Origin of the sequence: Nibrella saemangeumensis, assembly GCF_039541915.1 — a bacterium.
Taxonomy (GTDB): Bacteria; Bacteroidota; Bacteroidia; order Cytophagales; family Spirosomataceae; genus Nibrella; species Nibrella saemangeumensis.
The window spans coordinates 57,672-111,094 of the sequence record NZ_BAABHD010000001.1; the positions used below are offsets into that span (position 1 = coordinate 57,672).

Genomic DNA, 53,423 nt, shown 5'->3' on the forward strand with positions numbered 1-53,423 from the left:
TCAGGAGTTAATTGAAAATCACCAGCAGTTCGATGATTCCGTTGTGCTTGGTCTGCAGCCACGGGGCATTTACCTGGCCGAGCGGGTCGTGCGCGAACTGAGCCGTACCCTGGGTAAAGACATTCCGCTGGGGTACCTGGATGCTACCTTTTACCGCGATGACTTCCGGCGTCGCGACACGCCCCTGCGCCCCAATACCACGCACGTTCCCTTTCTGCTGGAGAAGAAAAAAGTCATTTTGATTGATGATGTCATCTCTACGGGCCGGATGGTACGGGCTGCGCTGGATGCCATGACCGCTTTTGGACGACCTGGTAAAATAGAATTATTGGTGTTGGTCGACCGGCGGTATAACCGGGATTTACCCATTAAGCCGGACTATATTGGTAAGAGAGTTAACACCTTAGAGTCGCAGCGGGTACTAGTGGAGTGGACTGAACAGGGTGCCGAAACCGACCGAATATGGTTGATGGAATAAAAAATTTTGAGCAGGCGTAGGGGGGAAGGGATGGACGGATGTCTTAGCATCAAAACCCGGAAATCCGACGAGGTTCGTCTGCCGAAAAGGCGGGTTCATCCCGAGAAATAACCGATTCAGTAAAAGGTATTTTTTCATCGAGAGAAATCGTCGGAAATTTGGGTGTCTGAAGTTCAACCATTTACAATATTCACACCCATGAAACGTCAAATTTTTATCCACACCATTTTCGTCTTTTTCCTGGCCATTTTAACCGCCTGCGAAAACAATCTTATTGGCCCTTACGAAGAGACCCGCCAGACTTACGGGCTTAACGGTTTCGACCGGCTCGATATGGGCAGCGCCTTCCGCATCACCGTTACCAGGGGCAGCGCCTTTGCCATCGAAGCCAAAGGCAATCAGCGCGATGTTGAAGACCTCGACATTTATACCCGCAACGGTACCCTCTATGCCAAGTACCGGAACCCCCTGCGGTCACGTCGCTATTCGATGAACATCGACATTACGATGCCGGAACTGCGGGGTGTAGACTTCTCCGGTGCTTCCAAATCAACGGTAACGGGTTTTACGAATGTTCGTGAACTGGACATTAAACTGTCCGGTGCTTCTAAATCAACCGTTGAGGTAACGGCCAGCCGGATTAACATCGATCTGTCAGGAGCGTCTGACCTGTTTCTGAAAGGAAACGGCGGGGTTATCCGCGGAGAGCTTTCCGGAGCCAGCAAAGTGGAAGCATACGATTTTCCGGTAGAGGATGCCGACCTGGATTTGTCAGGGGCCAGCAATGCCTACGTGCGGGTTGATAAGAACCTGACGGTAAAGGCCAGCGGTGCCAGCGATGTACGCTACCGCGGAGCGCCGGTTGTCCGCTCGCAGGTATCCGGGGCGAGCAAGGTGCGCCAGGACTAGTATCGTTCAGGTAACACAAGGCAACGCTTTTCTGCTAAAACATTCCGATAGTCGGGACGTTTAGCAGAAAAGCTTTTTTTATGTCTTCGGTTGCCCCCGTCACGATTGTAAAAGTATCCGGTGAAGTTGTCACCGAGCAGCCCGACCTGCTGGCTGTTGAGGAGCCGCTGGAGATCCGGCTGGGTTACGGACCCAAAGCGGATCGCCGGCAGCGCAGCATAGCCGTTACCATGCGCACACCCGGCCATGACCCCGAATTGGCTTTGGGTTTTCTCTATACGGAAAATATAATCCAGCGGGCCGGCGACGTGGTATCGGTGCGGCATTGTGTCTCCGATGCCGACAAAACCGGCAATGTAATCAGGGTAGAGCTACAGCCTGAGCTAGCAGTTGACTGGCAGGCGCTGGAGCGAAACAGCTATACCGCATCAAGCTGCGGTATCTGCGGCAAAACCTCTATTGAGGCCGTGCAGGCAACCTGTTCGGCAAAGCTGACCGACAAATTCACCATCGACGCTGGTATTATAAACAATCTGCCGGACACGTTGCGGCAACTCCAGCGCACGTTTGCCTATACCGGCGGGCTCCACGCAGCCGCCTTGTTTGACGCCACGGGTAAAATTCACCTGGTTCGGGAGGATATAGGGCGCCATAATGCGCTCGACAAGCTCATTGGAGCTTCATTCTGGCAGGACTGGTTACCCCTGCAGCAGTACGGTGTGCTGGTCAGCGGCCGGATTGGCTTCGAACTGGTGCAGAAGGCCTGGCGGGTTGGTATTCCGCTGCTAGCGGCCGTGGGGGCTCCGTCGAGCCTGGCCGTTGAACTGGCCAGCGAAGCCGGCATGACGCTGCTGGGGTTCGTGCGAGAGGGACGTTTCAACATCTATACCGTCCCCGAACGGGTTATGTATCCGGTAGCTTTTTCCGGATAGAATCGTTTCTTTGCATCCTCCATTCACCTGTTTTTAGCCTGCTTATGTCAACCATTTTGCTTACCGGTGGGGCCGGTGGCCTGGGCCGCTCCGTTACGAACAATCTGCTCAGCCACGGACACCGTGTTATTACTACCCTGCAGCCCGGATCGTCGCTGCCAGCCCAGGAAAACCTGATTACCCATGAACTGGACCTCACCGACGAGGCCGGTTGTCAAGCGTTCGTTCAGCAGGTAGCCGGCGAGTACGGCATCCTGGATGCTGCGGTGCTGCTGGTTGGGGGCTTTGCTATGGGGTCACTGGCGGAAACCGACTTTGCGGCTATTGACCAGATGTATAAGCTTAACTTCCAGACTACTTACCAGATGGTGCGGCCTGTATTTGACCAGATGAGTAATCAGGAGCAGGGCGGGCGGATTGTGCTGATTGGGGCCCGACCGGCGCTGGTGCCCGAAGCCGCTCAGCATATGGTGGCGTATTCGCTGTCAAAATCCCTGGTCCTTAAGCTGTCGGAAATTATCAACGCAGCTGGTAAGGACAAAAACATCATCTCGACGGTGATTGTTCCCAGCACGCTGGATACCCCCGCCAACCGGAAGGCTATGCCAGATGCGGACCCGCACAACTGGGTAAGTCCTGACGACCTGGCCGAACTGATCGCCTTTGTTACCTTCGGGCCGGGGCACATGTTGCGCGAGCCGGTGCTGAAAGCCTACAATAAAGCGTAGGGATTGCGACCAAATCTGTTATTTTTGTGTTAGGACTGAGACAGAGCGACTTACCTGATACCTGCCGCCCATGATTTTTGATAACCATAATCGCCCCATAACCTACCTTCGGCTGGCTGTAACGGACCGCTGCAACCTGCGGTGCTTTTACTGTATGCCCGAGGAAGGAATTAAATACCTGCCTAAAGCGCAACTGCTGACGTACGAGGAAATGGAGCGGCTGGTGCGGGTGCTGGCGCAACTCGGGGTATCTAAAGTCAGGATTACCGGTGGAGAGCCGTTTGTACGGAACGGCCTGATGGAATTTCTGGAGAAACTGGCCCATACCGAGGGCATAAAAGACTGGCACATCACCACCAACGGCGTACTCACAGCCCCCCACGTGCCGGATCTTGTACGGTTGGGTGTGGGTTCCGTCAATCTGAGTCTGGATACGATGGACCGGGAGCGGTTCCGGCAGATCACGCGCCGGGACGAACTGCCGGCCGTGCAGGGCACGCTGGATGCCTTGCTGGCCCACAACGTACCGGTGAAGCTGAATGCCGTGGTGATGGAGGGCAAAAACATTGAAGACATCCCGCTACTCGCCGAACTCACCCGCCAGCATCCTATTGAAGTTCGCTTTATCGAAGAAATGCCGTTCAACGGCGAGGGGAGCCATTATCCGGTGCTCAACTGGACCCACCGGCGCATTCTGGACGAACTACGCGCCCTGTATCCGGATATTACCAAATTACCCGACCCTGCTAATTCAACATCGTATACCTACCAGGTACCGGGTCATGCCGGCACGATTGGTATCATCGCTGCCTTTAGCCGTACCTTCTGCGGCACTTGCAACCGCATTCGCATGACGGCCCAGGGTACGCTGAAAACCTGCCTGTACGACAATGGGGTGCTGGATGTTCGGGCCTTGATGCGCTCAGGGGCTACCGATGATGACTTAAAGGCCGCCTTCCTGAAAGCCTTTGCTCACCGTCCCAAAAACGGCTTTGAAGCCGAGCAGCTTCGTAGCCCGGTGACGGAATCGATGTCAACCATTGGGGGGTAACGTCCCGGCCGGTATCCCTGCTGGCCTGTTGGCTTAACTTTATAGATATTCTAGGACACGTGCCAGCCGGGATGCTGGCTGGGACATAGTATGGACATTCTACTCCTGATTCTGGGTTTTGCCGGTTTATTGATTGGTCTGGTCGGTGCTGTTATGCCCTTGCCGGGGCCTCCGTTAAGCTATGCCGGCTTGCTATGTCTCCACTTTTCCCGGTACGCCGATTTCAGTATGCCCGTTCTCGTTGGGTTAGGCATTGTGACGGCCGTAGTAGCCGTGCTGGATTACTATGTGCCCATCTGGGGTACAAAGCGTTTTGGCGGTACCAAAGCCGGAACCTGGGGGGCAATGATTGGAGTTGTGGTCGGTTTCCTGTTTATTCCGGTGATTGGTGTGTTTGTAGGGGCTTTTCTCGGGGCTCTGATCGGAGAGCTCATCGGGGGCGCCAACATGAACTATGCCCTGCGGGCTGCTTTCGGCTCCTTTGTCGGCTTTCTGGCAGGGATCTTTATGAAGGTGATCCTCTGCCTGATCATGCTGGGGTATGCCATTGTAGCCGTATGGCCGCAGATTAGCTAAGAAAAACCCCGGTAGCTGGCCGGGGTAGGTATAGTTGGTCAACAGAGCGTCGAGATAAGCTCCTGACTAATCTGCATCTGGGGTTGGACATCCGTAAAGTTCGACATATCCCTGATCAACTCTTCACCATAGGCCTCCAGCGCATTATGCAGCTCTTCCAGGCTATTGAAGTTCAGGCGTCCGATCATACTGTACAGGGTTTGTGAGTCGGGAGCTCCGCTGGCCATGCCTTCTTCTACATCAACCCGAACCAGTCCCAGCGGGGTAAGCCGTTCTTTAACCATTGGGATATGGCTGTCCAGATAATAACGCATATCAAAATGGCTATCTGTATGCTGTGGGTAAAGGACTGTAAGCTTGACCATGACTGTACAAGATTTTAAGTTAGATTTCCCATTTAGGTTGATGAAGGTAGTAAATAAGAATGAGATTTGCTCACCAAACCGAAATGGAAAAACAGGCAGGTCCACAATCAGTTACCCGATTCCGGGTGCTTGCGAATCAGCCAGGTCGGCTCTGTCGTACTAAGCAGCCTTTTCTGACGGTCCAGCAGCCGAAGGGTATCATCGTGAATCCGCAGATAATTTTTAATCTCCCGCGATTTATTGGGGTCAAGCTGGATTACCATGGCCTCATTATCGGTGGCGGTGCCGCGCAGGGTTATATACGTACCCTGTTTCGTATAGGTACGGTCGCCTTTGCTGGTTCCCAGATAAACTTGCTTCAATTGGTACGATTGCCTTGGGTTATTCGGATTGATGTTTAACGTCAGTTCCGTCTGGATGCCTTTGCATTTCGGACAGGGTAGCAGCCCTTCATACACAACTCTATTTACGGGGGGGGCTCCGGTATCGGTGGAGATGACCGGCCCACCCGTCACAGCAGGTGCGGGTTTAGTGCGGGCGCAGGCCGCCAGTATCACCAGGGTAATTACAATGATCGGCTGTCTCATAAAGTTGGTTTGTAGCAAACAACCCCGGCCGGGTAGGTCGGGGCTGTTTGCAATTATAGGTTTTGCTCAGGCACGTTGCCGCTCGTGAATGCCTTCACCGATCTCTTCGATCATTTTGCGGTTAAAGGCTGGTATATCTTCCGGCTTCCGGCTGGTAACCAGCCCCTGATCCGTCACCACCTCCTGATCAACCCAATTTGCTCCGGCATTCCGGAGATCGGTCTGGATCGACGGGTACGAAGTTAATTTACGGCCACGTACCACATCGGCTTCAATCAGCAGCGTGGGCGCGTGGCAAATGGCCGCCACCGGTTTACGGGCCTCAAAAAAGTGCCGGACAAAGGCAACCGCTTTTTTCTCCATCCGCAGATGATCGGGGTTCATAACCCCACCGGGCAGCAGCAGCGCATCGTAGTCTTCCGGATTCGCCTGGTTCAGCGGAACATCGACCGGAAATATATCACCCCAATCGGTTTCGTCCCAGCCCTTTACTTCGTCATCTTTTGGCGAAATCAGGTGTGTCTGGATTCCTTGTTCCTCTAACGCCTTGCGAGGTTCGGTCATTTCTGCCTGCTCAAAGCCATCTGTCAGCAGAATGGCCACCTTCTTGCCCTGCAATTTGCTCTCCATAACGCTCGTGGTTTTATTAAACTGACTAATTCCAAAGAAGTAACCGGAAATTCGGACAAAGGTTAAGAAAAAGCGGTAGCCAGGAGGGGTTAACCAGACTCGGCAGCAAACAAAAAAGGCAACCGGGTGGCTGCCTTTTTTCATTCGTTTTCTAAAGCTGTCTAGGGCATATGTTTGAAGACTTTAACCATATATACATAGTCCTGCATCTTCTTGATTTGCTGCTTGCGGGAGAGTTTCACCAGCGAATTTTTCCGGTTCAGATTCACGGGTGAGCCTTTCAACGAGTCACCAGGAATTGATTCCAGCACTTTGTACAGGTAGTTCGATTTGATCGCAAAGGATGCTCCGTCTGAGGTTACCTGTTTTCCGGTAATGATGCCGATGACGTTACCTTTCTCATCGAGCAGCGGGCCGCCACTGTTACCTGGATTTACACTGATCGAAACCTGATACGCGGTAGAGTCGCCCCGGTAGCCAGTTCCTGAACTCAGGTACCCTTCGCCGTATACAATCTCCTCGCGGGGATAGCCAAGGGTAAATACGCGCTCACCCAGATCCGACTGATGTGCTTCAAAGCTGTACGGCAGGGGCGGCATAGCCCGGAAAGCCGTATCATCACGCAATTGCAGAACCGCTAAGTCATAAAGGGGGTCGGTATAGACCAGCTTCGCCTTGTACACCTCACCTTTCTGGCTTTGTACATACACCGAGTCGGCACCCTGAATAATATGCTTGTTGGTCACCATATACCCGTCCGACGTCAGCAGAAAGCCGGTTCCGGCTACCTGACCGGGATTTTGCTGTAATACCCGCCGACGCCCGTCGATATCGTTCAGAATAGCGCTCTGCGACCGTTTAATGGCCTGCAGATCCCGGCGCAGCATGCTGTATTGTTCTTCCTGCTTGTGGCTGGTCTGGTAGGATTTATACAATAACAGGGTAACGAATGTTGTAAAGACCGCCACCGAAGCTGCTACAGCCAGCGTAGTCCGATAGGTACGCCAGATTAGCCGGATAGGTGCTTTCGGGGCAGACTCCTCCCGAACGGCCTCCATATCCAGACCGGCGTGAATGTGATTCAGTTTGTTACGGAAAGCGATCCGGTTACCGTACAACCTGAGCGCATCCTCAATTTGTTTATCGTCTTCTGATTCCATGTTACGGTTCCTCCTTATACACTGAAAAAAACAGCTTTTTCAAACGCATCAGGCACTTGTATTTCTGCGTCTTGGCGTTATCGGAATTGGTATATCCAAACTTTTCTGTAATCTCCTGCATTGACATATGCCGGATATAAAAATCCTCCAGCAATGTTCGGCAGGGCTCGCCAAGCCGTTCCAGTGAATCAGCCATCAATTCAAACTGGCGGTCGCGGGTTTCGTGCCAAGCCATATCCTCGTCTACCGAAACAGAATCCTCCGTATCAACCAGGTTGCGGTTATCACGGCTGCGAAGGGCCAACTGCTTGAGCCAGAGCCGCCGGCATATGGAATACAAATACGTCTTTAGCTGACAGTTGAGTTCCAGTGAGCCGACAGTTACCTTCTCATACACCACAACGAGCGCTTCCTGGTAAATATCTTTGGCATCGTCTTCACTACCGTTATTACTCAGTACCAGGTGAAGTACCATTGGGAAGTACCGTCGATAGAGCTGCGTCAATGCCTCATCCGAACCAGTTGCAACGCCGACAAGCAGTTCGTCGTCAGAAAGTTGCAGGCGTCCGGAATGTTTCATTTGATACTTGCATGTATTAATACTTAATCAGGCATATAAGTAACCCAAAAAAAAATTAAAAATTATCGGGTTACCTTCCCCTTTATTTAGTTATTAAGGGTAGTTTTTGGTTTTAATTTCATTTTAATTGCATCTCAAACTTATGAAAAACTTAGCAAAATCGGCTTTCTTCGTTTTATCGATGATTGCTCTGACCACAGCCTGCCAGTCGAAGAACAACAACGAAAATACGGAGACGACAACTGGCACCACTGACGCAACCTTGTCAACCGATACCACAATGGCTACGGACACAATGGGTAATATGGGCACAACAGGTACGCAGAGTACAACCCGTTAAGTACAGAAACAATAAAAGTAAAAAAGCCACTCCCGATGGAGTGGCTTTTTTACTTTCAATAATACTAATGGGCGCAAATCCTGTATGAAAAGCTGCCGATTTAGGTTTTCTCGATTCAATATTTTCTTTGAAAATTTATATTTTGGTTCGCTGTTAAATCTTTTTTGCATTTACGTAGAATAGAAAATAAACCACATTGATATTTGTTAATAGATTGATAGTTAGTTGGTTAGTTTTTTATTTATCTGGCAGTTGGGTTAAAGACTAGGTCTGAAAATAGCGGGTAAGAAAATTACTTCAAAAAAAAGTAAAATTCATGGGTTACCTTTTCTTCGAAGGCGTATTAAGGGTGAAACAAATTTCAAGCGTAACTTTTAATCACCCCAATCATGAAAAGCATCGTAAAATCAGCTTTCTTCGTTCTGTCAATGATTTCTCTGGCTACTGCTTGCCAGTCAAACAAGTCTGAGTCTACTGAGACTACAACGACTACTACTGACACGACAACTATGATGTCAACTGACACTACTATGGCAGCTGACACCACTATGGCTACTGATACTACTGCTCGCTAATTAGCCGCAAAAGAAGTAACAAAAGCCGCTCACAACTGAGCGGCTTTTGCTTTTTATGTACGTACCAACCGTATGGCTAATGTGTCGATACAATAGAGAAGGGCACCCCTTAGCAGGTGCCCTTCTCTATTAAATTTATGGATACTACCTGAATTCGTTACTCAAAGACATTACCCTCGTACGTGACCTTGGAGACCTGCTTATCCAGGTAGAACAACTGATCGGCCGGAATCTGGTCGAACAGGTCGAGGCAGCGCCGGGCAATATATTCTTCTTCCATCTGCTCTTTCACATACCAGTTCATAAACTGCTCAGTCGTGAAATCATTCTCCCGGCGGCAGGCCGCGATCACGCGATTAATAGAATCGGTTACGGCAATCTCCTGGTCCAGAGCGCCTTCAAATACCGAACGCAGTGAGTCAAAATCCTGCTGCACCGGCACTACCTCCGGCGAAAGAGCGGTACCGCCCTGGTCGCTGACGTAATGGAAAATTTTCAGGGCGTGGTGCCGCTCTTCGTCTGATTGCTTGTAGAAGAACCCGGCGCTATAGTCGAAGCCGTTGCGGTCGCACCACCCGGCCATGGCCAGGTATTTCGACGACGACTCCATTTCCATTTTTATCTGTTCGTTCAATATCTGCTCAATACCATCCTTGAGCGATGTGCGAAGTCTTACTAAATCTCTCATACCAAAATTCGGTTTCGAATAATTCCCGATGCCAATATAACAACAAAAAACCGGCTCAGGTTATTGGGCCGGTTGGTATTTGTGAAATTTAGAAGTGTTCTAAAACCAAACAGAATCAAGCGCTTAAGCCAGGCAACAGCCCCGCTCGCGCAGTAAGCTATTGAGCTCCAGCATCAGTCGGGCTCCGTTCAGCAGGTCGCGCAGCTGCACAATTTCGCAGAGCGTCAGCACGTAGCACCGATCCGTACGGGGGGGCGTCAGAATCTCTACATCGTAGGCATCATCGGTGTGCAGGGCCATCTGCCGCAGGTCAACCGTCTCGACCATGCGCTTGAATTGCAAAAAGTCACGGGCCGAAAAAGCGGTATGCGTATCCCAGAATTCCAGGATCAACCGACAGGTGGTATCACACTGGTAAACAGCGCCTTTCTCGTTACGGTAAATTTCTTTCCAGGTGGAGGGTACAGTACTCACGGCTTACAGTCAGTTTATGCAAAAATACAACGGAAAAGAATATCATACCTACTTGTTTAGAAATTTTCTAAATAATTTTCTTTTTATTTGGAACAAATCTAAACAAGGTCTAAGTTTGCAGCCGTAATCCAATTTATTAGTCGGAAAAATACTTGCTACCATGCGTAAACTTTTCATTCCCGCCTTTGCAGTAGTCGCTGCACTTTTCCTGAACAGTTGTAAAGAAACGGAGACTATCGATCCGCTGGTGATTCCACAACAGTATGATGGCACTTCCTTCACTGCCAATACCACAGCGGCTGCGGCTATGGCCCAGCAGTATGTAAATCTGATCAATGAGACGAAAAAAGCCCGGACCGCCGGGACAAAGGTAGAGGCACAGACCTTGACCAACCTTTTTACAACGGGCTCTCCATCGCTGAAAAGCCTCACGACTCCGTATTACGCGAATCTTATAGAAGGCACCAACGGTTTTATTACCCGCTTCGCTCAGGCCAGTGGAAACACCTTCAATCCGGCAGTCCGCACCGGCAACGGGGGCGTTTTGGGCGGTCATATCTTTGATCAGAACGGCTTCGGTCTGGTAGAGGCTTTTGAGAATGCAATGTATGGGGCTACGTTCTACAATCAGGCTATCCAACTTGCTACTGCCGAGCGGCCAACGCCGGCCACGGCCGATCAGCTGACTCTTTTGTTCGGGGCCAGCCCTGCTTTCCCCAACAGCAACGATGCCTCCAAATATACGACGCCAGACCGCTTTATGGCCTTGTATGCCGCCCGTCGGGATAAGAATGACGGTACCGGGCTTTACACCAAAATGCGCGATGCGCTTATCCGGTATCAGGCAGCTCTGAAAGCCGGCGATGCTTACAAGGCCGACCGCGATGCCGCCTGGGCCGATATTAAGCAGTACTGGGAAAAAGCCGCTACCGCTACGGCTATTAACTACCTGCATTCGACCATTTCAACCCTGAGTGCTACCAATCCGACCGATGCCCAGAAGGGAGCAGCTATGCATACCTATAATGAAGCGGTGAGTCAGATTCATGGCTGGCGTACTATACCCCAGCAGCACAAGATCATTACCGATGCGCAGATTGATGAACTGCTGACGCTGATGAATGCGCCGGTCAATGGTACACCCACGTCTTATCTTTTCCTGACTAATCCGGTAAACCAGTTGCCTAAGCTGACACAGGCGATTAGTCGTCTGAAAGAGATCTATAAGTTTACCGACCAGGAAGTTGAAGATTTTAAGAAGAATTGGATTTCTGAACAAAAACGATAGATGAGGACCTCACTGACGTTTAGTTTCTCTCTTTTGTCAATTGCCGCCTGTATTGGCGTTATGATAGCCTGTTCTAAGCCGGGCGAGGTGGATACCGGTCAGAATTTTGACCGGAAGGCGATGCTGCAGCAGTACGCCGATAACCTGATCCGCCCGGCCTACGCCGACCTACAGGCAAAGGTGAACGTCTTGAATACGGCGGCTGCCACCTTCTCCGGATCACCAACGGCGGCTAACCTGACGGCGCTGCAAACTGCCTGGACGGAGGCTTACACCGCCTGGCAATTTGCCAATGCTTATAATTTTGGACCGGCCGGAGAAGAAGGGGTGCGGAAAGGCCTGATTGAGGAGGTCGGCACGTTTCCGACCAGCACAGCTAAGGTTGAAGCTACCATAACCACCAACAACGCCAACTTCAATGATTTCAACCGGGATGCCCGTGGTTTGCCGGCGGTGGAGTATCTGATCTTTAGCCCGCAGGGCAATAATACACAGATCGTGACCAGCTTCCAGTCGGCGAGCCGCCGTAATTTTCTGACGGCCGCTACCGCCGACATTAAGAAGCGGGTAGACGAGGTGGTAACCGGTTGGAGCACTTATTCCGGCAATTTTGTGAACCGCAACGGTACCGATGCCGGGAGTGCTACCTCGGAGCTTTATAATGAGTTTATCCGGAGTTACGAGGCCATCAAAAATTTTAAGATTGCGCTGCCGCTGGGTAAGCGTCCGGGGCAAACCGCTGCCGAACCAACCCGCGCCGAAGGCTACTACAGCAGCCAGTCACTGACGTTCATCAAGGCTCACCTGACAGCCATTGAAAACATCTGGTACGGCCGCGCCCGCGACGGTAAAGATGGCGTTGGCTTTAAAGAATACCTGGAAAATGTAGAGGGTGGTCAGGCGCTGGTAGCGTCTGCGGAGGCTCAACTGGGTAACGTTCGTAAAGCACTGAACGCGCTGCCGGAGAATGTGCCGCTGAGTCAGCAGATCCAGACCAACCCGGCCGCCGTCGAAAACGTCCTGAACGAGTTTCAGAAGCTAACCCGCTTTTTCAAAAGCGATATGTCGTCGCTGCTGGGCATTGCCATCACGTTCGCCAGCGGAGATGGGGATTAGATTATTGAGTCATTGAGTGATAGAATGATTGAGTGAATGGTAAGTGTAAGCAACAACAATGTGCAAGTGGTAGCGCCTAAGGAGGAGAAGCGTTTTTCATTTCACTCAATCACTCAATCATTCTATCACTCAACCTCTATTGCTCCCCTCATCACCTTTCGCATCCTGTTTGGGGTGATGATGGTGATCAGTACGGCGCGGTTTATCGGGCTGGGCTGGATTGACGATCACTATATTCAGCCGACGCTGCATTTCAAGTACTTTGGTTTTGCGTGGGTAGAGCCCCTGTCGCCCGTAGGAATGTATATCGTTCACGGGCTGATGCTGGCGGGGGCCCTGGGCATTATGCTGGGGGCGTTTTACCGGCTCTCGGCGGCTACGTTCTTCCTGACGTTCACCTACTGCGAACTCATTGATATTACCTATTACCTCAATCATTACTACTTCGTCAGCGTCGTCAGCTTTCTGCTCATCTGGCTGCCGGCCAACCGGGCGGTATCGGTCGATGTTCGCCGGAATCCGGCCCTGCTCCGAACAGAGGTGCCGCAGTGGACAATCTGGCTCATTCAGTTCCAACTGGCGCTGGTGTACATCTACGCCGGCCTGGCCAAGCTCCGCTACGACTGGCTCATCAACGCCCTCCCGCTGAAAGTCTGGTTACCCGCCAACGACACCATTCCGGTGCTGGGACCGCTGTTTGCAAATGCCTGGATGCCGTATATTTTCAGTTGGGCCGGGATGCTATACGATACCTTCATTGTCTTTTTTCTGATCTGGCCCAAAAGCCGGCCGCTGGCGTATGCCACCGTGGTCGTCTTCCACGTGCTGACGGGCATTCTGTTCCAGATCGGTGTCTTCCCGCTGGTGATGATTGCCAGCACGCCCATTTTCTTTTCGGTGCAGTGGCATGAGCGGGTTTTGGGATTTGGAAAGATAACTCAGGGCGTCCGCAGCTGGAAACCTGCTATACCTAAATTCATCACTACCTGCGCATTACTCTGTTTTGTCGTATTCCAGCTCCTGTTTCCCTGGCGGTACCTGCTGTACCCCGGCGATTTGTTCTGGACCGAAGAAGGCTACCGCTTTGGCTGGCGGGTAATGCTGATGGAGAAAGCGGGTACGGCTACGTTTTATGTGAAAGATAGCCGCACGGGCCGGGAGGGTATTGTCGACAACAGCGAGTTTCTGAACGATCACCAGGAGAAACAAATGGCCATGCAGCCGGACCTCATTCTTCAGTTTGCTCACTACCTGGCCGATTACTACCAAAAGCAGGGCGTACACGATCCACAGGTACGTGCCGAAGTGTACGTAACGCTCAACGCCCGGCCCAGCCGCCTGCTGATCGATCCTACTGTGGATCTGACCAAGGTTCAGGACGGCTGGAAGCCAAAGGAGTGGATTTTGCGGCAGTAAACCGGAGTTGTATTCCGGTTAAATCCGGACCGAAGACAGCCTATCCTTTTGAAGATAAACCAGAGTACAACTCCGGTCTACTAGCGGCCAAACGTCAGCGTGGTACCTACCCGAAAACCAAGGCGCTGGTATTTGAAATCCTGCCACTGCGTAACAACCTCAACGCGAAACAGGCGGAGGATGCCATCCAGACCGTAACCCACTTCGGTGTAATTGCGGGAGGCCGGTGTGCCCAGGTAATGCACAAACAGGTTTTCTTTCAGGCCCGTCAGGCGCACGTAGGTGATCTGGGTGAGCAGGAACTTGCGAAACTCCGACAGGACGTGGGCATCCACAAACCGCTTGCCCGTGCTGTAGTCGTAGTAGGGCAGCATCCGGTAAATGGCCGTGGGATCGCCCTGCTGAAAAAAGAACTGGTTACCCTGGAAGTGCCGGAAGTCCGGGAAGTAAAGCGAGCGGTTGTTCAGGAAGCCCCCCACCCGCACATCGTAGCTGAGCCGGCTGCGGATGCCCGTCTCAAACGAATGGCTGATGCCGGCCTGCAGGAAATCGAAATCGACGTCACTGCCGCCAACACCCGAGACTCCCTTGCGATAATTGAGCAACAGCAGTGGGCTATCGTTGCGCCGGGTTACCCGCCGGCCGTTAGAGATCCGGTAAGTGGCGGCTTTCAGCCGGCCGGTAGCCACCAGGTTCAGCACTAATGCCTGGTGCGTAGGGAAAGCAGCCGGGCCAATTTCGGCGTTGTCGGGGCGGTTTGGAGTAAACGTGTATTGGTTCCAGTTGATCCAGGGTTTCAGGTTCTCGCGGTAATTAGCCAGTTCCGATCGCTGGGCGTAATCAAGGCTACCCGAGAAATTGATACGGCCGCTGAAAGGGCGGGCATCCAGCGACAGCGTGGCAAAATAGTCTTTCTGATAGAGCTTCATAAAATTCTGCTCGAAGAGCAGCGTCGTCAGCGTGTTCAGCGCAGGACTAATCGGTGAATTGGGATTAAACTGGTAGACATACCGCCCTCCCGACAGTCGCAGGTTCGTCCGGTTGTGCCGGTACTGCGCGGTAGCGTAGCCGACAAACTGCTGGCGGCCGAACTGGTACCGCGCAATGGGATGAAGGCTGATTTCGTCGGTTTTCTTCTGATTCAGATAATGAGTCAGCTTCAGGCCGCCTTCTACGGTATAGCCTTCCACCGTATTGTAGCCAAGGCTGCTTACCAGATCATCCCAGGTCAGTGTGGTTCGCTTGTTCAGGCTCCAGGTATTACCGGTGATCAGCTGAGCCGGCTGAAAGGTACGGGAATTCGTAGCCTTTTTTGTGCTGTCTTTCTGGACTTTTACCTCCCGGGTAATCTTGATACTGTCGCTGCGCACGTAACTTTTCGACTCGGCCGATGTGAGCGGAATGGTACGGAGAGAATCCCAGAAGGCCACATTGCGCCGGACCGCCAGGGAGTCGACAATCGTGGAATCATTGCGGGTAACCGCTACTGGTTCCTTATTTTCCTTGCGTTCTTTCCGCTCCTGCTTCTCGTATTCTTTGATAAGTTGCTTGAGGTTTTTGGTCGAATACTCCTTCTGCTTGGCCACCATATCTTCCAGCTTTTGCCCTTTAATATCCCGGTTGCTAAGCTGGGTAGCCGGCTTTTCTTTCTTCTCGTCGATAACCTGAATCTCCTCCACAAAGGCGGGATTTACCTTCAGTTCGTTAAATGTCTGGTTAATGATAAACTGGCCATTACCGCCTACCCCGAAGATTTTCCCCCGGACGTCGAACCGCTGATTCACCGGCATCCATACCCCCTGAACCGGGCTGTACAAATGACGGATGTTAACCGTCAGACCTTCGAAGCCAATGGTTTCCAGTTGCAGGCTGTGGATCGCCCAGGTACCTTCAATAATGTAGATAACACCCCGGAAAACGCCTTCGCCGTAGGAGCGGGGAATTACCTTGATCTTGTTGATGTCGACGCCCTGCTCCCGGTAGGTGCCTTCGTATTCAAACTTGTAGTAGGCAAATGCCTTTGGCGATAGCGGAGAAACCGTTTTGGCTACTTCGGGACGATAAAAGCTGGTGAGAAAATACTGGTTCACTGACATATCCTCGCCCACGGAATTTCGGGTGGCAATTACCCGCTGACGGTAGGTATTCGGCTGCTGAAACGTCACCTCCGACACCGTTTCGTTCAGCATCGGTACGCCCTTCTTGAAGTTGGCTTCTTTCTCGGCTTCCTTCAGTTGCTTTTTGTACAGGAACTCCATAGGCAGGTCGGTAATCGTCACCGATACTTTGGAGTAAGCGCGGGCTTTGTAGCTCAGCACCTGGAGTTGGTGGATTTTTGCTTTAGCAATGGCCCGGCGCATGATGCTGTAGGCGGCATCTTCCTGGTTGGAGCCGACTTTGACTTCGTTCAGGTTAAACGCCTGCTCTTCCAGCGATACATTAATCTCGGTAAAGCCGCTGCCGACCGCTACCTCTCGCTGTATGGTTTTGAAGCCCAGGTATTGAAAGATAATCTGGTAAGTGCCTGGTTTCAGCGCCAGTTCAAAACGCCCTTCAGCATTCGCCATGGTACCCGTCGACGTACCACGGGCAATCACGGCTGCGTAAGGCAGTGGTTCGCCTTTGGTCGTTTGTATCGTTCCCCGAATGCCCTGGCTGAGGGCTAGTGCAGGTACAAGTAAAGTTAGCAGCAGGATAAAGTGTAGTTTCATAAATGGGGATAGATAGTCGTTAGCCGCTAGTCAAAAGTAGGCTCAGGTATGAGCTCTATCGAATAACGACTATCAGCTAATGACTATTGACTGACCGGAAGACAAATATAAGCTTTGTGTACCAGATGCAGGAATGGAGCTAGAGGTTGCATTGCAGTCATAAGATAAAAAGCCCTCATCAGGGTAGGAGAGGGCTTTTTATCTTATGCGTTATCTGCTGGCTTAACCAGCCGGTTAATACAGGTCAGGTCTTCAAACGCAACCGTTAATCGCTTGACCATTAGCTCGCGAATTATAGACAAAAGTTGGAGTCTTCTATAAATCCGGTATAATTTATTGGATTATGTGACGGTGCGCCCTTGCGATGCTCCTAAGCACAGCCGCCGGTACGCCCTGGTCCGGCATTCCGGGGACGTTCGGCCAGTATGGTTAGCGGCCGTTGCCGCTCTGCAGAATCTTTAAAATTAAGTCTACTTTGTGACTTAGTCCGTTTTGGTCTGTCTTCAGGCTGGATATATCTTCTTGTAGCGCAGTAACGGTTTGTTCTAATCGGTGTAAACCACTGACGTTTTGTTCCAATCGGGCCTGTCCGGTTTTTAGCTCAGCAACCTCCCCCAGCAGGAACTGAACATTATCACTTTGCCTGGTCACCGCGTCTGCCACCTGGCTAACAGCTATCACAACCTGTCGGTTTTGGGCGGCTACCCGGTCTAGTTGAGCTGATACTTCAGCTACTAAAGGTTCCAATTGATCAAGTCGTTTCTCCCCGGTGTCATGAGCAAATATAATCAAGATTCTGCTTAGTGTTTATTGCTTCTCTGTATAGCAAAGAAAAAGCCCTCTTCCCAGACAGGAGAGGGCTTTTCATTTTATGCGTTAGCTGTAATTACGCCAGCCGGTTAATGCAGTTCAGGTCTTCAAACGCAACCGTTAGCCGCTTCACCACACTTTCTTCAGCTTTGCGCAGCCAGACGCGGGGATCGTAGTATTTCTTGTTCGGCGAATCGGGACCTTCGGGGTTGCCCAACTGGCCTTGCAGGTAATCTTTCTTCGACTCGTAGTAGCCTTTGATGCCTTCCCAGGTAGCCCACTGGATGTCGGTATCAATGTTCATCTTGATAGCACCGTACCGGATGGCTTCGCGGATTTCTTCGCGGGTTGAACCTGAACCGCCGTGGAAGACGAAGTTGACAGGCAGCGGACTAGTACCGAATTTTTCCTGAATGTAATCCTGCGAGTTTTTCAGGATGATCGGCGACAGCTTCACATTACCTGGCTTATATACACCGTGTACGTTACCAAAGGCAGCCGCAATGGTAAAGTTCGGCGAGATTTTGTTCAGCTCTTCGTAGGCGTAGGCTACCTCCGACGGCTGGGTGTACAGCTTGGAATCATCCACGCCGGTATTATCCACGCCGTCTTCTTCGCCACCGGTTACACCGAGTTCGATCTCCAGCGTCATGCCCATTTTAGCCATACGCTCAAAGTACCGGCAACTGATTTCAATGTTTTCTTCGATGGGCTCCTCAGACAGGTCAAGCATGTGTGAGCTATAGAGAGGCTTTCCGTACTGGTCAAAATGGCGCTCACTGGCTTCCAGCAGACCATCGATCCACGGCAGCAGTTTCTTGGCGCAGTGGTCGGTGTGCAGAATAACCGGGATACCATACAGTTCGGCAACGTTATGGATGTGAAGCGCCCCCGAAATAGACCCGGCAATGGCCGCCTGCTGCTTATCGTTGGGCAGGCTTTTGCCCGCGTAGAAGATGCCTCCGCCGTTGGAAAACTGAATGATTACGGGTGAATTGACGGCTTTGGCCGTTTCGAGTACCGCGTTGACAGAATTGGTACCGACGACGTTTACGGCCGGCAGGGCGTAGTCGTTTTCGTTGGCATGACGGAAGATTTCAGAGACACCATCGCCCGTAACGACGCCTGGTTTGAATCGGGTTGCTACCTCACTCATTGTCAGGACAGAATTGGGTTAACAAAACAGTTTTAGATAAAAAGAAGAAAAAGTTCGCCGGAACTCAGATGGCGGACGATTTATCTGATTACTTCGCAAAGTACAACATATTTCGCCACAAAGGTCTATAAATCGCAAAAAGTTACCAAATAGCATTCGGCCTTAGCGGCTCTTTGCCAAACAAATACTGCGTTTCATTGCTTAAACAGTCTATGAATACCACGCTCGCTGAACTACAGAACAACTTTCCCCGGTCCGGCCGTCTGGCGTGGATCAGTATCCGTCCCGTTCGGCGCGGTCCAGTGCAGGCCGTGTCAGAAGTAGACGTATCTACAGATAAAGGGCTCATTGGCGATCACTACAGCGGCCGCAGCGGCAACCGGCACGTAACCCTGATACAGGCCGAGCACCTGACCGCCGTTGCTGCGCTGACAGGCTACCCGGAGGTAGATCCCGGTTTGCTGCGTCGCAACCTCGTCGTGGCGGGCATTAACCTGCTAGCGCTGAAAAACCAGCGGTTTCAGATTGGTCCCGATGTGATTCTGGAAACCACCGGCGAGTGTCACCCCTGCTCGCGTATGGAGACTAACCTCGGCCCCGGCGGTTACAATGCCATGCGTGGCCACGGCGGGATCACGGCCAGGGTCATTCAGGGCGGTACTATTCGGCTAGGGGATGAGGTAACCGTGCAATCGCGCCAGAGTTAAACCTAATACAGTTTTACCCGTTTCGAAAGCACCGCCGAGAGCAGCATCATCACACCAACCAGTGCCAGGCCATACGCCAGCCCGTATCCCTCGGCGACAAAACCAATAATGGGCGGACCCGCCAGAAAGCCAATAAAGCTGAAGGTGGCAAACGTAGCCAGACCGGCCGCCGGACTGATACCCGGTACCCGCATGGAGGCTCCGTACAGAATAGGTGCACCCAGCGAACAGCCAGCTCCCAGCAGGGCAAAGCCCAGCAACGCCGTAGCCGGGTAAGGCAATAAAACGGCGACGGCAATACCGGCCGCTCCAATCAGACCACTAACCTGTAGCCAGCGTTTGGCACCAACCAGCGGCACCAGGGCATCGCCGGTAAAGCGGCCCAGGGTCATCGTGAGCGAGAAGCAGCCAAAGCCCAGGGCAGCTACCTGACTAGTTGCCCCCAGCGTCTCGCGCAGGTACACCGCACTCCAGTCAAAAGCCAGTCCTTCGCCCATCGCCACCGCCAGCCCGATCAGAATCATCAGCAGCAGGTCTACGTTGGGCCGGACAAACGAAGCAGTTGAATCAGTTTTCTGCGTGGGGATGTTTTGTAAAACTGGCCGTAGCGAATACGTCAGTAAGGCAATCAGGGCCGCAATGACCATAACGTGGATGTTGGGCGGAATGTGCAGCGCAATGGCTACCCCGGCAATGGCCGAGCCAAGCATACCACCCAGGCTCCACATGCCATGGCTCGACGCCATGATTTGAATACCGTCGGCCCGTTCAATATTGGTCGCGGAGGTATTCATGGCTACGTTGAGCAGGGCACTGCTGAGGCCATTAACCAACAGACCCGCCACCAGGATTGATATGTGATCGGCATTGATGGCCAGACACATACCCAGGCAAAAGATCAGGGCACCGTAAAAGCAGGCTTTAGCTTCACCAATCCGGGCGATGATCCAGCCCGTCAGCGGATTCATGATGAGCAGACCCACCGGCATAGCGAAGAGGGTTAAACCCAGCCCGGCATCTGAAAGCTGTAACTTCTGTTTGATATATGGGATGTGCGCCACCCAGCTGCCAAACAGCAGGCTGTCAGAGGCAAAGACCATACCCACCGCCCGTGCCTGAGCGTGTGTGGCGAAGGTGCTTATGTTGCGGACTAACAGATTGTCACGCCAGCGATACGTTGAGGTACTTGCATTCATACGACAAAGGTAGCAGGTAAACCGGTGTCCATGTCTCTACTTTATTTGCGATTTATAATGCTATATTTACATTATTGATCGAAAAACAAGCTTGCGCTGGTTAATATAGGACGACATAAGAATTATACCGACAACTATGAAGCTTCAGTTTGAGCGAATAGAGCCGGAGACGGGGAGTTCTTTTAAGGTGATGCACCATACTGAACCGGATCTCTGCGGAGTGTATTGGCACTACCATCCCGAACACGAGATTGTGTATATTCCGGAAGGCAGTGGCAAGTGCCACATCGGCCAGCACATATCCCGGTACGAAAATGGCTATCTGGTCTTTATCGGGCCTAATGTGCCTCACCTGAACTTTGGTCACGGAGCCGATCTATATTCGCAGGAAATGGTTGTGCAGTTACGGGAGACTTTTCTGGGAGACCATTTCCTGCACCGACCGGAGTTAGTGGCCATCCGCCGGTTGTTTGAGCGGGCCCACCGGGGGCTGTATTTTGGTGAAGAAACCCGGGAAAACGTAGGGCCGCTTCTCATGCAACTGCCCGGCTTAAATGCGTTCGACCGCATGCTGACGCTGCTGCGAATCTTTCAGGACCTTGCTACGGCTATTGATGTAACACCACTCCATGCCGACGGGATACGCTTTGATCTAAACCCTCGCGAGCAGGAACGAATTAATCGGATTTCCCGGTACGTAGAAGCGTATTACCGCCAGCCGATTAATATGCAGGAGGTAGCTGATCTGGCCAATCTGACGATACCCGCTTTCTGTCGTTACTTTAAGCGATTGACGCAGATGACATTTACTGATTTTGTCAACGAATACCGGGTGAATCAGGCCAGACGTTTGCTGAACAGTTCTCGCACCGTGGCCGATATCAGCTACGAGGTGGGCTTCAATAACCTGTCCCACTTCAACAAAACATTCCGCGCGGTAACCGGCCAGACGCCATCCGCTTACCGACACGAACTGGTATAAAACGTACCTACGGGCGGTCTGGCGTTTCGGCTAGCCCGTTTACGCTATAACCATACCCATTTTGCCTCCTCATTCTTATCTTTGTCGCTTCACAACATTCTGAAGATCTGCCTAACCACATAATGTTAATGAAGTGTAGCAAACAGACCCTGATATACCCGGCCACTATCGCAGCCTTATTGCTGGTCGGCTCCTTGTCTGCTTCGGCACAGGACGCCATGAATCAGATTCCTGCCGAAGCAAGAAATGTTGTGCAGTCCGTCAGACCTGAAGCCATCCGGGCGCATATGGGTTTTTTGGCCGATGATGCACTGGAAGGTCGCCGGCCTGGCACCCGTGGCTTTGCCCTGGCGGCTAATTACCTCCAGGCACAGTTTGAAGCCCTGGGACTGCAGCCTGCTGGTGAAAATAAAACGTACCGACAGGCTGTGCCGCTCCGCCGGGTGCAGGTGAACGAAGCGGCCAGTTCAATGGCTATCCTGCGTAAGGGGAGCGAACAAACGCTGGAGTACGGCAGGGGCTTTGTCCTTAGCCCCAACTTCGGCAAAGCTAACAGCGAAGTCATCGCACCGGTTGTCTTTGTCGGGTTCGGAATTACAGCGCCGGAACTAAGCCACGACGATTACGAGAAGATCGACGTAAAAGGAAAAATAGTTGCGTACTTCAACGGGGCTCCCACAAATTTCCCGTCCAACCAGCGAGCCTACTACAGTTCTACTTCCAAGCTGGAGAATGCAGTGGCCCACGGTGCCGTTGGGGTAATTTCCTTTAGCATTCCAACTGATCTGCGCACCCGCATGGAGGCAACGGCAACGCGGCTCCGGCAATCGCAGGGGGTAACCCGGTGGGTGGATAAGCAGGGACAGGCGCAGCGCACTAATCCGGAATTGCTGGGTGTCGCTACCGTCAGTGACTCTACCGCCCGCGCTATGTTTGCGGGAGCCAGCCGTTCGTTTGATGATGCCGTGGGCTGGGCTACGCGCAATACGCCCCAGGCATTTGCGTTGCCGGTGTCGGTGCGGATGCGTACTCAGACGACCATGGCACCCGACATCCGTGGCGAAAACGTGGTGGCAATTTTGCCCGGTACCGATCCTGTTCTGAAGAATGAATACGTAGTCCATGTGGCGCACCTGGATCACCTGGGTATTGGGAGACCGGTCAAAGGCGATTCCATCTTTAACGGGGCTCACGACAATGCGTCCGGTGTAGGCATTCTGCTGGAAACAGCCCGTCTGTATACCTCACTGCCGAATCGCCCGCGCCGGTCAATCGTATTTGTTGGTGTTACGGGTGAAGAATTGGGCCTGCTGGGATCCGATTATTTCGCCAGCAACCCGACCATGCCAGGGAGTATGGTGGCCAATTTCAGCCTGGATATGCCGTTCTTCTTCCACCCCCTGCTCGATATTGTACCCTACGGCGTCGAACATTCCAGCTTATCGCAGCCGGTGGGTATAGCCGCAGCTGCACTGGGTGTGGAGATTGCCGAAGATCCAATTCCAGAGCAGACGGTATTCATGCGCAGCGATCACTTCAGCTTTGTTCGCCAGGGTATTCCGGCGCTTTTTATTAAAAGCGGCTTCAAGACCGGCAAACCACAACTCGATGGCCGCAAAGTCAACCTCGACTGGCGCGGCACCATTTACCACTCGCCCCAGGACGACATGAACCAGCCGTTCGACTTCCAGGCGGCCGCCAAACACGTTCAGTTGCAATTCCTGACCAGTTACCTTGTAGCTCAAGCGGACGCACGTCCGGTCTGGAACAAAGGCGATTTTTTTGGTAATAAGTTCGGGAAGAAAAAAGAGGTGAAGTAGGAGAGTACTATTTAGCTTAAAGCAAATGGCCCGCACTACCTTCATGTGCAGGCCATTTGCTTTCTTAGAAGATTCTCAATCGACTTGTTGCTTCAGCCAATTCAAGGCTGCCTGGACGGTTACATCACTGGGCAGGTCCTCGTAGTTATCCGCACTTCTGACAAAGACATCCGGCTTTACTTCCTGTTCGGTATAAATGCGCTTGTGCTTGTCGGCGATGTACGAGGTGCTCAGTAGGAAGTATCCCTGGTTTTTGGCGAATAGAAAGCCTTCCGTTGCATTACAGAATCCTGCAGTCGGCTCACCAAAAAGTCGGGTATTCTTTCTCTCCTTGAAGGCAACTGCCAGAATTTCCCCTGAGCTAACAGTAGACGGGCCAATTAATACAGCAATGGGAATAGTAGGATAGGTGCCACAGGTATTCTTTACAGTAGCCAGTGGTTTTGTTCCATCTACGGGTACTCCATTCGTTAGCATAGTAGGAACAAATGTTTTTTTGTCCCGGTCAACAGTATATGTAACAATGCCATCGCCGAACAAGGAACCAACACCGGCTTGCATGGGTACGCTGTTGCCGCCGTTGTTCATGCGCAGGTCGACAATAAGTGCGCTGGGCGTTTGGCTCAGTAAGGCGCAAAGTGAGTCACGCAGGGAGTTGGCCCACTGATCAACAGCGTCCTGTTTGGTAACCTGCATGGCCGGAATTTTAAGATAGGCGACCTGATTAGCCAACATGGCTTTTTTGATACGGGGCCCTTTCAAATACTCTTTTTTTATCCCTTCACTCATTCGGTCGGACGGGTTACGCGGGGGCGGAAACCGGTGCATCCGCTCGGTATTGGCAAACATGCCGTGGTGGTCTTTTAGCTGGTCATAGGCGTAAACAAGGGCCAGAAAGACGTCGCTGTAGCTTTTGGCCGTTCTGGCTTTGTAATGAACGGAGTCTCTAATCGTTTTCCAGTCCAGGGGTTTGGCGTACAACGAGTGCTTTTGCATCAGGTATAACGCACTATCTACATACGTTTTTACCGAATCCGGGGTTTGTGCCCTCACAGTCGGCGAAAGTAGAAGATGGATAAAGAGTAGGATAGATACGGCTCTCATCGTGTTGTGGATAGATGGTTATTGGCTCCCGCAAAACTACGACAGAGCAAGGCTTACCTATTAATTCGGTTAGTAAACGGCACGCTGACAGGCTTTTATTTTGGTAGTTTAGACATGGAGCGGGCCTGAAATAGCCTATTTCCACTTCGCCCGTAACACCTCACCGGCCGCTTTGTCCTGGGGGCTGTATTGGTCGCGACGGCGGTCGGGCATGCCGGGGGGCTGGGGTGTCATGAACCATTTCCATAGAAAGCCGCCGGCAAACCAGGGCTGCGGCCAGACCGTCTCCATCAGGGCAGAATAGGCATTGGCCTGGGTTGTCGGGTTGGGGGTACAGGTGCTTTCTGACTCCCACGGTTGCCGGGCTCCGTAATCACAGGCACGGTAGCCGAATTCGGTGAACAGAATGGATTTCTGCTGTCGCTGACTGAACCGCTGGAGTTCTTTCAGATGCGTACGCCAGCCCCGGTTCAGAGCTGAAACGCTGGGTGTCTGGTCGTCGGAGAGGGGGAAGTAGGCATCAACGCCAACGTAGTCGAGTTGTTTCCAGAACGGAATTTTGTCGTAGCGGTCCCAATTGGCTGCGTACGTGAGCTTACCGTGATACACCTGCCGGACCTGATCGATGAGCCGGCTCCAGTAAGCGGGCCGGGCCACCGCAAAGCGGTCGAGCTCAGTGGTAATGCAGTACAGATCTACCTTCAGGGAATCGGCCAGTTTGGCGCATTCGAGAACGTATCTGGTGTAATCAGCTTCGAAGGTCTGCCAGTCCTCTTCGCGGGTGAACTCCAGGTCGAGATGCGAGCCACCCTGCATCCAGACATGCGGCTTCAGCATGACTTTCAGACCCTGTTGCTGCGCCATCCGGATGGTTTCTTTCACGCCGGCGGGTGTTTCGCCCCACCACTGCTGGTTGCGCCGGGTTTCGGTCCAGGGATGATAAAAATGCGCTTCTCCCTTGCGGTTGAACCCGTACGGCACAACGGCCACCCAATCGCCACCCATGGCTTTTACATCGGCCAGACTTTCCGGGCCGGTTGGCCGGGGGGGCGCTACCAGGTTTACGCCTTTCAGCTTAGGTCCGTTATGCACAAACTCCGCCGAGGTCTGGCAGGAAAAGAGTAACCAGCTTCCTAAAAGTATTGACCACCAAATGAGCATTTTCTAAGGATTATACGTTCGTATATTTGACGATACAACTTCATCAACTTTTAGGAAAATAACAATGAACCCTGCACCGATTACTACTTCGGTATTTGATTTGTTTAAAGTGGGACCGGGGCCATCCAGTTCGCACACGATTGGTCCCATGAAAGCGGCTTTCGATTTCCGGCAGCGGCTGGCTCAGTTGTCCGATGATGAACTGCAACGGACCGATGCCATTCACATCCAATTATACGGCTCGCTGAGCGCCACCGGCAAAGGGCACGGCACCGACCGCGCTATTGTAGCCGGCTTGCTCGGCTGGCAACCCGAAACGTCGGACCCCGACGAACTGCTACGGCTGCTCAAAGATCCAACGGTGACCTACCCGGTTCAGGTTCGGGACCGGGTGTTTTGTGTACGGCCGGAGCATATTTATTTTAACAGAAAACGCTACGAGTCGCCCTACGCCAACACCATGGTGCTGCAACTGACCGGTGCTCAGGGGGTGATTACGGAGGAGGAATATTATTCCATCGGTGGCGGCTTCATCCTCCGAAAGGGTGAGCCTGCGGAGTCGGAGACCTCCCGGTCAATTAACCTGCCTTACCCTTACAGCAGCATGAACGAGCTGAAGGCGCAACTGAAGCAGAACAAATTAGAGTTGGCAGAGCTGATGCTGGCCAACGAGATGGCGGTTACCGGCCAATCCCGCAAAGAAATCAACCAGCGCATTGATGATAGTCTGGAGTTTATGCACAAGGCGGTCCGGCGGGGTCTGCGGCATAAAGGGGTGCTGCCTGGTTCCATCAAACTGCACCGCAAAGCACCGGTTTTGTATAAGCAGGCGCGGGGGTTAGCGCAGTCATCAGACAGTTTTCTGATTTTTCTAAACGCCTACTGTCTGGCGGCTTCGGAAGAAAATGCGGCCGGTGGTATTGTGGTAACGGCACCGACATCAGGCGCTTCGGGGGTGATCCCGGGTCTGACCTATCTGGCCAAGCATCATTTCCACTACGATAAAACAACCCTGCGCAATGGTATGCTGGCAGCAGCGGCCGTAGGTTTTCTGGTGAAGCACAATGCCAGTATCTCCGGTGCCGAAATGGGCTGCATGGGCGAAATCGGAACAGCATCGGCCATGGGAGCCGCTTTTCTGACCTATGCCGCCGGTCATAAAATTGACGCCGTTGAATCGGCGGCTGAAATTGGAATCGAACACCACCTGGGTATGACCTGCGATCCCATCGGCGGCTACGTGCAGATTCCCTGCATCGAGCGCAACGCCATGGGCGCCGTGAAAGCTTATAACGCTTTTCTGCTGGCTACGTCGGGCACGCCCTCGTTTCAGAAGATATCGCTGGATTCAGTCATTAAAGTGATGAAAGCGACCGGCCGCGATATGTCGACCAAATACAAGGAAACCTCGGAAGCCGGATTGGCTTTGAGTGCAACGGAGTGTTAGAAAGGGTAATTTAGGCGGGTAGGTGACTTTTGTTTTTGTAGTTTTTGTCATTCTGTCGCTTTGTCATCCCGACGATAGGAGGGATCTTAGTCGTAAGCCACTACTGAGATCCCTCCTGCGTCGGGATGACAAAAACAGCCTAACCCCTCCAACCCTCCATGAAAACCCTGTTACTAATCACCGGCATTACCCTGCTGACCAGCATTACCTATCAACCAGCGCCCCCGGTTCGCTTCACCCGCTATTTTGTAGCCGCCGAAAGTTATGAATCCGTTGGGGTGGTGGATGTCAACAAAGACGGTCGCCCTGACCTGGTTTCCGGTGATTTCTGGTACGAGAATGCTGCCGACCCGAAAGCGTTGTTCCGCAAACGTCACCTCATTGGTAACCAGAAGCGCTTTGACCAGTATTACGACGACTTCTCCACCATACCGCTGGATGTGAACAAAGACGGAAACATTGATGTCCTTACCGGCGGCTGGTTTGGCGCTACCTTACGCTGGCTGGAGAATCCCGGTCCGGGTAAGGAAAAGCAGTGGACCATTCATGACATCGGCAATGTTGGCAATGTCGAAACGGTACGGGCGTGGGATGTAGACGGTGACGGCATCATCGAAATTGTGCCTAACAACCCGAACCACCCATTGAAGTATTTCAAGCTCGGACAGAATAGTACCTTCAGCCAGATCAATGTGGCTCCTACGCAAGGTCATGGTTTAGGCTTTGGCGATGTCAACGACGACGGCAAGGGTGATTTTATCGTCAGCGATGGCTGGCTCGAAGCGCCCAACTGGACATTACACAAAGAGTTTGCGCTGGGTACAGCCAGCGTTCCCATTCTGGTCGTCGATGTCAACGGCGATAAGAAGAGCGACATGATTGTCGGACAGGGGCATGGCTACGGCCTGCACTGGTACGAGCAGACGCTGGACGAGCAGGGCAGACGGAGCTGGAAGAAGAACACCATTGACGACAAAAATTCCCAATACCACGTGATGGAGTGGGCCGATATCACCGGCGACGGCAAACCGGAGCTCATCACCGGCAAGCGTTACCGCGCCCACAACGACAATGACCCTGGGGCCTACGATCATGTAGGACTCTATTACTTCACCTGGAACGGCAAAACCTTCGAAAAGCACACCATTTCCTACGGTCAGCCTGGCGTTGGCAAAGGTACCGGCATCTATTTCGCTCTCGCCGACCTCCGCGGCACCGGTCGACCCGACATTATTGTTGCCGGCAAGGATGGGCTGGAGATTTTCTTCAACGAAGGAGCAGGTAGGTAGCAAGCAGTGAGCAAACTGCCCACTGCCTACTTGAGTTCTCCCGGTACCACCACTACCTCTTTCCGCAGGTTCTGATGGAGTACGGAAATGGGAAGCCGCTGGCCGATGGTGTCTTCAGTAAGTAGCCGGTGCAGGTCATCGACGGTGGCGACGGGTTGGTTGTTGAAACCGACTATAATATCGCCGGGCTGGAGTTCGGTATTGTAGGCAATGCCGTCGGGCTCCAGGCTGGCAATCAGGACGCCGGTTTTGGCGTTCAATTGGTTGTATTGCTTGATGCGCTCGGTCAGGTTGATGAGTTGGCCCGCAATACCCAGATACCCCCGGCGAACGCGGCCATGCATGATCAGCTTGCCGGCAACCAGAGCCGTCAGGTTAGACGATACGGCAAAGCAGATACCCTGCGCGGGCAAGATAACAGCCGTATTGACACCAATTACATCGCCGTGCGAGTTAACCAGCGGTCCACCCGAGTTGCCGGGATTCAGCGAAGCATCTGTCTGAATGACATCGTCAATCATCCGGCCCGACTCTGAGCGGAGGGTGCGCCCCAGGGCGCTCACTACCCCTGCCGTCAGCGAATACTGAAAACCAAAAGGGTTACCAACGGCAATGGCAATCTGACCGACCTGCACCTGCTTGGAATCGGCAAAGCGGATGCCCCGTAGACCCTCACCATAGATCTTGATAACGGCAATGTCGGTAGCCGCATCACGCCCAACGAGTGTGGCATCAAGCTCCCGGCCGTCGGGGAGGGCAACCTCTATTTTATTGGCATCGGCTACGACATGGTTGTTGGTAATGACGTAGCCATCGCTGGAGATGATAAAGCCCGAGCCGGTGCCTTCGTCACCCCGGCCGCGTCGGCGGGGATTATCGGGCTGACCGCTTGCTTTCCGGCCGCTGACCTTAATCTGCACCACCGACGGGCTCACTTTTTTGGCTACATTTACAACGGTATTGGAATAGGCATCCAGCAACGGAGCATCCTCCTCGGCCTGTCCGAACGAGTTCGACGGCGTATCGGCGAACGAAATAAACTGGGTTTCCATAACAGAGATTGGTCTTAGTACATGATTAGAGTCATACGCCAAAGGCCGTACCAGACTTGCCATGTTTTAGTAAGCGGTTGTCCATCAGTCACTTTGGCAGGTATTTACGTTCCGCCAGCTATCAGATCGCTAAAACCATTCCTATTCCGGTTAAATCGTCCTGAAGACTATGACGTTTGAAGAGTACCTGATACAAAAGAAAATCGACAGATCCCAGTTTCAGGCCGCAGAGCCTGAGGTGTATAGCGAGTGGAAAATCCTCTTTGAACAGATGCATCCGGAGAGTTTCACTACGCACAAGAAGTTTTTAATCAATAAAATACGGCGTAAATACCTGCTGCGCGATTCTTGATTTTTATCTCAAATAAACGCCAGTTAAATGTTAGTTAAATAATTGATTAGTAGTTTTTTGTATGAACGGAGGAGTTTAGTTTTGTCATGTATTAATTGCCAAACACAAAACCCTCAAAACTATGACTGTTGTAGTTGCCGAATTGAAAGGTATCACTGAAGCTATCCTGGCGTCTTTAAAAGCTCAGGGAATTGACAATAGTGCTGAACTGCTCGAAGCAGGTAAAACAACAAAAGGTCGTAAAACGCTGGCTGAGACCGCCGGTGTGCCGACCAGCGATATTCTTGAACTGGTAAACCGCGCCGATCTGGCTCGTGTCAAAGGCGTTGGGCGTGTATACGCCGATCTGCTGGAAGAAGCTGGTGTGGATACCGTGAAGGAACTGGCTCGTCGTTCGCCGGCTAACCTGCACGCCAAAATTGAGGAAATAAACAGTGCCAAGCAGTTGGCCCAGCGTATTCCTACGTTAGGTCAGGTTGAGGATTTTGTGGCGCAGGCCAAAGAACTGCCGGGTATGGTGGAGTATTAATTCAAATAGAAGTATATAAGCAAAGAGCCGGTAGCTGCACAGTTACCGGCTCTTTGTTTTTTGCCGCTCAGGAGGAAGCAAGGCCCTGTCGCTGACTGGGCTGCACCAGATAAGTTCGGAGTCGTTCTTCCAGTTCGGCAATACCCAGGTTATACTGGAGTTCGCCGTTAACGGCCAATGAAACCCGGCCGGTTTCTTCCGAGATAGCAATAACTGTCGCATCGGTAACCTCGCTCATGCCCAGGGCGGCCCGGTGACGGAAACCCAGCGAGGCCGGCAAATTATCATCATCAGAGACCGGCAAAATACAGCGGGCCGCCCGGATACGGCCGTCGTTGATGATGACGGCACCGTCATGAAGCGGACTGTACTGGCTGAAAATAGCCAGCAGCAGCGGTTTCGATATTTCCGCGTCAATGATCTGCCCCGATTCAACATACTTCACCAGCTCATCATTTTTGCTGATTACGATCAGCCCACCGGCAAACTCGGCGGCCAGGGTTTTGCAGGCATCTACGATGGGTTTGAGGGCCGCAGCCTGATCAACGTCACTGGATTGTTTCAGCAGCCAGCGCCGGAACCACTTGTTGTTGGCAAAGCTGGTCGATTTACCAATTAGTAACAAAAAACGCCTGATCTCCTGCTGAAAAATGATGATCAGGGCCAGGGCACCTACACTGATGAAATATTCCAGGATGGTTGTCAGCAGGCTTAAACCTAACGCTTTAACGGTCAGGTAAAATAAGTAAACCAGCAGATACCCGACAAATACCCGGCTGGCCACACTACCCCGCACGAGGTTATAAATCTGGTACAGCAGAATGGCAACGATAAGTATGTCGAGGAGGTCGATCCAGCCAACCTCCAGAAAGCCGATACGAAGAGCAAACATTCAGAAATGCATTAAGGGTAATTCAGGTGGCAGTTTAGGAAATAAAATCAATACTGCCAATCATTTATGTCTATGTGCAGACCTTCACTTGCTAACGACGTTTGTGGGAAAATCTGACGAGCTTCTTTCAAAAATGCCTGAAAGTTTTTGTATCGGGACGAAAAGTGCCCGATCAGCAGATGCCTGACTTCGGCGCGGGCGGCAATGGTAGCTGCCTGCCGGGCGGTAGCGTGAAAGACCTCAAAGGCACGTTTGGCGTTGTCTTCCAGAAAGGTAGCCTCGTGGTATAGCAGGTCTACGTGCCTGACCAGGTTAATCAGCCGTTCGTTGTAGCGGGTATCTGAGCAGAAGGCGTAGGAGCGGGGTGGCGGACCGGGCGTGGTGTAATCCTCAGCGGCATAAATTACCTGGCCCTGTCCATCAATAATGTCATGCCCTTCTTTAAGTTGTTTCAGGTATTCAACGGGTACATCGGCGGGCAGTTTGTCGCGCAGCAGCTTGGGTTTTCGCGGCTTTTCGCGGAACAGGTACCCGGAGCAGGCAATGCGGTGCTCCAGCGGGATGGAGGATATGGTCAGCTCCGGCAGATCGGCCAGCACCGTTGGGTAAGCCGCATCAACCGGGTGGAAGTGGAGCGGGTAACCCAGGCGCGTATCCGAATACCGGAATATAGTGGTCAGAATATCATCAAGGCCTTTGGGGCCGTATAGATGAAGATCCTCTGTCCGGCCGGCCAGGTTGAGTGACGACAGCAACGGGGCCAGCCCAAAATAATGATCACCGTGGAGATGGCTGATGAAAATATGGTGCAGTCGGCCCGGCCGGATCTTTTGCTCGAGCAGGCGGTATTGAGTACCTTCTCCGCAGTCGATCAGGTAGTATTCGTTGTTATGAGTAAGAAGGTGAGCCGTAGGGTGCCGCCCGAGGGTGGGCGTAGCCGAACCGGCTCCCAGAATAGTAAGCTTAAAGGTCAACGATGAAGGTCTGGTGCTTTCTGTTTCAGATATCGGCGTCTCTGCCGGGGCCAAATTCTCCGTCATACTCATCCTCTTCCTCGTTGCGGAAATCGTTCTCCAGTTCGTGCATGAACACGGCATCGATCGCTTCTTCCACCGTCGGCAGAATGGTTAGATCGGCAATATTGGCCGAGTCTAAAAAATCGATCATGTCCTCGTTCTTAGTAACCAGAACCAGGAGGCCAAGTTCCGTGGTACACTGCCGGTTTATTTTACGGAGCGAGCTTATCCCGGTCGGATCGACCGACTGTACCGGCTCTATGTCGACGATCAGGTTGCTGTAGCCTTCGCGGAACAGATTGCGGCTCAGGGTTTCGAACGATGCCGGTACGTCCCCGCCAAACTGATTATCGGTTAGTCGGATCAAGGCGTACTGTTCAGTTTTTTCAATCGTATAATTCATGGTGAAACGGTTATTGGAAATAAGTTTTCGCCAATGCCTGCCGGATATTGCCTTCGATACGGGTTAGTGGATCAACTGCGTCCGTTCGGGTAAATGAATGACCGGTTACAGTTTCGTATAACTCAATATACCGCCTTGAGATCTGACTGATCCATTCATCGGACATGGACGGAATTACCTGCCCCGCTTTGCCCTGGAAATTATTTGCTATCAGCCATTCTCTAACAAACTCTTTTGACAATTGTTTCTGCGGTAGACCGCTTTGCAGGTTCTCTTCGTAGGTATCGGCGTAGAAGTACCGGGAGGAGTCCGGCGTATGCACTTCATCGATAAGGTAGATGCGGCCGTTCAAGTTGCCAAACTCATATTTGGTATCAACCAGCAGCAGCCCGCGTGCTGCGGCCATTTGGGTACCCCGCTCAAACAACGCCAGGGCGTACTGCTCCAACTGCCTGTACTCGCTTTCGCTGACAATACCCTTCGCGATAATGTCTTCCCGCGAAATATCCTCGTCGTGCCCTTCGTGCGCTTTGGTCGTTGGGGTAATAATCGGATTGGGCAGCCGGTCGTTTTCGCGTAGGCCATCGGGGAGTGCCACCCCACAGAGTGTCCGGTGACCGTCGCGGTACTGCCGCCAGGCATGGCCTGCCAGATATCCCCGGACCACCATTTCGACGGGGTAAGGCGCACACTTCAGCCCGACGCTGACATTCGGGTCTGGTACATCGAGCAGCCAGTTGGGCACAATATCGGCCGTAGCCCGCAGGAAGTGAGCCGCCGTCTGATTCAGCACCTGGCCTTTGTAGGGAATGGGCCGGGGTAGCACTACATCAAAGGCCGAGATCCGGTCACTGGCCACCATCACCAGCAGCGGACCGCTCGGGTGATTCTCAAAAGTGTATACATCACGGACCTTGCCCCGATAAAAACCGGTCTGCCCGTCGAACTGAAAATTGGTTTGTGGAATGGTCATTTTTTTAGGTTCCAGCGGAGCGGCCCCGCTGAAACAATAATTATAACTTTTCAATAACAAGCGCCGAGGCTCCGCCCCCACCGTTGCAGATGCCGACGGCACCGTAGCGGCCGCCGTTCTGGTGCAGCACATTGGTCAGCGTGGTCACGATGCGGGCACCCGATGCGCCCAGCGGGTGACCAATTGAAACGGCACCACCGAAGACGTTAAGTTTTTCCTGTGGGATGCCCAGCACCTCGCTGAACGCCAGCGGTACGACCGCAAAGGCTTCGTTCACTTCAAAATAGTCAATCTCCTCGGCCGTCAGACCAGCCCGCTCCAGAGCCTTAGGAACGGCTTTGGTTGGGGCGGTGGTAAACCAGGCCGGCTCCTGCTCGGCATCGGCGTAGCCCAGAATGCGGGCGAGGGGTTTCAGGCCCAGTTCATCCGCCTTTTTGCGACTCATCACCACCAGCGCCGACGCTCCATCGTTGATGGTAGAAGCATTGGCGGCCGTGACGGTACCATCGGGCGTAAAGGCTGGCTTCAGCGAAGGTATTTTGTCGTAGATCACATTCTTGTATTCCTCATCTTCGCTGACAGTGGTTGGCCCCTTGCGACCCGCTACCTCTACGGGCACAATTTCGGAGCCGAACCGGCCACTCTGCGTCGCTTCTTCCGATCGCCGGTACGACTGAATGGCGTAGGCATCCTGAGCCTCACGGCTGATGTTGTATTTTTTAGCGGTAGCATCGGCAAAAACGCCCATCGCGCACTGGTCATACACATCCACGAGGCCGTCGCGGGCCAGGCCGTCAACGAGCTCACCGTTGCCATATTTATAACCAAAACGGGCTTTGGGTACGTAATAAGGAGTATTGGACATGCTCTCCATACCACCGGCTACGATGATGTCGGCGTGGCCAAGCTGAATAGCCTGGGCCGCCAGCATAATGGCCTTGGTGCCGGACGCACAGACTTTGTTGATGGTGGTGCAGGGAATCGTAACCGGCAGGCCTGCTTTCATGGACGCCTGTTTAGCGGGTGCCTGACCAACATTGGCCGATACCACATTGCCCATATACACTTCCTGTACCTGATCGGGCTGCACACCGGCCCGCTCCAGCGCACCTTTGATGGCTGCGGCCCCGAGGTCGGTGGCCGACAGCGCCGACAGAACCCCTCCGAAACTGCCGATAGGGGTACGTACGGCCGATACAATGACTACTTCGTTCATGAATCTGTATTCTGTTGTTGATGAAAACTACCACCTGTTTTTGTTTCGGGCTGCCGATGAGCCGGCAGATCGTCCACCCCGGAATGGTCGCAGCGATGAATAAGGAAGATCCTGGCCCTGCAAGGCATCAAGCAGCTTCAACGCTTCTTCCTCGGTCATATTAAGCTCGCTAAAGCGCTTCAGCTTCTCGTCTTCTTTTTCCGACCGCTCCACCGCCTGGCCTGACTGGCTCTGGAGCGAAGTCTGCTGTTTGGCGGCCTGCTTTTCTTCTTTGGAAGCTTGCTTTTTCGGTGGTACGCCCGAATATCGCTTCTCTATTAACTCAAAATTATAACGTGCCGGTTCACTTTCCGGGTCCTTTAGTAAAGCCTGTCTGAAAAACGCCAGAGCGGTAGCGCTATCGCGTTCGAAACAGGCGATAACACCCAGTTGGAGAGCGGCCATGGAAGCCAGATAGGCGTCTTCTTCCTGTAGCAGGGCCTCGTATTGCTGGCGGGCTTGTTGGTATTGTTGGAGGTGAAAATAACTATGTGCCAGATTGATTCGGACAGCAGCGTCGCCAGTGGAGCGGTTCAGAAAAGCGTATTGTTTGGCTGCCTGGGAGAAATCGGCGTTCTTGTAGGCCGCTTCGGCAGATTTACGGGCCAGATTATGACGCGAAATCTGGTCGATGGAGCGATGCTGCCACAACGAAAGAAAAAGGAAAATCAGCAGATGCGTCATACCGGCTTATACTAGCGAAGGCCAAAAATAGCTTAAAAATAGAGACGTTGGACATTGGACAACAGACAATAGATACGGCTACCTCCTGTCTAACGTCTGATGTCCAGTGTCTCTACAAGCTGAACGTACGCACCGTAACGACTATGTCAATGGTAATGAGCAGCAGAGCCGCAGCCAGAAAATAATAGTATTTATTGGTGGATACGGCAATTAGGCGCTGGTCGATGGTACGGCCCTGTAACGAGTGGAGCGCTCCGGCCAAATCGGTAATGTACTGGCTGTTGGCAGCGGCCTCAATGTACTGTCCGCGCCCGTCGCGGGCCAGTCGTTGAAGCGTTTCGCGATCCAGTCGGGTACGGACAATACGCCGTTGATCGTCCCGCACAAAATCACGGCCTTTGCGGATGGTACCGCCCGACTCGGTGCCAATGCCCACCGTAAACAGGGGAATGGCATAGGTCCGCAAGCGACTCAGTGCTGAACGATCGCAGGTGCCGAAATCCTCGCCATCACTAAACAGGACAATCGCCTTGGCACTTTGCTGCGTGGTTGGATCGGTAACCAGTTTTTCGCGGGCCAGTTCGAGCGCTGAGCATAGGTCAGTACCGCCGGACGGGGAAAGACTGGTACTGGCATCGTGAAGCATCCGGTTGAAGGCATCATGATCCGAAGTCAGGGGTGACAGTACAAAGGCGTCAGTCGAGAACAGGATGAGTCCGAAGCGGTCAGCCGCTAAGGTATCGGTCAGTTGCTGAATATCGTATTTGATGCGTTCAAGTCGGCTAGGAGCTACATCGGCGGCATCCATTGATTTGGATATATCGACGAGCAGGTAGATATCACGGCCCTGGGTGGTTACGCTCCGTTCTGCCTCCCCAAAGGAAGGGCCGAGCAGGGCCATCAGGAGCAGTAGCAGGTAACTGCTACGTAAAAAGAACTTTGGGATTACGGCCCTGGACGACGTACCCAATTGGCGGGCCAGCCGGAACGTCCGGAAAAAATAAAGACCGTACAGCAGCAAAAAAAGTGCGACGATGCTCCACTCGGTAATAGAGAAGCGATAAAGCCAGTTCATGAAATAATATATGCCGGAAACTGCGTACCGGGCTGACAGAAAATAAGTTATGAGCAGGTCTCCCGGCGGGCATTGTGCGAAAATAACGCTTAAATAAAGATTTTAGCATTATTTTTTGGCGAATAGCTCCGCAAACGCCTATATTTGTGTCCCAATTGCAGGACAGGGCAATACGGAGAGGTGCCTGAGTGGCCGAAAGGAGCAGTTTGCTAAACTGTCGTACCTCTAAAGGGTACCGCGGGTTCGAATCCCGCCCTCTCCGCCAGCTTGATAAAGCAATTGAACGGGGTGTAGCGCAGTCCGGTTAGCGTACCTGGTTTGGGACCAGGTGGTCGCAGGTTCGAATCCTGCCACCCCGACAAAATGAACGAGGCAGTTTGCAGTGAGCAGTAGCAGTTTGTCTGTATTCTGTGTGCTGCTAACTGCCTTCTTCATTTGGTCCCGTAGCTCAGTTGGATAGAGCATCTGCCTTCAGATTAGGAGCCATGAGGTTGGAAACTCCTCATGGGATGTTGTCAAATTCGGTGAAGCCTTCTAATCTTGAATGCCTGATTCTATGACAATTAGCACAAAGGAGTACACACTTATCTAACTCTCTTTGAATACTGGTCCATGACTGCAAACGTAATTTGGTCCAGTCGTGGTCTTTTTGGGATGGAGTTAAATGGTGAAACTCAAAAACAGAGTAATGGCTCTTGCTAAGGGTTAAATAACAATCTTGACAGGCGCCACCTTTGTAGACAATAGCTTTAATCTTCCGGTCAATCCAGCGTTTGATAGCCTTCTGATTAAAACATTGTTTACAGTAGCACATAACACCTTGGCTGTGCGTTTTCGACTTGTAAAATTCAACCAACGGTTTTAATGTGCCACACTTTGTGCATTTTTTCATAGGGAGGTAACAAGATTAATGGTAATGCCGAGCCAAGCCCCGGATTTTGGGGAAGGTGTAGAGACTAAATGGCAACCGCCTAAGTTCCGAAAATTTCGGGATATGGTGAAGACATAGTCCAGACCACAAACCCCATTGGGGGCAGCGAAAGCTGTAGCGGGTAAGCTAAGCAGACGGTCTTTGGTTCGAATCCAAACGGGATCACATTTTTACTTATTTAGTAGTATTAAATTTTACGTAAAATGGCTAAAAATCAACGTTTTAGCCATTTTTCTTTATCGCTCTGAATAATAAATAATACGGAAAAGTAAGGCCTATTCATCACCTGTTTCATCACCTGTATTGAATTTAACCGTATCTTGGGTTTAGGTATTACAAGATACAGTTATGAAAACCTATACAGAGAGTTCCGTTAAATTCTATCTCAAAGACCCCGCAGCCGACCGGCCAACCCTTATTTATCTAGCCCTTTATTACGACTACAAACGATTCATCACCTCAACCGGGCTAAGTGTTCTCCCATTGATGTGGGACGCTGAAGAACAAAAGGCGATTACTAATCAGGAGAGGGTTCCCAACAAGATTGGACGAAGAGACAATGAATCGCTAAACACTCACCTGCACCGATTCCGTTCGGCCCTGCTGAAAGTACTGAACGGACTTCAACTGGCACAAGTCTCGTTCGACAACAAAGTAATCAAACAGCAACTCGATAACGAATTAGGCCGTGTAAAGAAAGAACGGCACGGCAAGGTAGAGCCGGAACTAGAACAGGAAACGTTTACCGGTTACATCGAACGGTTTGTTAGTGAGGCTAGAGCCGGAAAACGACTGAACGCCAAAAACGCGCACTTCTCGCCGGGTACGCTAATCAACTACACCAAGTATAAAAATATCCTGATTGCTTACCAGAGTAAAACAGGCGGCTCACTGGCGTTCGATGCCTTTACACTCAACTTTTACGAGTCATTCAAGAAGTACCTTACTGCTGAGGGCAAAACCCTGAACTACGTGGGTGCCGTACTAAATGGAGTAAAGATGCTGCTGAAGTATGCCCACCGGGACGGGTTGCACCAGAACACCGACTTTCAGAAAAAGGAGTTTCGCAAGATTGAGGAAGAGGTTGATGCTATCTATCTCAATGATGCCGAACTACAGACCCTTTACAAACTCGACTTAACGAAAGACCTGCGTTTAGACCACGTACGAGACGTATTCTTAATCGGCTGCTACACTGGATTACGGTTCACCAATTACACGCAACTTCGGCCCGAAAACATCACCCACGGTGGCAGACTGCTGACTGTTCAAACCATCAAGAACGGTCTTAAAGTATCAATCCCCCTAAACCCGAATGTGTTAGCCATTCTCAACAAATATAACGGTGTTCTCCCACGCGCTTTATCCAATCAGAAGTTCAACGATTACCTGAAAGACTTAGGTAAAATGGCAGAGTTGAAGGAGCCAGTACAGCGAACTCGTACACTAGGAGGCATAAGGCGTACTGAAAATGCGGAGAAGTGGGAGTGGATAACTACACACACTGCGCGTAGGAGTTTTGCGACCAACGCTTTTTTGGCCGGTGTTCCTACTGTTTCGATTATGAAAATTACCGGTCATAAATCGGAATCTCAATTTCTGAAGTATATCAAAGTGTCAAGCGAACAAAATGCAATGATTTTACTAGAGCATCCTCATTTTTCTAGAACAGGCTAAATTAGTAATGTAAAATCAGAAAGGTAATGTGAATGAGAGTAGTAAAAAATAAAGTCAAGGATTGAACACTTTTATAATGAATTATGAAGAAAGAAGTACTATTTTGGTTTTCAGATAATGTAAATAGACTTTTGAGATTAGCAGAAAAATCGTTGGATGATTTTAGCGAAATTAATGAGTTTATCAGCGTATGTCGTCTAATCATTGAATATAGCCCCTATATAGATGAAGATGATGTGAACGGCTTCTCAATAGCTAAAGTTGAGTTTTTTTACGATGAGTTGTTTGATAATTTTATAAATATTACGGATGATAAAGTAAAGTTAAACTACGAAACATTTTTAAAGCAAAAGCTTGAGCCTTTGTCTGAAAAGGCTAAAATAGTAACTAGTAAATCTATCATTATAGATAATAAAATTCGCAAAGGTGAATTAGATGAAGATAAAGTTATTGATAATAAAGAGAATACTTTGTTTGGCTTTAATTTATACTTGGATGAGTTACTTGGATTAGTAGGTAGTATGAATAGAGTTCTCGATGAACATTTAGAAACTTTTATTAATCCTAAAAGTCAAAAAGTTAAGCCGAACGTAAGTAGAAAGAAGAAAGAATATCTAACTCATAAACAGCAAATGGTCTTAGCTGATATATTAGGCTTATTAAACCATCCTATTTTGGAAGGGCTAAATGCTACAAAAAAAGGAGTCATCTTGGGGAATCTCATGCAAATTAATCCAAACGATACTCGCAATATGTTAAGCAAAGAAACTAGACTTAATAGGGAAGATTTACGATGGGATAATGAATTGGATATAAACAAAGTATTAAGGTTTTTAAAGGAAAATGGAGTAGATAAGGATAGATTTGATAAGTAGTTTGTAGGAGTCATTTTTCCTACAATGTATTCCTACAGCCTCCATTGTAAGTAATTTTGCTGACATGAACTCTAAACAACAAAGTTTATGTTTCAGCACACGATTCAAGTTTCTATAACGCCTGACCAGTTAGTAGAACTGGTACGCAGTGCTATTCGTGACGAACTAGCAGCGTATATACCCCCCAGACCAGAAGGGCCTGACCTCCCAGAGTTTCTAACGCGCAAACAGACTGCAAAGCTTCTAAGTGTTTCTTTGCCCACACTCCATGAGTGGGCAAAGGACACCGAAGAGCGTAGCGCAATTCTCATTCCACAGAAAATAAATGGCAGGGTATTATACCGCAGGGCTGACGTACTTGCGGCTATGAAGGAAGTTAGAAGATTAAAGAAGTCAAACTAACACCTAATAAGGCCATGAATATTATACAAGGTTCATGTTTGATAAAGTTCGTTTTAGACGTGACTGGCACGTATTATGTAGCTGAAGAGCCTAATTTAAATTGTCCACAGGTTCCAAGTAGAGTACGCATTGAAGATAAACGGGATATATATAGCGGCAAACATAGCCTCTTCCTTAAAGAGTGGGGTGACGTAAGTACCAAAACATGCAAATTAATCCCTTTCATTTCTCCATTGAATCTAACTGGGCATCATAGATTATACATTGGTCAGGTTAGGACAGATGAAGAATGTATTCGTACAAAGGAGAATATCATAATAGTCTTACGGCTTCCCAACACAGACGAGCTACGGCTAAGGTTCTTTCCTGACTTAGAATTACACTCAATAAACCAAGAGCAACTAGTCTCAGAGATCATAAAAAACAAGCTGATATAATTCTCAAAAAAAGGCCGAGTTGATTCATCAGCTTTCAATTTTTTGTCACATATGTTTGATGGAATAAAGGTTCAGCAACTATCAATTGATATTGATTTGTTATTAAGAAGCGACTTATTTACATTTCCATTGTTGGTTGACAGCAAAACAAGCGAAATTTTAAATAGAGTCCGGCAGTCAACTTACAGAGGACTTACTTTTTCCTTAGTTCCTAAAGAAATTGGGCTGTATAAATGTGAGTTAAAAGGTAGCCTTCATAAATACAGTAATGGAGGAGTTCAAAACGCCAATGATTTTACTGCTGAAAGCTTATTCAACGTAATAAATGATTTAGTGAGCAACCTTAAGATTAACATCTTTTGTAGCAGGTTGAATAATGTGGAGTTTGGTGTTAATATCACTTTGCCGTTTCCAGTGTCTAAAATCCTTAAATCTTTAATTACATACAAAAATAAACCATTTACTAAAAGTTATGACTACAAGAGTCAATACTACCAATGTGCCTTTCAGCAGTATATTGTAAAAATATATGATAAAGGTAAACAGTACGGTTTAGATAGCTATACACTTAGATTTGAGATTAAAGTTGTGAAGATGCAGTTTTTTATAGAAAGAGGTGTCAGTATCTCAAGTTTAGCCGATCTTTTAGACATATCTCAATATGATAAACTTGGGTCGATCTTAATAAATACCTTTAAAGAGATACTATTCGATGATTTTTCAGTCAAGGCAGAAGGTCTTAAGCCTAAAGAGCGAGAACTATTGCTAAAGGGTAGAAATCCACGTTTCTGGCAATTAAGTGAAGAGCTATTAGGTAAGGAGTATGAACGTGAGAGAAAACGGCTCAAACGTGCAGAAAGAAATTTTAGACAACTCCTTAAAACATACAGTCGTAGCGAAGATTGGGTTCAATTAGTGACAGATCTGATTATGGAGAAGTGGCAAGCTATCTCAAGTGTGCTACCTGACTCGAAGGTTCTGATAAGAAGCAAGTTAGTAGAATGGAGAACTAGTCAAAAAACAGAAAAGTGTCCCAAATTAACCAGCGTTCTAAGTAAGAATTTGTCCGAAAATAACCATATAGGTTTAGAGTTATTTTAGACTATAGGAGGAGAATAGAGACAGTGCTCTGAGTGTAAATTAGCAATTCGCTTTTGTACCCTTACTCCTCTTAAGGAATCCCGGCGTGATGGTTTTGGTGAGAGCTTGGTATCAACTAGTACTCTTACTCGGCCATTCGGCTCTAATGTTCTCACAAGTCTAATACCGTATCGGGTATACACCGACATTACCGCAACACCACATTTTTTGGCGTAAATGGCCATGTTTTCGTATCTATCTAGCTCTTTTAGGATTTCAGACCAGTGAATTACTCTCTCATTTCTCCCACGCATATAATATAAGTAGTGTTTTAGTAACATAACAACTTTTCACCGAAAAAGTGACGTTTTAATAGTCCTAATATGGTGGTGGGGGATACTCGCTCGACTCACGCACAAGCGGCAAACCTTTCACAGAATTACCCTGTGGAAAGTAATTTACTAGAGCGAAGTTGGAGGGGAGGTAGCAAAGTGTGGGAGGAGTGTAAAGGGCCGGGCCATTTCCCCAAAGATCAATAGCTTCTAGTAGTAGCCCCCTTACTTAAAGAGAGCACTGGTAAAATATTTATACTTGAGCGGCTTATCTGCTACTATCGAAGATGCTGCGCACTATAAGCCAAATTCAAGTAGACGACACCATAATGTATATAGCTGATTATTAGCACTACCAATACAAAAGACGCAATGTTCACCTACCGATGAATAAACAGACATTTACTATCTGCTCAATTCCGTGCATATTTAGGAGCCTATTCCCACTGTAGATGACACCGGAAGCGAAAGCCCGCCAGAACATTGATAAAATGCTGACCCATGCGGGTTGGCAGGTGCAAGACCTCAAGCAGATCAATCTCTCTTTGGGTGGGGTGGCTGTGCGCGAATATCCAACCGACTCCGGCCCGGCTGATTATGTGCTTTTCGTTGACCGCAAACCGGTTGGCGTTATTGAGGCTAAAGCGGAGGGTACTATTCTAACACCTGTAGAGGAGCAGTCTACCCGTTATGCTACCAGCCGCCTGAAGTGGCACAAAGACAAGGAGCCCTTGCGCTTCTTATATGAATCCACTGGAATAGAAACCCACTTCACCGACAACGCCGACCCCATACCCAGAGCCAGAGACCTCTTCTCATTCCACCGACCAGAGACCTTGCGGGAGTGGCTGAAACAACCGGAGACCTTGCGTAAACGGTTACAGCAATTCCCCACACTGGACACCCGCAATCTTCGGGAGTGTCAGATTACGGCTATTCAGAATCTGGAAAAGTCCTTTGGTGATAACCGGCTCCGTGCTTTAGTGCAGATGGCCACTGGAAGCGGCAAAACCTTCACGGCTATAACATCAACCTATAGGCTTCTCAAGTTTGCTAAAGCCAAGCGAATTCTGTTTCTGGTAGACACCAAAAATCTGGGCGAACAGGCCGAGCAAGAGTTTCAGTCTTTTACACCCAATGATGACCAGCGCAAGTTCAACGAACTCTATAATGTTCAACGGCTGAAGTCTTCTTATATAGACTCCTCCGCGCAGGTTTGCATCAGTACCATTCAACGCATGTACTCGATCCTGAGAGGGGAAGAACTGGATGAGTCAGCAGAGGAAAAATCCCTCAACGAAGTCCAGCTAACCGCCAGAACCCGCGAAGTTGCCTATAACACACGAATACCCATAGAGACGTTCGACTTTATCATCATTGACGAATGCCATCGGAGTATTTACAATGAATGGAAGCGGGTGCTGGATTACTTTGATGCCTTCCTGATCGGCCTTACGGCTACCCCAGACAAGAGGACATTTGGATTCTTTAACCGCAATGTAGTCAGTGAATACACGTATGAGAGAGCCGTTGCGGATGGCGTAAACGTGCCTTTTGATGTATTCACCATTGAGACGGAGATTACCAAAAATGGAGCTGAAGTACGAGCCGGGGAGTGGATAGACAAGCGCGACCGGCAGACCAGACGTAAACGCTGGGAACAATTGGATGAGGACACGATATACACTGGAACCGCTCTAGATCGGGATGTAGTAAATCCTGACCAAATACGGACGGTTATCCGCACCTTTAAAGAGAGACTACCGGAAATATTTCCGAACCGTAAAGAAATACCCAAAACGCTCATATTCGCCAAAAGCGACTTTCATGCGGATGACATCATCCAGATGGTTCGGGAGGAGTTTGCGGAACGAAACGAGTTTTGCCGCAAAGTGACCTATAGCGTGGGGAAGAATGGCGGAGAAAAGCCCTCAGAAGTCCTACAGCAGTTTAGGACACAGTATAACCCGCGTATAGCCGTAACTGTGGATATGATTGCAACCGGAACGGATGTAAAATCTCTTGAATGCCTCTTATTTATGCGGGATGTAAAGTCACGCTCCTATTTTGAGCAGATGAAAGGCAGGGGGACACGCACCCTTTCCGGCGATGACCTGCGAAAGGTTACCCCTTCGGCACATGGCAATAAGACTCATTTCGTGATTGTCGATGCCGTAGGCGTATGTAAATCGTTGAAAACCGACAGCCGCCCACTGGAGCGTAAGCCGGGGGTATCGCTCAAAGATCTGCTATGGAACGTTGCCGTTGGCGGGGACACATCAGAGGATACCCTTACCTCTTTGGCAAACCGGTTGACCCGACTGGAAAAACAATTGACCCCTACAGAACGTAAGCAATTAGCCGATCTTGCCGGGGGCAAGACCATTAACAAAGTAGTTTCGGATTTACTGGATACCTATAATCCTGATCGTATAGAGGAGCAAGCCCGACAGCTTTGCAGCTCAACGGGTGAGTCAATAACCTCAGCCATTACAGAACAGGCGCAGCAATCATTGATCGAAACATCCATAGCCGTTTTTGATAATGCAGATTACCGGGACACACTTGAAGGTATTCGGCGCAACCATGAGCAGTTAATTGATGTGGTGAATCTGGATGCCGTATCCTTTGCCGGTTGGGACGTTACCATGACCGAAAAGGCCAGCCACACGGTACAAAGCTTTAGGGAATACATCGAACAGCATCGCGACGAGATAACGGCGCTACAGATCTTTTATAGCCAGCCAACCCGCCGAAAGGAACTGACCTACCAGATGATAAAGAGTTTGTGCGAAAAGCTAAAGACGGACAAACCCAACTTGGCCCCCTTTGCTGTCTGGAAAGCTTATGAGGCACTGGAGACGGTCAATGGAAAACAACCACAAAGCGAATTGATTGCTTTGGTTTCTCTCATCCGGCGCGTACTGGAGATTGACCCAGCGCTAACCGCTTATGATCTGACGGTGAACCGCAACTTCCAGAACTGGGTATTCCGCAAGCAGGCGGGAACCTTGAAGTTTTCGGAAGAGCAGATGGAATGGCTGAGATTGATGAAGGACTTTATAGCCAAGTCTGTTCACCTTGACCGTGAGGACTTTGAGCTTTCACCCTTCAACGGGAAAGGCGGACTAGGTAAGTTATGGGGTCTATTTGGGAAGCAGGCATTCCCAATTGTTGATGAATTGAATGAGTATCTTGCAGCTTAAACCCCAAACTAATGTCGAAGGTATTGCAATTACCTGAAGGTTGGAAATTGAAGCCGCTCAAGTCTTTGGCTAACATTTCATCTGAAAAACACCAGCCAACTGGTTCAACAGAATATTATATTGGACTTGAGCACATTCACAAAAATAGAGGTGTTGTGACTGAAGATGCTAGGGAGGAGGTAATTACGACAGTTAAGAATAGATTCAACGCAGGTGACATACTATATGGAAAGTTAAGGCCATATCTCAACAAAGTAGCTTTGGCCAACAGGAAGGGAGTCTGTTCAACAGATATTCTTGTACTTAGACCGACTATCTTGGTTGAACCAAAGTACTTATATCATTTCTTATTATCACGTCAATTTGTTAATGATGCTTCAGCTAATACGGCAGGGGTAAACTTACCACGTGTTTCGACAAAATACATTGAAAATTACCTTGTCCCCATCCCTTCACCATCCATTCAGCGACTTATTGTAGCTAAGATAGAAGAGTTATTTTCCGAGATTGATGCCGGAGTACAAGAGTTAGAGACGGCACTTAAGCGGCTGAAGGTTTATCGACAGGTGGTAATTAATTGGGCTTTTAATGGGAGACTAACTGAAGATTGGCGAAAGCACCAACCTCTACTTCCCTCTGCTGAAGTGCTACTTAAGCTTATGAGCTCCAACAGAAAGCAGGAATATGAAAAGAAACGTAAAAAGCTAAAACCGTTAGAGCCCATAACAGCGAGAGAAGTTAAAGGTTTGCCAATGCTGCCTAATGGGTGGTGTTGGGTTCGACCAGAAGATGTCTGTGCTCCTGAAGATTATGCTATTGGTATTGGGCCTTTTGGTAGTAACCTAAAGGTAAGCGATTACGTGGATTCAGGTGTTCCTTTAATCTTCGTCAAAAACATTACCAGAAACAACTTTACACTTGATCTGAAGTTTATTTCTCAATCGAAATACGATGAGCTAAAGGCACACTCAGCTAAACCGTTAGACATACTTATAACTAAGATGGGCGATCCTCCCGGAGATTGCGCTATATATCCGCAATCCTATCCAAACGCTGTAATTACCTCTGATTGTTTGAAGTTCCGTATTTGGGATTCCTATGTAGAAAGAAGGTACTTCAAATACTGTTTAGAATCTGATATAATAAAGAGTCAGCTAGGATTAATCACTCAGGGAGTAGCACAAAAAAAAATCAGTACAGAACGGTTCAAAACCTTATGTTTTCCACTTGCCTCTAGAGAGGAGCAAATACAAATTGTGGAAGAAATAGATTCCCGTCTTTCAGAAGCTGACTCAATGGAACTCACCATTCTACAAAGCCTTAACGACGCTGAAGCTCTCCGGCAAAGCATTCTTAAACAGGCATTTGAAGGTAAGCTAATTAATGAAGTAGCAAAAGAGGTTGAAGAGACTGTAAGTACCAGTCGCCGATTGACAGGTAAAAGTGAACAGCTATCATTATTTTAACTGAATCATTTTCTAGCATAGAATCAAGAATATATAAAATGAGTACCAACGCACTTGTACAGAAAGTTTGGAATTTTTGTAATACTCTTCGGGATGATGGGGTAGGCTACGGCGACTATCTAGAACAGCTTACTTACCTGCTATTCCTGAAGATGGCCAATGAGTATACCAAGCCGCCCTACTTCCGGGACACCCATATACCCGCAGAATACAACTGGGAGAGTCTTATTGATAAAAATGGTGCAGAACTGGAGGTTCAATACGTTCATATACTTACCGAACTTGGCAAACAGCCGGGGATGATAGGCCAGATATTCTTTAAGGCCCAAAACAAGATACAAGACCCAGCCAAGCTTTATAGGCTTATCCAACTCATTAACGCCGAGACATGGATTGGTCTAGATGCAGATGTAAAGGGAGACATCTATGAAGGGTTACTGGAGAAGAACGCTGAAGATACGAAGTCGGGAGCCGGGCAATACTTTACACCAAGAGCACTTATAAAGGCAATGGTAGAGTGTGTTCGACCTCAGCCTATGAAAACCATTGCTGACCCCAGTTGTGGCACTGGAGGCTTCTTTTTAGCTGCTTATGACTATCTGGCAAAGCAGGACTTAGATCGTGAGCAATTACAATTTCTCAAATATCAGACCTTCCATGGCTGGGAGATCGTAGCCAGTACAGCCCGATTGTGCCTAATGAACCTGTTCTTGCATAATATTGGTGACCTCAACAGCGAACCACCAATTGAGCGGAACGATAGCCTGATTGGTTTACCCTCCCAACGGTTTGATTATGTGCTAGCTAATCCACCCTTCGGCAAGAAAAGCAGTACTACCTTCACTAATGAAGAGGGAGAACAGGAGAAAGAGGTACTAACTTATCAGCGGCAGGATTTTTGGACTACTACATCCAACAAACAATTAAATTTTCTCCAACACATCCGGTCGTTGCTCAAGATTGATGGAAAAGCAACCGTAGTATTACCTGATAACGTACTATTTGAAGGTGGTGCCGGTGAAACAGTGAGGAAGCGGCTGTTACAAAACACCGACCTACATACAATCTTACGACTTCCCACTGGAATTTTCTACGCGCAGGGGGTAAAGGCTAACGTGCTGTTCTTCGACAACAAACCCGCCAGCAAAGACCACTGGACAAGAGAAGTGTGGGTATATGACTACCGCACAAACGTAAAGCACACCCTAAAAACAAATCCCCTACGACTGGAGCATCTGCAAAACTTTATCCAGTGCTACAATCCAGAGAACAGACACCAACGCCAAGAAACCGAACGTTTCCGGAAGTTCACGTATGAGGACATCATAGCCCGTGATAAAACGAGCTTAGACATCTTCTGGCTAAAGGATAATAGTCTCAGCGATTTGGATAACCTACCCAATCCAGACGAGTTGGCCGCAGACATTGTGGAAAACTTGGAAGCGGCTTTGATGAATTTCAGAAGTGTGATAAAGCAGTTAGTGTAATATAATATAGTATTAAAGTTATTTACAGGAGCTAATATTTACAAAATTTTGCTGGATCAGCTTAACTAATAAATAAAAGAGATATAATGAAATTTTCAGAAATTGGCGTAGAAATACAAGTGTCTAGGCAGCTTGAAGAAGCTTTAGCTAATACAAGTCTGCATATAAAGCGTCAAGATAGGTGGTCAATAACAGCTACAGATAAAATATTTGATATAGTTGTTTACAAAGAAAACCAGCCATTAGCAATTATAGAAATAAAAACAAATCTGTCTAATAAAAGTGTATTAGCAAATGCAACGGAACAAGTACGTTCAGCTATTTCTGTTACTAATTCTAGATATGGGATAGTAACAAACGGCGTAAATTATTTTTTTTATGATAGAAACTATAAAGAGCAAGACTTTATTGAACTGAACTTTCAGGATATTGTTTCACGAATAATAAAACCAGAGAAGGTTAAAGTATATAAAAAAGATAAAGAACTAATTGTAAGTATAATACTTCAAGCTGCCGAAAAACACTTACAAGAGAACACAGCACTTTTTGAATTTATAAAAAGTGAGTCTTTTCTTAAAAGAATTAAATTTGATGAAAAGAATAATGCTTTTGTGTTTTCAGGAGATGATCAGAATATTTCATCTTTTGAGAATCAGTTCTTTATTGAAATGTTAGGCCCATTTAAAGAAACACACGTATGTAGGTATACTTCTTTAAAGACAACATTTGATATAATTAATTATATTTCTTTCAGGATGAACGGCTTAGTTGGTATGAACGACAAATCTGAAATCAATTATGTTGAAACATACCTCAATAGAATTGAAAAGCCTCTTAATAAGGAAGATGAAAAAACTATAAATGACCTAAATAATAGATATATTACTTCGTGTTCAAATATTCTAAGGAAAGATGACTTAACTTTATGGAGGCTTTATTCAGAGGATGCTAAAGGAGCTTGCCTTGTGTTTGAAATAAAAAGCGAAAATCTGAACAATCAAATATTAATACAAAAAGTTAAGTACGCTGACAAAAATGGTTTGCATAAAGAGCTAGAGTTCCTTAAACAAATCAAAGATGAAGTTGAATCTGCTACAGGGTTTAATTTTGAATTCAGAAAATTAGGTTATTGGAAGCACTTTTTTAAACCCTTTGATTACGCAGTTGAAGAAGAAATTAGACTGTTAGTTATAGACAATGAAAAGCTAAATAAAATAAATAAAGAGTGGGTAACAACATATACTCATTCAATATTTAATCCTATAATTGACTTTAGACTAAATAGCAAATCGTTCCCCATTCACCTCCGGAAAATTATTTTAGGACCAAAATGTCCTGAACAGGATATTAATTGTGTACAAATACAAGAAATGATTAGGAGTAAACAAAAGGAAATAAAGAAAAAGAAATTAGATGCGAACTTCGATGAACTTGAGGTGGAACTATCTAAAATTATCAATTACCGATAATAGATGTACGTTTGCAGTAAATTGGGATTAAAGCATAACTAATAAAAGTTTTAGGTACACTTTTCAATATTTTACATTTAAAAGTTTATAAATGTGGACAGGTTAGACGAACTTATAATAAGGCGTTCAGAGAAAGTCAAACTAATGCAAGCAGATGGTGATAATGCTCATGAGACGCTTGCTAAATTATATGGAGATCCTACTCACTTTATTACCGAATTACTACAAAATGCAGAAGATGAAGGAGCAAAAAATGTCTATTTTACTTTAACAGAATCTGAGCTGATTTTTACACACGATGCTCCAAAGTTATTTGATTTCAACGATATAAGAGCAATATCAAATTTTGGAGATAACTATGAAAAAAAAGAAAAGCCGAATGCTATAGGTCGTTTCGGAATAGGATTTAAGTCTGTCTATTCGATAACTAATTCGCCCAGAATAATATCCGCTGAATATGACATAACAATAAAAAATTACAATATTCCAGAAAAGACGTATTCAGAGGTAAATTCGTATTATAAAGGAACGAAAATAGTCTTACCATTCAAAGAAGAAAAGAGAAATGAGATATATAGAATAATATACAATGAGCTTCAGGACTTGAACATGCTCTATTTACTATTTTTAACAAATATTACATCGATTAGTTGGGAGACCGACAATGATTTTGGTATCTATGAAAGAGTATATCACAATGAGGACAATAGAATAGTTCGGATAAATTCAGTAAGCAAGCAATTTAATTTTATACTTTTAGAAAGAAGTGTCAATATTGAAAAGAAAGACCTATTAGTAAAGATAGCTTTTCAAATTGATAAAAACGATAAAGTTATAGTTCCATGCGATAAATCACCCTTATTTGTGTTTTTCCCAACCAAGATCGAAACTAATTTAAAATTTTTGATTCATGCACCTTTTTATACTACACCAGCGAGAGAGGCCATTCAAAACAAAAGCACTTTTACGAAAATTGAAACAGATAATAGAAACGGATTATTAAGTGTCGAGTTAGGAAGGCTACTTGCAGAGGCATTAATCGTTATAAAAGAGCTTGGGTTATTTAATGTGGAATTTCTAAAAATTCTACCAGTTGATAAAGAAGTTTGTGACCGTTCTGAGATCTACAAAGACCTATATGAGGTAACTACATTGGAGTTTAAATCTGATAAACCTTACATTCCAACAAAAGATGGCGAGTATGTATGCTCATCAGATTCTATGCTTTCTGGAAGCTCTGATTTAGCCGATTTAATAAACAAAGGCCAAGCTAAAAAGCTATGGGGCAGAAGTCACTGGGTTGACAGGAGAATTACTTCTGATAAATATAAACAGCTTTGGGATTATTTGCATTATGAAATCGGAGTACCTAGCTATGACTTAGCAAACTTTGCGTCAAAGGTGGATAAAGAGTTTTTAGTTGAGCAAACAGACGAGTGGATCGTAGATTTTTATAAAGTTATACATAAAGCACCAAACCTTTGGAGGGGAAATTTTGGCTACTATTCCTCAGGGGTATTGAGAAATAAACCTATAATTAGAGTTGATACTGATGGAAAGATAGACCAAGTTACTCCCTTTAGGCGAGATGGTAAGCTAAACGTTTTTTTACCTACTGAGAGTTCAACAAAGTATTTAACGGTGAAAAGTAATATTGCAAGTAATGAGGATGCAAGGAAATTTTTTGAAGAGCTTGGAATAACTAAACCTGATTTATTTGCGGAAATTAATGAGTTGATTTTACCAGTATTACATAAGGGAGAATATTATGACGGCTACTTTGAAGACTTCGGGAAACTGCTTACCGCACTACTATCGAGAGATGAAGAAAGAAAAGAGCAGTTAATTAAAGATTTACAACAGTGTCCTTTTATTCTAAGTATCAATAAAGAAACGGGTGAAACAGGACTTCTAAGCTTAGATAATGTATATTTATATACTGAAAATTTAGAGAAATATTTCGATGGTAGTTTAATGGCTGATTTTGTTGATGAAGACCGTTACTTTTTACCGGAAAGCCACAGACTTATACTTCGAGATATTTTAAAGGCACTTGGTGTAATCAATTATCCGAGAAAGATTTTGATTGCCGATACCCATCTAACCGATGAAGATAAGAGGGTTTTAAGGACTACAAAAGATTTACATGATAAAACGTGGGATGAAGTTGAAGATTATACAATTGATGGCTTGAAACTCTTCTTTAAAAGTATCAGTTTAGAAAAGTCCGTTGCTTTATGGAATATTTTACTGTCTGTGCCTGATGACTACTTCGAGGGAAAATATTCATGGAGAAATCGAGGAAGCTATACTCGCGAACAGACATTTATTGCAAGGTTTGTTGAAGATCTTAAAAAAACTCCATGGTTATATGATAAGCTTGAGAAGCTTGTTGCGCCACAAGATATAACTTATGACGAACTTGCAACAAATTATGATATTTCAGATCTTAATAAAAGGCTTTTTTTTATAATTGGGTTTAAACTCAATGAAGTAAAGCTTATTGAAGAGAAAACCGGAGGCATACTTCTTGTTGGAAAAGAGAAAGAGGAGTATGAAATGTATAAGTTGGAGAAACAGCGACGAGACAATAAAGCTTTAGAGCAGGACAAGAAGAAGCTCTCAAGTTTTAATCCCATTTTTAGTCCAGAAGATGTTCCGCTTAACTCTGCCTTAATTACTGATTTTAAGAAAAATAAAGAATATCAAATTAAACAAAATGACAATACGTTAACGCACGTTATTGAAGAACATGGCTCTACAGTAATAAACTCTAATAAAGATAATCTGAGTACAACGCTGACTGAACAGGTTAGCTATGAAGTGCTTAAAAACATTGGAGACTGGGGACAGGCTTTCGTAAAACGAGCCTTGTTGAAGGAATACGAGTTAGATTCCTCTATAACTATATTAGACTTTAATGATAACGGTAAACTAGGTGTTGGATGTGACTTCGTTGTTAAAAGTGGCGAAGAAGTTGTTAGAATTGTTGAGGTAAAGTCTACGACGCAAAGCACTGAAAAAACCTTTTCTATATCTGGTACACAATGGGAAGTAGCAAGAAGATACTTTAATGAAAATGATGGAGATAAGTTCTGGATTTACTGTGTATTCAATGCCGGTCAAGATAATGCAAAAATCCTAAAATTAAATAACCCCATAAAACTTTGGAAGGAGGGTAATCTATTTGCGCATCCCATTGATTTTATAATCAATTTTGATTAACCTAATCAAATTTTTACTTCTCTATTAATTTTAGTCACTCATAAGAGCGTGTTGGGAAATTTCCTTTGGTTTAGTGAGGTATGACTGAATTAGCCTATTAAAAGGCATCTCAAGAGTTTAGTTAGCCAAAGAAACTGTGGTTTTGCGGCAATATTGGTCCGGCCGATTAGCTTTATCCTTAAAACAGACAAGCATCAGGCTCTGTAAATCAGTAGCCAAAATTTCCCAACACGCCTTTAGTTTTGAGCGGTGGTAAAATTTCAAGAATTTCACTTGTGGTAATGCTACTCTCAGTCAGGCACTTTAGCAAACACGTAAGGACAAAAGAC

46 protein-coding genes and 2 tRNA genes (1 of these 48 only partly in view) are annotated in these 53,423 nt (G+C 48.5%); 27 read left to right on the forward strand and 21 right to left on the reverse strand.

Features of this window, described 5'->3' with window-relative positions:
• From pyrR to ABD949_RS00280, 6 genes are all read left to right on the forward strand, one after another.
• Positions 1–478 carry the 3' portion of a bifunctional pyr operon transcriptional regulator/uracil phosphoribosyltransferase PyrR gene (pyrR, locus tag ABD949_RS00255; protein WP_345239484.1) on the forward strand. 62 nt of this gene lie to the left of the window's left edge, so the window shows 478 of its 540 coding nt (coding positions 63–540); its start codon lies off the left edge, out of view; its stop codon occupies positions 476–478.
• Positions 479–676: 198 nt separating this feature from the next.
• Positions 677–1,387 (forward strand): head GIN domain-containing protein, encoded by a 711-nt coding sequence (locus ABD949_RS00260; protein WP_345239486.1) that lies wholly within the window; start codon positions 677–679, stop codon positions 1,385–1,387.
• Between the two features lie 80 nt (positions 1,388–1,467).
• Positions 1,468–2,319, forward strand: coding sequence for a formate dehydrogenase accessory sulfurtransferase FdhD (fdhD, locus tag ABD949_RS00265; protein WP_345239488.1), 852 nt, complete (start codon positions 1,468–1,470; stop codon positions 2,317–2,319).
• Between the two features lie 44 nt (positions 2,320–2,363).
• Positions 2,364–3,047, forward strand: coding sequence for an SDR family NAD(P)-dependent oxidoreductase (locus ABD949_RS00270; RefSeq protein ID WP_345239490.1), 684 nt, complete (start codon positions 2,364–2,366; stop codon positions 3,045–3,047).
• Between the two features lie 70 nt (positions 3,048–3,117).
• The gene (gene moaA, locus ABD949_RS00275) at positions 3,118–4,098 is read left to right on the forward strand and encodes a GTP 3',8-cyclase MoaA (RefSeq protein WP_345239492.1); all 981 of its coding nucleotides are present in this window, start codon (positions 3,118–3,120) and stop codon (positions 4,096–4,098) included.
• Between the two features lie 90 nt (positions 4,099–4,188).
• Positions 4,189–4,674, forward strand: coding sequence for a DUF456 domain-containing protein (locus ABD949_RS00280; protein ID WP_345239494.1), 486 nt, complete (start codon positions 4,189–4,191; stop codon positions 4,672–4,674).
• 38 nt (positions 4,675–4,712) lie between these two features.
• Here ABD949_RS00280 and ABD949_RS00285 read toward each other — a convergent pair whose 3' ends face one another.
• The 5 genes from ABD949_RS00285 to ABD949_RS00305 all read right to left on the reverse strand — a co-directional run bounded on the left by ABD949_RS00285 (position 4,713) and on the right by ABD949_RS00305 (position 7,996).
• Positions 4,713–5,039, reverse strand: coding sequence for an EthD family reductase (locus ABD949_RS00285; protein WP_345239496.1), 327 nt, complete (start codon positions 5,037–5,039; stop codon positions 4,713–4,715).
• A 107-nt stretch (positions 5,040–5,146) separates the two neighbouring features.
• Positions 5,147–5,626, reverse strand: coding sequence for a copper resistance protein NlpE N-terminal domain-containing protein (locus ABD949_RS00290; RefSeq protein WP_345239498.1), 480 nt, complete (start codon positions 5,624–5,626; stop codon positions 5,147–5,149).
• Positions 5,627–5,692: 66 nt separating this feature from the next.
• Positions 5,693–6,256, reverse strand: a complete 564-nt coding sequence (locus tag ABD949_RS00295) for a type 1 glutamine amidotransferase domain-containing protein (protein ID WP_345239500.1) — start codon at positions 6,254–6,256, stop codon at positions 5,693–5,695.
• 161 nt (positions 6,257–6,417) lie between these two features.
• The gene (locus ABD949_RS00300; RefSeq protein WP_345239502.1) at positions 6,418–7,416 is read right to left on the reverse strand and encodes a S1C family serine protease; all 999 of its coding nucleotides are present in this window, start codon (positions 7,414–7,416) and stop codon (positions 6,418–6,420) included.
• Between the two features lies 1 nt (position 7,417).
• Positions 7,418–7,996: an RNA polymerase sigma factor gene (locus ABD949_RS00305; protein ID WP_345239504.1), complete on the reverse strand. Its 579-nt coding sequence runs from the start codon at positions 7,994–7,996 to the stop codon at positions 7,418–7,420.
• Positions 7,997–8,138: 142 nt separating this feature from the next.
• Here ABD949_RS00305 and ABD949_RS00310 point away from each other — a divergent pair, with 142 nt between their 5' ends.
• On the forward strand, positions 8,139–8,336 hold the full coding sequence (locus ABD949_RS00310) for a hypothetical protein (RefSeq protein ID WP_345239506.1): 198 nt from the start codon (positions 8,139–8,141) through the stop codon (positions 8,334–8,336).
• A gap of 732 nt (positions 8,337–9,068) precedes the next feature.
• On the opposite strand, the gene ABD949_RS00315 is transcribed toward ABD949_RS00310, so the two are convergent.
• Both ABD949_RS00315 and ABD949_RS00320 read right to left on the reverse strand, forming a co-directional pair.
• Positions 9,069–9,599, reverse strand: a complete 531-nt coding sequence (locus tag ABD949_RS00315) for a ferritin (protein ID WP_345239507.1) — start codon at positions 9,597–9,599, stop codon at positions 9,069–9,071.
• A 123-nt stretch (positions 9,600–9,722) separates the two neighbouring features.
• A complete protein-coding gene (locus ABD949_RS00320) occupies positions 9,723–10,073 on the reverse strand; it encodes a hypothetical protein (RefSeq protein ID WP_345239509.1) in 351 nt (116 codons plus the stop codon).
• Positions 10,074–10,233: 160 nt separating this feature from the next.
• On the opposite strand from ABD949_RS00320, the gene ABD949_RS00325 reads away from it, so the two are divergent.
• The 3 genes from ABD949_RS00325 to ABD949_RS00335 are packed head-to-tail and all read left to right on the forward strand — an operon-like array spanning position 10,234 to position 13,893.
• The gene (locus ABD949_RS00325; RefSeq protein ID WP_345239511.1) at positions 10,234–11,361 is read left to right on the forward strand and encodes a hypothetical protein; all 1,128 of its coding nucleotides are present in this window, start codon (positions 10,234–10,236) and stop codon (positions 11,359–11,361) included.
• A gap of 60 nt (positions 11,362–11,421) precedes the next feature.
• Positions 11,422–12,477: an imelysin family protein gene (locus tag ABD949_RS00330; RefSeq protein WP_345239512.1), complete on the forward strand. Its 1,056-nt coding sequence runs from the start codon at positions 11,422–11,424 to the stop codon at positions 12,475–12,477.
• Between the two features lie 36 nt (positions 12,478–12,513).
• A complete protein-coding gene (locus ABD949_RS00335; RefSeq protein ID WP_345239514.1) occupies positions 12,514–13,893 on the forward strand; it encodes an HTTM domain-containing protein in 1,380 nt (459 codons plus the stop codon).
• A gap of 80 nt (positions 13,894–13,973) precedes the next feature.
• Here ABD949_RS00335 and ABD949_RS00340 read toward each other — a convergent pair whose 3' ends face one another.
• The 3 genes from ABD949_RS00340 to fbaA all read right to left on the reverse strand — a co-directional run bounded on the left by ABD949_RS00340 (position 13,974) and on the right by fbaA (position 18,570).
• Positions 13,974–16,604, reverse strand: a complete 2,631-nt coding sequence (locus tag ABD949_RS00340) for a DUF5686 and carboxypeptidase regulatory-like domain-containing protein (protein WP_345239516.1) — start codon at positions 16,602–16,604, stop codon at positions 13,974–13,976.
• A gap of 429 nt (positions 16,605–17,033) precedes the next feature.
• On the reverse strand, positions 17,034–17,351 hold the full coding sequence (locus ABD949_RS00345) for a hypothetical protein (protein ID WP_345239518.1): 318 nt from the start codon (positions 17,349–17,351) through the stop codon (positions 17,034–17,036).
• A gap of 139 nt (positions 17,352–17,490) precedes the next feature.
• Entirely contained in the window at positions 17,491–18,570 is a 1,080-nt protein-coding gene (gene fbaA / locus ABD949_RS00350) for a class II fructose-bisphosphate aldolase (RefSeq protein ID WP_345239520.1), read from the reverse strand.
• Positions 18,571–18,782: 212 nt separating this feature from the next.
• Between fbaA and ABD949_RS00355 the strand changes: the two genes are divergently transcribed.
• Positions 18,783–19,277: an MOSC domain-containing protein gene (locus ABD949_RS00355; RefSeq protein WP_345239522.1), complete on the forward strand. Its 495-nt coding sequence runs from the start codon at positions 18,783–18,785 to the stop codon at positions 19,275–19,277.
• Positions 19,278–19,279: 2 nt separating this feature from the next.
• Here the strand turns inward: ABD949_RS00355 and ABD949_RS00360 are convergent, their stop codons facing one another.
• Positions 19,280–20,473 carry an MFS transporter gene (locus tag ABD949_RS00360; protein ID WP_345239525.1) on the reverse strand — a complete coding sequence of 398 codons (1,194 nt, stop codon included), beginning with the start codon at positions 20,471–20,473 and terminating at the stop codon, positions 19,280–19,282.
• A 136-nt stretch (positions 20,474–20,609) separates the two neighbouring features.
• On the opposite strand from ABD949_RS00360, the gene ABD949_RS00365 reads away from it, so the two are divergent.
• On the forward strand, positions 20,610–21,455 hold the full coding sequence (locus ABD949_RS00365; protein ID WP_345239526.1) for a helix-turn-helix domain-containing protein: 846 nt from the start codon (positions 20,610–20,612) through the stop codon (positions 21,453–21,455).
• Positions 21,456–21,583: 128 nt separating this feature from the next.
• Entirely contained in the window at positions 21,584–23,275 is a 1,692-nt protein-coding gene (locus tag ABD949_RS00370; protein ID WP_345239528.1) for a M28 family peptidase, read from the forward strand.
• Between the two features lie 75 nt (positions 23,276–23,350).
• On the opposite strand, the gene ABD949_RS00375 is transcribed toward ABD949_RS00370, so the two are convergent.
• Positions 23,351–24,328: a S41 family peptidase gene (locus tag ABD949_RS00375; protein WP_345239529.1), complete on the reverse strand. Its 978-nt coding sequence runs from the start codon at positions 24,326–24,328 to the stop codon at positions 23,351–23,353.
• A gap of 186 nt (positions 24,329–24,514) precedes the next feature.
• Positions 24,515–25,540 (reverse strand): glycoside hydrolase family 113, encoded by a 1,026-nt coding sequence (locus tag ABD949_RS00380; RefSeq protein WP_345239530.1) that lies wholly within the window; start codon positions 25,538–25,540, stop codon positions 24,515–24,517.
• A gap of 64 nt (positions 25,541–25,604) precedes the next feature.
• Here ABD949_RS00380 and ABD949_RS00385 point away from each other — a divergent pair, with 64 nt between their 5' ends.
• Both ABD949_RS00385 and ABD949_RS00390 read left to right on the forward strand, forming a co-directional pair.
• On the forward strand, positions 25,605–26,987 hold the full coding sequence (locus tag ABD949_RS00385) for an L-serine ammonia-lyase (protein ID WP_345239532.1): 1,383 nt from the start codon (positions 25,605–25,607) through the stop codon (positions 26,985–26,987).
• 158 nt (positions 26,988–27,145) lie between these two features.
• A complete protein-coding gene (locus tag ABD949_RS00390) occupies positions 27,146–28,276 on the forward strand; it encodes an FG-GAP repeat domain-containing protein (protein WP_345239534.1) in 1,131 nt (376 codons plus the stop codon).
• Between the two features lie 26 nt (positions 28,277–28,302).
• Here the strand turns inward: ABD949_RS00390 and ABD949_RS00395 are convergent, their stop codons facing one another.
• A complete protein-coding gene (locus ABD949_RS00395; RefSeq protein ID WP_345239536.1) occupies positions 28,303–29,328 on the reverse strand; it encodes a S1C family serine protease in 1,026 nt (341 codons plus the stop codon).
• A gap of 473 nt (positions 29,329–29,801) precedes the next feature.
• Here ABD949_RS00395 and ABD949_RS00400 point away from each other — a divergent pair, with 473 nt between their 5' ends.
• A complete protein-coding gene (locus ABD949_RS00400) occupies positions 29,802–30,209 on the forward strand; it encodes a DUF4332 domain-containing protein (protein ID WP_345239538.1) in 408 nt (135 codons plus the stop codon).
• A gap of 67 nt (positions 30,210–30,276) precedes the next feature.
• Here ABD949_RS00400 and cdaA read toward each other — a convergent pair whose 3' ends face one another.
• The 7 genes from cdaA to ABD949_RS00435 form a co-directional block, all read right to left on the reverse strand.
• Entirely contained in the window at positions 30,277–31,101 is an 825-nt protein-coding gene (gene cdaA / locus ABD949_RS00405) for a diadenylate cyclase CdaA (protein ID WP_345239540.1), read from the reverse strand.
• Between the two features lie 47 nt (positions 31,102–31,148).
• On the reverse strand, positions 31,149–32,147 hold the full coding sequence (locus tag ABD949_RS00410) for a ribonuclease Z (RefSeq protein WP_345239542.1): 999 nt from the start codon (positions 32,145–32,147) through the stop codon (positions 31,149–31,151).
• Complete coding sequence (locus tag ABD949_RS00415) at positions 32,101–32,520, reverse strand: STAS domain-containing protein (protein WP_345239544.1); 420 nt, start codon at positions 32,518–32,520, stop codon at positions 32,101–32,103. Before ABD949_RS00415 ends, ABD949_RS00410 begins: the two co-directional genes overlap by 47 nt.
• 10 nt (positions 32,521–32,530) lie before the next feature.
• Complete coding sequence (locus ABD949_RS00420) at positions 32,531–33,493, reverse strand: phosphoribosylaminoimidazolesuccinocarboxamide synthase (RefSeq protein ID WP_345239546.1); 963 nt, start codon at positions 33,491–33,493, stop codon at positions 32,531–32,533.
• Positions 33,494–33,533: 40 nt separating this feature from the next.
• Positions 33,534–34,709 (reverse strand): thiolase family protein, encoded by a 1,176-nt coding sequence (locus ABD949_RS00425; RefSeq protein WP_345239548.1) that lies wholly within the window; start codon positions 34,707–34,709, stop codon positions 33,534–33,536.
• A gap of 27 nt (positions 34,710–34,736) precedes the next feature.
• Positions 34,737–35,432 (reverse strand): hypothetical protein, encoded by a 696-nt coding sequence (locus ABD949_RS00430; protein WP_345239549.1) that lies wholly within the window; start codon positions 35,430–35,432, stop codon positions 34,737–34,739.
• A gap of 112 nt (positions 35,433–35,544) precedes the next feature.
• On the reverse strand, positions 35,545–36,507 hold the full coding sequence (locus ABD949_RS00435; RefSeq protein WP_345239551.1) for a vWA domain-containing protein: 963 nt from the start codon (positions 36,505–36,507) through the stop codon (positions 35,545–35,547).
• 174 nt (positions 36,508–36,681) lie between these two features.
• Between ABD949_RS00435 and ABD949_RS00440 the strand changes: the two genes are divergently transcribed.
• The 11 genes from ABD949_RS00440 (at position 36,682) to ABD949_RS00490 (ending at position 53,094) form a co-directional block, all read left to right on the forward strand.
• Positions 36,682–36,772 (forward strand) — tRNA-Ser (locus ABD949_RS00440).
• 19 nt (positions 36,773–36,791) lie between these two features.
• Positions 36,792–36,866, forward strand: a tRNA-Pro gene (locus ABD949_RS00445).
• Positions 36,867–37,786: 920 nt separating this feature from the next.
• A complete protein-coding gene (locus tag ABD949_RS00450) occupies positions 37,787–39,115 on the forward strand; it encodes a site-specific integrase (protein ID WP_345239553.1) in 1,329 nt (442 codons plus the stop codon).
• An 83-nt stretch (positions 39,116–39,198) separates the two neighbouring features.
• Positions 39,199–39,990: a hypothetical protein gene (locus ABD949_RS00455; protein ID WP_345239555.1), complete on the forward strand. Its 792-nt coding sequence runs from the start codon at positions 39,199–39,201 to the stop codon at positions 39,988–39,990.
• An 87-nt stretch (positions 39,991–40,077) separates the two neighbouring features.
• Positions 40,078–40,392 (forward strand): helix-turn-helix domain-containing protein, encoded by a 315-nt coding sequence (locus ABD949_RS00460; RefSeq protein ID WP_345239557.1) that lies wholly within the window; start codon positions 40,078–40,080, stop codon positions 40,390–40,392.
• Between the two features lie 488 nt (positions 40,393–40,880).
• Positions 40,881–41,930 (forward strand): hypothetical protein, encoded by a 1,050-nt coding sequence (locus ABD949_RS00465; protein WP_345239559.1) that lies wholly within the window; start codon positions 40,881–40,883, stop codon positions 41,928–41,930.
• A 763-nt stretch (positions 41,931–42,693) separates the two neighbouring features.
• Complete coding sequence (locus ABD949_RS00470) at positions 42,694–45,447, forward strand: type I restriction endonuclease subunit R (protein WP_345239561.1); 2,754 nt, start codon at positions 42,694–42,696, stop codon at positions 45,445–45,447.
• 11 nt (positions 45,448–45,458) lie between these two features.
• On the forward strand, positions 45,459–46,913 hold the full coding sequence (locus ABD949_RS00475; RefSeq protein ID WP_345239563.1) for a restriction endonuclease subunit S: 1,455 nt from the start codon (positions 45,459–45,461) through the stop codon (positions 46,911–46,913).
• Positions 46,914–46,951: 38 nt separating this feature from the next.
• Positions 46,952–48,400: a class I SAM-dependent DNA methyltransferase gene (locus ABD949_RS00480; protein ID WP_345239565.1), complete on the forward strand. Its 1,449-nt coding sequence runs from the start codon at positions 46,952–46,954 to the stop codon at positions 48,398–48,400.
• Between the two features lie 86 nt (positions 48,401–48,486).
• Positions 48,487–49,869 (forward strand): type I restriction enzyme HsdR N-terminal domain-containing protein, encoded by a 1,383-nt coding sequence (locus tag ABD949_RS00485; RefSeq protein WP_345239567.1) that lies wholly within the window; start codon positions 48,487–48,489, stop codon positions 49,867–49,869.
• Positions 49,870–50,013: 144 nt separating this feature from the next.
• Positions 50,014–53,094, forward strand: a complete 3,081-nt coding sequence (locus ABD949_RS00490; protein WP_345239569.1) for a protein NO VEIN domain-containing protein — start codon at positions 50,014–50,016, stop codon at positions 53,092–53,094.
• Positions 53,095–53,423: the final 329 nt, after the last annotated feature.

Coding starts and splice junctions, on each gene's coding strand:
- ABD949_RS00420 (WP_345239546.1), bottom strand. CDS start 33,493: ATGACCATTCCACAAACCAATTTTCAGTTCGACGGGCAGACCGGTTTT.
- ABD949_RS00410 (WP_345239542.1), bottom strand. CDS start 32,147: ATGAGTATGACGGAGAATTTGGCCCCGGCAGAGACGCCGATATCTGAA.
- ABD949_RS00315 (WP_345239507.1), bottom strand. CDS start 9,599: ATGAGAGATTTAGTAAGACTTCGCACATCGCTCAAGGATGGTATTGAG.
- ABD949_RS00380 (WP_345239530.1), bottom strand. CDS start 25,540: ATGCTCATTTGGTGGTCAATACTTTTAGGAAGCTGGTTACTCTTTTCC.
- cdaA (WP_345239540.1), bottom strand. CDS start 31,101: ATGTTTGCTCTTCGTATCGGCTTTCTGGAGGTTGGCTGGATCGACCTC.
- ABD949_RS00290 (WP_345239498.1), bottom strand. CDS start 5,626: ATGAGACAGCCGATCATTGTAATTACCCTGGTGATACTGGCGGCCTGC.
- ABD949_RS00390 (WP_345239534.1), top strand. CDS start 27,146: ATGAAAACCCTGTTACTAATCACCGGCATTACCCTGCTGACCAGCATT.
- ABD949_RS00475 (WP_345239563.1), top strand. CDS start 45,459: ATGTCGAAGGTATTGCAATTACCTGAAGGTTGGAAATTGAAGCCGCTC.
- ABD949_RS00325 (WP_345239511.1), top strand. CDS start 10,234: ATGCGTAAACTTTTCATTCCCGCCTTTGCAGTAGTCGCTGCACTTTTC.
- ABD949_RS00270 (WP_345239490.1), top strand. CDS start 2,364: ATGTCAACCATTTTGCTTACCGGTGGGGCCGGTGGCCTGGGCCGCTCC.
- ABD949_RS00330 (WP_345239512.1), top strand. CDS start 11,422: ATGATAGCCTGTTCTAAGCCGGGCGAGGTGGATACCGGTCAGAATTTT.
- moaA (WP_345239492.1), top strand. CDS start 3,118: ATGATTTTTGATAACCATAATCGCCCCATAACCTACCTTCGGCTGGCT.
- ABD949_RS00480 (WP_345239565.1), top strand. CDS start 46,952: ATGAGTACCAACGCACTTGTACAGAAAGTTTGGAATTTTTGTAATACT.
- ABD949_RS00370 (WP_345239528.1), top strand. CDS start 21,584: ATGAAGTGTAGCAAACAGACCCTGATATACCCGGCCACTATCGCAGCC.
- fbaA (WP_345239520.1), bottom strand. CDS start 18,570: ATGAGTGAGGTAGCAACCCGATTCAAACCAGGCGTCGTTACGGGCGAT.
- ABD949_RS00340 (WP_345239516.1), bottom strand. CDS start 16,604: ATGAAACTACACTTTATCCTGCTGCTAACTTTACTTGTACCTGCACTA.
- ABD949_RS00415 (WP_345239544.1), bottom strand. CDS start 32,520: ATGAATTATACGATTGAAAAAACTGAACAGTACGCCTTGATCCGACTA.
- ABD949_RS00485 (WP_345239567.1), top strand. CDS start 48,487: ATGAAATTTTCAGAAATTGGCGTAGAAATACAAGTGTCTAGGCAGCTT.
- fdhD (WP_345239488.1), top strand. CDS start 1,468: ATGTCTTCGGTTGCCCCCGTCACGATTGTAAAAGTATCCGGTGAAGTT.
- ABD949_RS00295 (WP_345239500.1), bottom strand. CDS start 6,256: ATGGAGAGCAAATTGCAGGGCAAGAAGGTGGCCATTCTGCTGACAGAT.
- ABD949_RS00305 (WP_345239504.1), bottom strand. CDS start 7,996: ATGAAACATTCCGGACGCCTGCAACTTTCTGACGACGAACTGCTTGTC.
- ABD949_RS00280 (WP_345239494.1), top strand. CDS start 4,189: ATGGACATTCTACTCCTGATTCTGGGTTTTGCCGGTTTATTGATTGGT.
- ABD949_RS00285 (WP_345239496.1), bottom strand. CDS start 5,039: ATGGTCAAGCTTACAGTCCTTTACCCACAGCATACAGATAGCCATTTT.
- ABD949_RS00360 (WP_345239525.1), bottom strand. CDS start 20,473: ATGAATGCAAGTACCTCAACGTATCGCTGGCGTGACAATCTGTTAGTC.
- ABD949_RS00430 (WP_345239549.1), bottom strand. CDS start 35,432: ATGACGCATCTGCTGATTTTCCTTTTTCTTTCGTTGTGGCAGCATCGC.
- ABD949_RS00425 (WP_345239548.1), bottom strand. CDS start 34,709: ATGAACGAAGTAGTCATTGTATCGGCCGTACGTACCCCTATCGGCAGT.
- ABD949_RS00465 (WP_345239559.1), top strand. CDS start 40,881: ATGTTTGATGGAATAAAGGTTCAGCAACTATCAATTGATATTGATTTG.
- ABD949_RS00395 (WP_345239536.1), bottom strand. CDS start 29,328: ATGGAAACCCAGTTTATTTCGTTCGCCGATACGCCGTCGAACTCGTTC.
- ABD949_RS00455 (WP_345239555.1), top strand. CDS start 39,199: ATGAAGAAAGAAGTACTATTTTGGTTTTCAGATAATGTAAATAGACTT.
- ABD949_RS00435 (WP_345239551.1), bottom strand. CDS start 36,507: ATGAACTGGCTTTATCGCTTCTCTATTACCGAGTGGAGCATCGTCGCA.
- ABD949_RS00400 (WP_345239538.1), top strand. CDS start 29,802: ATGACTGTTGTAGTTGCCGAATTGAAAGGTATCACTGAAGCTATCCTG.
- ABD949_RS00385 (WP_345239532.1), top strand. CDS start 25,605: ATGAACCCTGCACCGATTACTACTTCGGTATTTGATTTGTTTAAAGTG.
- ABD949_RS00300 (WP_345239502.1), bottom strand. CDS start 7,416: ATGGAATCAGAAGACGATAAACAAATTGAGGATGCGCTCAGGTTGTAC.
- ABD949_RS00365 (WP_345239526.1), top strand. CDS start 20,610: ATGAAGCTTCAGTTTGAGCGAATAGAGCCGGAGACGGGGAGTTCTTTT.
- ABD949_RS00355 (WP_345239522.1), top strand. CDS start 18,783: ATGAATACCACGCTCGCTGAACTACAGAACAACTTTCCCCGGTCCGGC.
- ABD949_RS00490 (WP_345239569.1), top strand. CDS start 50,014: ATGCAAGCAGATGGTGATAATGCTCATGAGACGCTTGCTAAATTATAT.
- ABD949_RS00310 (WP_345239506.1), top strand. CDS start 8,139: ATGAAAAACTTAGCAAAATCGGCTTTCTTCGTTTTATCGATGATTGCT.
- ABD949_RS00460 (WP_345239557.1), top strand. CDS start 40,078: ATGTTTCAGCACACGATTCAAGTTTCTATAACGCCTGACCAGTTAGTA.
- ABD949_RS00470 (WP_345239561.1), top strand. CDS start 42,694: ATGACACCGGAAGCGAAAGCCCGCCAGAACATTGATAAAATGCTGACC.
- ABD949_RS00335 (WP_345239514.1), top strand. CDS start 12,514: ATGGTAAGTGTAAGCAACAACAATGTGCAAGTGGTAGCGCCTAAGGAG.
- ABD949_RS00450 (WP_345239553.1), top strand. CDS start 37,787: ATGAAAACCTATACAGAGAGTTCCGTTAAATTCTATCTCAAAGACCCC.
- ABD949_RS00260 (WP_345239486.1), top strand. CDS start 677: ATGAAACGTCAAATTTTTATCCACACCATTTTCGTCTTTTTCCTGGCC.